This window comes from Alteribacter salitolerans (assembly GCF_016901055.1).
Lineage (GTDB): Bacteria > Bacillota > Bacilli > Bacillales > Salisediminibacteriaceae > Alteribacter > Alteribacter keqinensis.
Genome location: NZ_JAFEUX010000011.1, coordinates 1 through 57,671, shown reverse-complemented (window position 1 = coordinate 57,671; position 57,671 = coordinate 1). Strand labels below are relative to the sequence as shown.

At 45.9% G+C, this 57,671-nt stretch carries 41 protein-coding genes, 1 pseudogene and 1 riboswitch (1 of these 43 running past the window's edge); of the genes and pseudogenes, 8 read left to right on the top strand and 34 right to left on the bottom strand.

Annotated features, from left to right (window positions below; genetic code table 11):
- From JSY36_RS17510 to JSY36_RS17430, 17 genes are all read right to left on the bottom strand, one after another.
- Nucleotides 1-2,059, bottom strand: partial view of a hypothetical protein gene (locus JSY36_RS17510; RefSeq protein WP_205167349.1) — the 5' portion only. Its footprint begins 1,793 nt before the window's first position; only the first 2,059 of its 3,852 coding nucleotides appear in the window; it begins with the start codon at nt 2,057-2,059; its stop codon lies off the left edge, out of view.
- A complete protein-coding gene (locus JSY36_RS17505) occupies nt 2,050-4,194 on the bottom strand; it encodes a hypothetical protein (RefSeq protein ID WP_205167348.1) in 2,145 nt (714 codons plus the stop codon). Before JSY36_RS17505 ends, JSY36_RS17510 begins: the two co-directional genes overlap by 10 nt.
- Before the next feature lie 18 nt (nt 4,195-4,212).
- Nucleotides 4,213-7,566 carry a tubulin-like doman-containing protein gene (locus JSY36_RS17500; RefSeq protein WP_205167347.1) on the bottom strand — a complete coding sequence of 1,118 codons (3,354 nt, stop codon included), beginning with the start codon at nt 7,564-7,566 and terminating at the stop codon, nt 4,213-4,215.
- Nucleotides 7,567-7,583: 17 nt separating this feature from the next.
- Nucleotides 7,584-9,713: a hypothetical protein gene (locus JSY36_RS17495; RefSeq protein ID WP_205167346.1), complete on the bottom strand. Its 2,130-nt coding sequence runs from the start codon at nt 9,711-9,713 to the stop codon at nt 7,584-7,586.
- A 428-nt stretch (nt 9,714-10,141) separates the two neighbouring features.
- Nucleotides 10,142-10,570, bottom strand: coding sequence for a hypothetical protein (locus tag JSY36_RS17490; RefSeq protein WP_205167345.1), 429 nt, complete (start codon nt 10,568-10,570; stop codon nt 10,142-10,144).
- A gap of 524 nt (nt 10,571-11,094) precedes the next feature.
- Nucleotides 11,095-12,972, bottom strand: a complete 1,878-nt coding sequence (htpG, locus tag JSY36_RS17485) for a molecular chaperone HtpG (RefSeq protein ID WP_205167344.1) — start codon at nt 12,970-12,972, stop codon at nt 11,095-11,097.
- Between the two features lie 342 nt (nt 12,973-13,314).
- Nucleotides 13,315-13,740 (bottom strand): hypothetical protein, encoded by a 426-nt coding sequence (locus tag JSY36_RS17480; protein ID WP_122896012.1) that lies wholly within the window; start codon nt 13,738-13,740, stop codon nt 13,315-13,317.
- Nucleotides 13,741-13,907: 167 nt separating this feature from the next.
- Nucleotides 13,908-15,746, bottom strand: coding sequence for a PAS domain-containing sensor histidine kinase (locus tag JSY36_RS17475; protein WP_205167343.1), 1,839 nt, complete (start codon nt 15,744-15,746; stop codon nt 13,908-13,910).
- 248 nt (nt 15,747-15,994) lie between these two features.
- Nucleotides 15,995-16,894, bottom strand: coding sequence for a manganese catalase family protein (locus JSY36_RS17470; RefSeq protein ID WP_205167342.1), 900 nt, complete (start codon nt 16,892-16,894; stop codon nt 15,995-15,997).
- A gap of 543 nt (nt 16,895-17,437) precedes the next feature.
- Nucleotides 17,438-18,376 (bottom strand): polysaccharide deacetylase family protein, encoded by a 939-nt coding sequence (locus tag JSY36_RS17465; RefSeq protein ID WP_205167341.1) that lies wholly within the window; start codon nt 18,374-18,376, stop codon nt 17,438-17,440.
- Between the two features lie 161 nt (nt 18,377-18,537).
- Nucleotides 18,538-19,254, bottom strand: coding sequence for a DNA/RNA nuclease SfsA (gene sfsA, locus JSY36_RS17460; protein WP_205167340.1), 717 nt, complete (start codon nt 19,252-19,254; stop codon nt 18,538-18,540).
- A gap of 180 nt (nt 19,255-19,434) precedes the next feature.
- Nucleotides 19,435-20,670, bottom strand: coding sequence for an NCS2 family permease (locus JSY36_RS17455; RefSeq protein WP_122898408.1), 1,236 nt, complete (start codon nt 20,668-20,670; stop codon nt 19,435-19,437).
- 487 nt (nt 20,671-21,157) lie between these two features.
- The gene (locus JSY36_RS17450) at nt 21,158-21,751 is read right to left on the bottom strand and encodes a hypothetical protein (protein ID WP_205167339.1); all 594 of its coding nucleotides are present in this window, start codon (nt 21,749-21,751) and stop codon (nt 21,158-21,160) included.
- Between the two features lie 216 nt (nt 21,752-21,967).
- Nucleotides 21,968-22,780, bottom strand: a complete 813-nt coding sequence (gene phnE / locus JSY36_RS17445) for a phosphonate ABC transporter, permease protein PhnE (protein WP_122896006.1) — start codon at nt 22,778-22,780, stop codon at nt 21,968-21,970.
- Entirely contained in the window at nt 22,780-23,604 is an 825-nt protein-coding gene (gene phnE / locus JSY36_RS17440) for a phosphonate ABC transporter, permease protein PhnE (RefSeq protein ID WP_122896005.1), read from the bottom strand. The genes phnE (JSY36_RS17445) and phnE (JSY36_RS17440) overlap by 1 nt, the downstream gene beginning before the upstream one ends.
- The gene (gene phnC / locus JSY36_RS17435; RefSeq protein WP_122896004.1) at nt 23,588-24,373 is read right to left on the bottom strand and encodes a phosphonate ABC transporter ATP-binding protein; all 786 of its coding nucleotides are present in this window, start codon (nt 24,371-24,373) and stop codon (nt 23,588-23,590) included. Before phnC ends, phnE (JSY36_RS17440) begins: the two co-directional genes overlap by 17 nt.
- Before the next feature lie 335 nt (nt 24,374-24,708).
- The gene (locus JSY36_RS17430; RefSeq protein ID WP_272873322.1) at nt 24,709-25,656 is read right to left on the bottom strand and encodes a phosphate/phosphite/phosphonate ABC transporter substrate-binding protein; all 948 of its coding nucleotides are present in this window, start codon (nt 25,654-25,656) and stop codon (nt 24,709-24,711) included.
- A gap of 167 nt (nt 25,657-25,823) precedes the next feature.
- Nucleotides 25,824-25,925: riboswitch (purine riboswitch) on the bottom strand.
- A 167-nt stretch (nt 25,926-26,092) separates the two neighbouring features.
- Between JSY36_RS17430 and JSY36_RS17425 the strand changes: the two genes are divergently transcribed.
- Nucleotides 26,093-26,746 (top strand): SDR family oxidoreductase, encoded by a 654-nt coding sequence (locus JSY36_RS17425; RefSeq protein ID WP_236785100.1) that lies wholly within the window; start codon nt 26,093-26,095, stop codon nt 26,744-26,746.
- Nucleotides 26,747-26,893: 147 nt separating this feature from the next.
- Nucleotides 26,894-27,136, top strand: coding sequence for a hypothetical protein (locus JSY36_RS17420; protein WP_205167337.1), 243 nt, complete (start codon nt 26,894-26,896; stop codon nt 27,134-27,136).
- A gap of 78 nt (nt 27,137-27,214) precedes the next feature.
- On the opposite strand, the gene JSY36_RS17415 is transcribed toward JSY36_RS17420, so the two are convergent.
- From JSY36_RS17415 to yhbH, 3 genes are all read right to left on the bottom strand, one after another.
- The gene (locus JSY36_RS17415) at nt 27,215-27,754 is read right to left on the bottom strand and encodes a TIGR00730 family Rossman fold protein (protein ID WP_205167336.1); all 540 of its coding nucleotides are present in this window, start codon (nt 27,752-27,754) and stop codon (nt 27,215-27,217) included.
- A gap of 125 nt (nt 27,755-27,879) precedes the next feature.
- Nucleotides 27,880-28,248 (bottom strand): DUF2188 domain-containing protein, encoded by a 369-nt coding sequence (locus tag JSY36_RS17410; RefSeq protein ID WP_205167335.1) that lies wholly within the window; start codon nt 28,246-28,248, stop codon nt 27,880-27,882.
- A 101-nt stretch (nt 28,249-28,349) separates the two neighbouring features.
- Nucleotides 28,350-29,516 (bottom strand): sporulation protein YhbH, encoded by a 1,167-nt coding sequence (gene yhbH, locus JSY36_RS17405; protein WP_122895999.1) that lies wholly within the window; start codon nt 29,514-29,516, stop codon nt 28,350-28,352.
- A 466-nt stretch (nt 29,517-29,982) separates the two neighbouring features.
- Between yhbH and JSY36_RS17400 the strand changes: the two genes are divergently transcribed.
- Nucleotides 29,983-31,482 carry a glycine betaine uptake BCCT transporter gene (locus tag JSY36_RS17400; protein ID WP_205167334.1) on the top strand — a complete coding sequence of 500 codons (1,500 nt, stop codon included), beginning with the start codon at nt 29,983-29,985 and terminating at the stop codon, nt 31,480-31,482.
- 78 nt (nt 31,483-31,560) lie between these two features.
- Here JSY36_RS17400 and JSY36_RS17395 read toward each other — a convergent pair whose 3' ends face one another.
- The 3 genes from JSY36_RS17395 to JSY36_RS17385 all read right to left on the bottom strand — a co-directional run bounded on the left by JSY36_RS17395 (nt 31,561) and on the right by JSY36_RS17385 (nt 34,938).
- Complete coding sequence (locus JSY36_RS17395; RefSeq protein WP_205167333.1) at nt 31,561-31,911, bottom strand: CHY zinc finger protein; 351 nt, start codon at nt 31,909-31,911, stop codon at nt 31,561-31,563.
- A 116-nt stretch (nt 31,912-32,027) separates the two neighbouring features.
- Nucleotides 32,028-32,627, bottom strand: a complete 600-nt coding sequence (gene lepB / locus JSY36_RS17390) for a signal peptidase I (RefSeq protein ID WP_272873321.1) — start codon at nt 32,625-32,627, stop codon at nt 32,028-32,030.
- Nucleotides 32,628-33,042: 415 nt separating this feature from the next.
- Nucleotides 33,043-34,938 (bottom strand): PrkA family serine protein kinase, encoded by a 1,896-nt coding sequence (locus JSY36_RS17385; RefSeq protein WP_205167332.1) that lies wholly within the window; start codon nt 34,936-34,938, stop codon nt 33,043-33,045.
- A gap of 169 nt (nt 34,939-35,107) precedes the next feature.
- Here JSY36_RS17385 and JSY36_RS17380 point away from each other — a divergent pair, with 169 nt between their 5' ends.
- On the top strand, nt 35,108-36,964 hold the full coding sequence (locus tag JSY36_RS17380; RefSeq protein ID WP_205167331.1) for a transglycosylase domain-containing protein: 1,857 nt from the start codon (nt 35,108-35,110) through the stop codon (nt 36,962-36,964).
- A gap of 182 nt (nt 36,965-37,146) precedes the next feature.
- Here the strand turns inward: JSY36_RS17380 and JSY36_RS17375 are convergent, their stop codons facing one another.
- Both JSY36_RS17375 and JSY36_RS17370 read right to left on the bottom strand, forming a co-directional pair.
- Nucleotides 37,147-37,704 (bottom strand): DUF5366 family protein, encoded by a 558-nt coding sequence (locus tag JSY36_RS17375; protein WP_205167330.1) that lies wholly within the window; start codon nt 37,702-37,704, stop codon nt 37,147-37,149.
- Nucleotides 37,705-37,812: 108 nt separating this feature from the next.
- Nucleotides 37,813-38,118, bottom strand: a complete 306-nt coding sequence (locus JSY36_RS17370) for an antibiotic biosynthesis monooxygenase family protein (RefSeq protein WP_205167329.1) — start codon at nt 38,116-38,118, stop codon at nt 37,813-37,815.
- A 538-nt stretch (nt 38,119-38,656) separates the two neighbouring features.
- Here JSY36_RS17370 and JSY36_RS17365 point away from each other — a divergent pair.
- Nucleotides 38,657-39,925 (top strand): acyl-CoA thioesterase/bile acid-CoA:amino acid N-acyltransferase family protein, encoded by a 1,269-nt coding sequence (locus JSY36_RS17365; RefSeq protein ID WP_205167328.1) that lies wholly within the window; start codon nt 38,657-38,659, stop codon nt 39,923-39,925.
- A 90-nt stretch (nt 39,926-40,015) separates the two neighbouring features.
- Here the strand turns inward: JSY36_RS17365 and JSY36_RS20945 are convergent.
- The 3 genes and pseudogenes from JSY36_RS20945 to JSY36_RS17350 all read right to left on the bottom strand — a co-directional run bounded on the left by JSY36_RS20945 (nt 40,016) and on the right by JSY36_RS17350 (nt 43,601).
- Nucleotides 40,016-40,784, bottom strand: a pseudogene (locus tag JSY36_RS20945) (MerR family transcriptional regulator).
- Between the two features lie 932 nt (nt 40,785-41,716).
- Nucleotides 41,717-42,835, bottom strand: coding sequence for an NAD(P)/FAD-dependent oxidoreductase (locus tag JSY36_RS17355; RefSeq protein ID WP_205167327.1), 1,119 nt, complete (start codon nt 42,833-42,835; stop codon nt 41,717-41,719).
- A 130-nt stretch (nt 42,836-42,965) separates the two neighbouring features.
- Nucleotides 42,966-43,601: a YpjP family protein gene (locus JSY36_RS17350; protein ID WP_205167326.1), complete on the bottom strand. Its 636-nt coding sequence runs from the start codon at nt 43,599-43,601 to the stop codon at nt 42,966-42,968.
- Between the two features lie 173 nt (nt 43,602-43,774).
- Here JSY36_RS17350 and JSY36_RS17345 point away from each other — a divergent pair, with 173 nt between their 5' ends.
- The 3 genes from JSY36_RS17345 to JSY36_RS17335 all read left to right on the top strand — a co-directional run bounded on the left by JSY36_RS17345 (nt 43,775) and on the right by JSY36_RS17335 (nt 47,480).
- Nucleotides 43,775-44,227, top strand: coding sequence for a hypothetical protein (locus tag JSY36_RS17345; protein WP_205167325.1), 453 nt, complete (start codon nt 43,775-43,777; stop codon nt 44,225-44,227).
- 232 nt (nt 44,228-44,459) lie between these two features.
- Nucleotides 44,460-45,953, top strand: a complete 1,494-nt coding sequence (locus JSY36_RS17340) for a UDP-N-acetylmuramoyl-L-alanyl-D-glutamate--2,6-diaminopimelate ligase (RefSeq protein ID WP_205167324.1) — start codon at nt 44,460-44,462, stop codon at nt 45,951-45,953.
- A 336-nt stretch (nt 45,954-46,289) separates the two neighbouring features.
- Nucleotides 46,290-47,480: a M14 family metallopeptidase gene (locus tag JSY36_RS17335; protein ID WP_205167323.1), complete on the top strand. Its 1,191-nt coding sequence runs from the start codon at nt 46,290-46,292 to the stop codon at nt 47,478-47,480.
- Nucleotides 47,481-47,888: 408 nt separating this feature from the next.
- Here the strand turns inward: JSY36_RS17335 and JSY36_RS17330 are convergent, their stop codons facing one another.
- From JSY36_RS17330 to JSY36_RS17305, 6 genes are all read right to left on the bottom strand, one after another.
- Nucleotides 47,889-49,508, bottom strand: a complete 1,620-nt coding sequence (locus tag JSY36_RS17330; RefSeq protein WP_205167322.1) for a glutathione ABC transporter substrate-binding protein — start codon at nt 49,506-49,508, stop codon at nt 47,889-47,891.
- Between the two features lie 439 nt (nt 49,509-49,947).
- The gene (locus tag JSY36_RS17325) at nt 49,948-51,258 is read right to left on the bottom strand and encodes a helix-turn-helix domain-containing protein (protein WP_205167321.1); all 1,311 of its coding nucleotides are present in this window, start codon (nt 51,256-51,258) and stop codon (nt 49,948-49,950) included.
- A gap of 2 nt (nt 51,259-51,260) precedes the next feature.
- Nucleotides 51,261-52,505 (bottom strand): M20 family metallo-hydrolase, encoded by a 1,245-nt coding sequence (locus JSY36_RS17320; RefSeq protein WP_205167320.1) that lies wholly within the window; start codon nt 52,503-52,505, stop codon nt 51,261-51,263.
- Nucleotides 52,502-53,812: an amidohydrolase gene (locus JSY36_RS17315; RefSeq protein ID WP_205167319.1), complete on the bottom strand. Its 1,311-nt coding sequence runs from the start codon at nt 53,810-53,812 to the stop codon at nt 52,502-52,504. The genes JSY36_RS17320 and JSY36_RS17315 overlap by 4 nt, the downstream gene beginning before the upstream one ends.
- Nucleotides 53,812-55,014 carry a M20 metallopeptidase family protein gene (locus JSY36_RS17310; RefSeq protein WP_205167318.1) on the bottom strand — a complete coding sequence of 401 codons (1,203 nt, stop codon included), beginning with the start codon at nt 55,012-55,014 and terminating at the stop codon, nt 53,812-53,814. The genes JSY36_RS17315 and JSY36_RS17310 overlap by 1 nt, the downstream gene beginning before the upstream one ends.
- A 674-nt stretch (nt 55,015-55,688) precedes the next feature.
- The gene (locus tag JSY36_RS17305; protein ID WP_205167317.1) at nt 55,689-57,230 is read right to left on the bottom strand and encodes an AbgT family transporter; all 1,542 of its coding nucleotides are present in this window, start codon (nt 57,228-57,230) and stop codon (nt 55,689-55,691) included.
- Nucleotides 57,231-57,671: the final 441 nt, after the last annotated feature.

The window sequence follows — 57,671 nt, the reverse complement described above, 5'->3', positions numbered from 1 at the left end:
CGAGAAATTCTTTTACTTTTTCTTCTTTTACATAACCATTCAACATCAAGTCCAAGAGCGGCTTAATTTTTCCGTAAGGTGTGTGAGGCTGACTAACAGACAGTGGTGAAATGGTCCGGCTTGTTTTCATGTGATTGTCCAGGTCTGCCGCAATGTAATCTCTTAACAGATATGGAGGGGAAATCACATGAATGAACGAGCTGATCCTGCCGTTTGCCCACCAGTGCTTCAACGTGTCGACCAGATTGTAATTGACATCCCTCACGAGGAGGAAGGAATGGTCAGGGCAAGGAACACTTGAATAATTTGTGTAAATATCTGAATGGCGTTTAATCCTTCTCACCTGGGACCCGCTCATCCCTATATTTATCAGGTGTTCACGGTTATCAAGAAGGTCGTTCAGGCTTTCCCGGATCGGCACCGCTCCCTGATTGACAAAGGAGATATTAGGGATTTCCCTTCTTTTGGCGAGGATACCGAGAGTGACCTCCCCGGTGATGTAGCGGTGGGAGCCGAGCCCTGTGAAGAGGCGCTCCTGAAAATTCCGCCCTTCAAGCTTCCAGATTAAATAATGGTGCGCCGGGCTTCCATGGAGCTTCTTCGCTTCAATTTCTTCTGGTTTTATCCGGAATGTCTGTCTTACAAGGGATTCGATTCTTTCATACCACTGGGTAAACACCCAGAAGGAAGGTTCTTCCGGCAGTCTCTCCCTCAGCTGCAGGGAGATGTTTTTCAGATCCCCCGCGTACAGGGCAAGGCTTGTTTCTGCTTCCGGAAAGACATAAGTGTCAAACCTGCTGCCGTGAAAGCCGCCTGTAAGAAACGTAATTGTGCTCTGTTTTTTCAGTTCATTCACATAAGTGACAATAATGTGCGGTGCGCGTCCTTCCTGAAGGGCTTCCGTTACAGTGGCCGTGCCCCACAAATGTTCAAGGCCGCTTGCCTGTTTCAGACCTGCTTCAATCCAGCTTAAAGTCTCCGCAACAGCCTGCTGATTACGGACAACGACAACGATCCGGTGATGGTTCATGAGCCTGTTGACCATGCCGGCCATCATAAACGGCTTTATATCCCCGTAAACAGGATCCCGCACAATCACATCTTCTTCATTCATCATGGACGTGAGCATATCCACATACCCTTCGTGGAGGGGGATGCCCTGAGCTTTCATCCGTCTTAAAATAAGCTCAAGGTGCTTTTCCTCCTCACTTTGTGCCTGGTTAAAAAGGCTGTACTCTGACTCGTCCCGGGAAAACAGGTTGGACTTTACAGAAGAGCCCGAAGCGAGGAGCTTTTCCGGCCACGTTCTTTTGTATTCATCGAACAGTTTTTCCTGATCGGAAACGACCTGTGCCTCTACATCTTCCCCGCTTAAGGCGTTACCTTTGAAATCCCTTCTTCTGCCGTTTAAAAACCAGGCCGTTTCAAGAAAAATCAATAACGACAAGGCGGGATATGGAGGTAAAAGGACTCCTGCTGTGTTTCTCCAGTCAAAGGGCAGTGCAATGATGTAGCCTGCGAGAAGGAGAAAAGCGATTCCGCTTGTGTAAAAGACGGTGAGTGACAGGTAATGCCACTGCGGCTTCAGGACGACACCTTTAACATCCCGCTCATAGAAAAGGGCGATGGTCCCCTTCCCTTTTCCTCCGGAGATCAGGCGTTGCCGGTAGCCGGCAGGCAGGCGTTTCAGCACTCTTGAAATCACAAAATTTACAGCCTTCACAATGAACTGTGCCCGCTGCCTGAGAAAACCGGATAAATACTGTGACACCTTCCCTGTCGCCTTGTATACGATTTTCAGCGGTATAAACAGCGCAAGGCACAGCCCATTAATCACGAGAATCGTTACAAATTCAGCGTCAGGTACACGGTCAAACACCCACTGAAGGGGAAGAAGATTTAAAATATCCAGCCTCATAATGATGAAAGCAAAGGTAATCGCAAGAAGAGGAAGCCAGAGCTGTTTGTGACGTTCTTCTTTTTTAAAGTTGAAAAAGTACAGGATACCAATGAGAAAAACGGCAGCCAGAATACCTATCATTACCACTCTCAGTTCCATACGTGTAACACCTTATCCTTTTGAATTTTCACTTCGTCAAGCAGCTTCCATTTCCCAAGCTCAACCTGTCTTACTGTCCGTCCCACAGAAACTTTAGTGGAATAAAACGTATCGTTACCGGCTTCTGCACATTTCACAGGTGAGTAAATGGCCGAGTCAATGACATCCTCGTGCTTATGAAAGCTGTCGCTTACAAGCTGAATAAGGGCGTCTCTGTGTGCGTTTTCACTCTTTTGGATGTGCAGATGGTTCTCAAGATGAATCAACGCATCCAGTGCCACATTCAGTTCCCGGAGATGAAAGTGATCGAGCTGGTTTGCAAGCTGTTTTTTTTCCAGTTCTGCTCTGACCGCTTTTTCTTCCCGGTGAAGCCGCTCCAGCTTGTAAATGTGATTTAAATAATGATTCGTGTCACTGTGGCGGGTCATCTGGTCCTGAACGAGGTCGTGCTTTACCTTCTCTGTCTCTGCAACAGCTTCGCTGACCGGAAGCGTCATGTACCTTACTGCCACATGTGAAATAACCATAACCGCCCCGGCGAGGAGAATGATAAGAATATACTGCCCCCAGTCGGTGAGTGTGGGAACATTTCCTTGAGCGGTCAATGAATAAATCAGAGGCACAGCAAGGAAAAACCAGAGGGTGATTCCTGTAAGTACCTGCTTTCTTTTTTCGGGGTACGCATCAAGAGATACTCCGAGGGGGTTACCTGTTTTTTCGGTAAATTCCTCCCACCTGCGAACGACAGTTGACGGTGGGGGAACATGCTTTTCAAGTTCAAGAAGGACATCTTTTTTTGACGTTTCGATTTCTTTTAAATAGTGATGAATCGGAACGGTTTCATCCTGTGTAACAAGCTCTCTCAGCTGGTGGCGCTTCACGATGTCGATCCCCGAGCGGGCACTCTGCTGCATGTCTTCCTCACGGGAAGTAAACCGGTCCTTCGCTTTTTTTGCCGCCCCGTACCACCGGTTCAGGAGGGTATGTTTTTCTTTCGGTGTAAAAGCGGGCATCGGGACCTGAAGCTCAGGAAGGTCCTCTGCAGACTTGGGGAGTGCCAGGTCTTTTTCATACCGCTTCATCATCATCTCCGTCCGGTTATACAAGGCATTCTCCAGACGCTCTTTCGTAAACTCCAGTGCTTTCCTGTATTTTGAGAACATCTCGTTCATGTTTTCCTGATTGATTTTCGCGTCAAGATAATGGCACTGGCCTTTTAAGCTTCCGTTAATAACAGCAGGATCCTGAACGAGCACCTGGAGGAATGCTGCTGCCTCGAGCCACTTTTCATACTTTTTATCTTTCGCAAACCGGGGCATGGACTGTCTGATTACAGCGATGTCAGTAATTCCATGGGTAATCGACACCGTATCCGACAGCACATTCCGAAGCGTCTGGGACGGATAAAACGATGTGATGTCACTGTTCAGCGGCGGTCTTATTTCTTCCTCCAAATACGTTGTAAAAAGCGTTTCTATCATAAGGGCATATCTGCCGGTGTAGGGATCAAGGTAACCACTCCCGTCATACAGGATGTTTTTCTTTTCCTGAAGCTTTAAAAACGTGCGCTTCACCTTTTCCATCCGGCTTGTAAGCTCATCGAGAAAGGACTGATGAGGCTTTTCAAGAAGACCGATGTGATCAGCCTTCACCCTCTCTCCCCACGCCTCGTCAAGCTCAGCCAGGTCATGCTGGCTCCAGACGTTAGCAGGCCTGTCAATGAAGTCTCCTGTTACGAATCCCTCTTCATCCAGCTGAACGGCAATGCGGCTTTCGGTATCTGTGGTGTCTTCGTGTAAAAGAGCATCCATTACAAGAAGGACCACAGACTTTGGTGCCGCCTCTCTTTTTTTCAAAGGAGCCACCAGTCCCTGCTTCAGTTCCTCCAGACGCACAGCGAGACGTTCATGCAATTTGAGGGGATAGTCCATATGCAAAAGCACGACCAGCTGCCATTCGTCTGCCCGTGTTTCTGTAATTTCCTTATAAACACGATCAAAGAGGGCAGCAAAACCGTCCTGCTGCCCGTATGAGATCGTCGTTAACTGCCCGTTGGATTCCTGGGTGTAAAAGAAAGGATGAAACAGCTGCCATTCGGGGTGCTTCGTTGTTTCATTAAGTAAAACGGTATGCATCTCCCTCTCATCCTTTCTTTACGTGTGCTGAAGTAATGTGTTTTTCTTGTTGTCGATCATGGATTTCCATTCTGCATACTCCCGGGAGTCGTTTTCCATTTCATGACGGAATTCGGATTCCTCCCACAGACGGTCTATGAGCTTTACTGCTTCCTGACGGGCCTGGTACTTCCTGTGCCCGCCAAAAATATGAACGAAGTACTGCTCGATCTCAGTAAGAAGCCGCCCTCTCAGGATCTTCCCCTGCTCAGGAAGGGAACTGTCGCCAAATCCTTCCGACTCGTAGGCGAGTGTAATATCGAGGATGTTTTTCATTCGATCTTTATTTATGCCCGATACATCAACAGCCCCGTTCACGAACGAGTGTCTGCTGATGTCTTTTTGATTGCGCTCGTTGTTTCTCACTGCTTCAAAACGCTGCAGAATTTCTTCATAAATGTTCGGGTTGTGAGCCAGTGCCTGATGAAGAAGGTACGCCTCCTTCCCTACTTTTGTGCCGCTCTTCGTAATAAGAGTGGCGCCATTCTCTCCGTTGTACTGATAAACAAGTCTGCCGTCTTCTCTTACAAGCTGAATCCAGCCGTATATAAAGCCTAAAAGCAGGGCTCGGTCATTCTTTTCTGTGTCCAGCTCAACCTGGCTTGAATTCAGGTCCGGCATAAAGGCAGGCAGGTGCCAGTTGCGGTCCAGGTGAGGCGTGACCGTATTTTCACCGCGGTTCAAACGGTCCACTCTCCGTCTGTAGGCTTCATAGTAGACGCCTGGAAGACTTTCGTGTGTCTTCGTTTTCGTACCCGAGCTGAACTTTGCAAAGTCCTCAACTTTCAGGCCGTAATGAGCACGGTAGGAGACGATTTCGTATTTTGAAAACGCATCGTCTGCTTCTTCCTTACCGGCAAACAACCGGTTTGACGCCTGATCGCCCAGTTCTTTCAACAGGCTCGTATGCACACCCCAAAATTTGAGCTCACGGTTATGGTCGATCCTCGGTACAAATGGAAGACCGACATTTTCCACTGTCTGAACCCGTTCTTCAATGTGTAATTCAGGATTTTTCCCGAGCATAGCCGCTTCCAGTCTCAATGCCTGCACAACCGTAATATCAAGGCGGTCCTGATAACGGGTGCGAAGCTCCTGGCGGCAGTGGGATACAACCTGTGCACGGTACATTTCCTCTACTCGGATGTCTTCCATATAATTGGCATAGGATTGTTCATTACGCTTTGCATACTGCCTGTAATGACTTAAGTAAATCTGTTTGCAGATCGATTCAGGAAGTGTTCCGTGGTCCACAGAACCCCTGATGGACTCCCATGTTTTTTCAAGAATGTCTTTACCGGCAAGGACGTATTCCACAGTCGGATCCACGTTATGGTCGAATTTCACTGCAAGCTGATTGATTTCCATCAGAAGGGAATCACGGGTATCTTTCAGATTTTCAAAGAAACGCTCCCAGTCCTGAATCATGCTGTCTGCTGCTTGCTCAATGGAATTGAACACAAGCTGGGTAAGGAGGGCTGTTTTATAATCATCGAGATCTCTCAGCTGACCGCCGAATTTCTTTTTGTATTCTGTGATGAATTCTTTGTATTTGTTTTTAAACAGGCTGCTGAAAACTCCCTGCTCCAGGGCGAGATCTACACGCATCGGTGCCGTTTCCACACGCTGCGTTTCTTTAAGGTCGAAAATGTCATCATAGTCCTTAATGTCTTCTTTCAGGTTGCGGCATGTCTCCCGAAGCTCCATCGCTTTTTCTTTGAGGATGGCTTTAACGTTATACAGCATGTATCGGACAGCTACCGGGTGTACCGGGGTATCTTTTTTCAGGAACCATGTATTGAGGCGGTACTCCTGACCTTCCGCTCCTCCCGGGGAGTCTGCATCCTGATCCACAATCTGATGGGCAAGGAATGTCCGGAACTCATAGACTTTTTTATTGATCTCATCTTCGTATGAACGAAGATCATTTTCGAGGTTGGAAATAACACGCTTCGCTTCGCCTTTTTGTTTTAGAGCCGTATCATCAATGGTACACTGGCTTCTTGCATGATGAAGGTCATCGTCACGGTCAAGAACCTGCTCGATACGCTCCTCCACAGCCTTGATAAACAGCTCTGCTTTCTCATGGCCGAGTCTGCCCTCGTCCAGTTCTTCCTTCGTCTGACGGAAAATCTGCTGAAAGAACGGCTTCGGTTTTTCATCGTTTACAAACTGACCGAGGTTTGACATGAACCTCTCCCCGCGATCCGGCCGCTCCCGGTTAATGCCGCGGCGGAGATCCTGTTCGTAACGTCTGCGTTCTTCCTCGTAAAGACGGTCAAGAGTCAGCCACGATTCATCAAGGCCGTTGACGGACCACTTGAGAGAGCAGTATTCAAGAACATCCCTGTACGGATAAACAAGACTTGAAGCCCCGGCCCCGCAATACCTCGCTTTTCCATCGGTATTGATAATATCGAGAATCTGATTATCTTCCTGTGAGAAATGCTTGGCTGAGATCGGACTGAACAGCTGAAGATAAATCGTTTTGGTCATCTGGTTAATGTACTCTTTAACAGACGGAAGGTTCTGGCCTCTCGTATTTTCGTAGTCATAGAGAAAACAGAAGTCAAAGGGACGCTGGCGGTTTGTAATCGCATGTGTGGTCCGTCCTTCAATATCGACCTGGCCCGGACGGTACTCAAGCTCGATCGTCACATCGGATTTGCTTCCATTCTGGGCACTTTCGCTGATGGCGTTCAATTCCTTCAATGCCGCATAACCGTTTGCCCGGACTGAATCCCACTCCCGCTCATCAAGGGTATTCGTGCGCACCAGAACGTCAGGGAGGACAAAAGCCCCTCTGATCAGGACACTGGACTGGGCGAACTTCTTCTCAAGAAGTTCCCTCAAGTACATGGCTACCTGGAGGAAGATTCCGGATCCGGTTCCGCCTACAAGTGAACTGATGATGATCACCCGTACCCCTGACTCCATCGGATCACCGTCAACAGGGAAAATCCGTTTGATTCCTTCTTCCATTGCGTTAAGCTTTTTCTCACCCATAGCAGCCCTGAAAGCGAGACGGGAAACTGCACGGATCTGTCCTGCTCCTTCGGTCATGGTTTTGTTGCGCAGATGCGGGTTATCAGGGAACCACTTTAACAGCGCCTGATTTTCACTCAGGTACTCTCCAACAGACTTTCGTGTGCTCGTTTGAGTAATGTTCCCTTCCATATGCTCCATTTTTCTTATCGTATTTACATCGGTATCAAAGGCATGGATCGCAACATTGTCCCTGCGGTCCAGGGGGATGTTCCCGTAGACTTCATTCACTATGGAACTCCCGACCCCTCCGAGACCGATTAATATAGTAGATACACCTTTTGACATGTCATTTCTCCTCTCCGTTAACTCGTGAGATATGTGTAGGTTTCATCAGTATGGCCGTTCGTAACTGTAATGGACGTATTAGAGTAAACTGAGACGTCTGCTTCTCCCGCCTCTTTTCTCATAGCCCTGCGTCCGACTTTCATTTCCGGATCCTGTGAAGAGCTGGCAAGAAGGACTTCTTCTTTTGACCTGGTAGCGATAAAGATAAGTCCGTTTATGGACGTTCGCTCTGCTTTAAAAGGCAGAAACCACCTTGTAAGAAACGGTGTCCTGATTAATTGGGTGGTAACCGGGTTGTTTCGCCTGCTTCCTCCGTGCCGGGTAGACTTCGTTTCCACCTCAAACCTTGCGGACTTTTTATCGAAGCGCGGTTTTTTAATCAGTCCGACAATGTAGATCAGCAGGAGCAGCATCAAAAGCGCCCAGACCAGATACTTCCCCCAAAAATCCCAGTGCCCGATAAATTCCACGTTGACCGTTTCAGATGCCGATGCCGTTTCACCTGCATAGGGTCCGTTTACCGTGACTTCAACCGTCCTTTCTCCGGATGGGAGCATAAAGGCAAACTGCGGCTCCTGCGGGATCACATGAATCGAAGGACCGTGCTGTTCAACCTCTGTGCTCATGGCCTGGCCGGTAATATCAACGGTAATCTGATCAAAGATGCGGGTAAGCTCTGCCTCTGAAATTGGGTTATCGTTAATGAACGGTGTAAAAACGAGGGGCGGTGCCTCTCCCAGCTCTGAAGTAAGATAGCTCCAAGGGTCATTGTCGGCCCTGAGTACCCACGTCCGGTCTTCAAGTCCTTGAAGGGACAGCTCTTTTGTTTCCTGATAAAAGCCCGGAATATAGCCGGTAACAACAGCAACTGCTTCCTCGGCAGGCATGGTGTAAGGCGTTGTGTAGGCTTCAAGCTCCGGGTCCCATCCGAGTGTAAAGTCGTCTTCCCCGATCCGGGCCGTAACGCTGATTGAGCCGGTCTGGTCTTCAGTAAGTTCAAGGGTCTCCTGATCCCCTCCGCGTTCTGTAAAACGGACAAGCAGCTTCATTTCCGAATCGGTAATAAAGGTGCCGGGGTTATCATTTAATACACCTTCTTCCTCGATTCTTTTTGTGGTGATCGAAAAATCAATCGCCGTTTCGGCAATTACGTTTACCGTACTTTCATCAACGGCACTGGTAAAAGTCAATGTATATGTTCCTTCCGGGAGCACGCCCTCAGGTGTGTCATGACTTACATGGGATACGGCCCCGAAAACGGTATCACGTAGTTCTTCCGGATCGTCAGGTGATGTCATTAAGATCGGACCATCTGTTTCATAAGGTCCTCTATCACCGTTTACAAGAATGGATTCAATCTCGTGTTCCGCCGCACTTCCGGAATCCTGCTGGAGAATCGTGAGTCTTGTGAGCGGATAAGGGGAATCGATGGTTACTTCATTATCTTCTATCACGGGATTAAGAAGGTGACCTGTCTGGTCCGTATCCGGGTCACGGTTGGTAATAATGGCCGCAACTTCATTGATCCGTTCAATGATCTCCTCTTCTGTTTCCGCCCTCAGGTGTTCACCGTTGAGTGACGGTTCCCATACTTCTTCTCTGAACCGCGTCATCTGGGTGATTTCATCGTCTGTGAGAAACGATTCAATCGTTACAAAGATGCTGTTAAAGGAGATTTCACTGGCGTCCATTTCCTCCTGAAATTCCTGCATGGTTTCAAGGGCCTGCCTGTAGTTTTGATCGAGCTCTGCATCTGAGGATACACTGCTGTGGTTAAAGTCCAGGTCATTAAAGGCCCCGTCCATGACGATGATAAACCAGTAATCTTCATTGGGGCTTTCAACGGCAGAGGTTCTTATGTGATTAAGAGACGTATGGACTGTCTGGAACGGAGTACGGCCCCGGTCGTCCCAGTCGGCTATCCGCTCAATTTCACGCTGCCGCTCTGAATAATCCAGATTAATCCGATCCACTGTGCCGGGGTCGCTCATTCTGACCACATTCAGGGAATCTCTGCTTCCGAGAAGGCCCGTGAGACTTTGAAGGGCGTAGTTGGCAAACTTCCAGTTATCACTCGGCAGATCCTCGTAGGTCCACATACTTCCTGAATCGTCATAAATGAGCGTGACGTTTTTTCTTTCTTCCATTTCCCCGGCGGAAGGGGATGCGGGTAAAATATAAAATAACAGTAGGAAAGCAAAAAATATGTAAGAGATGCGTCTGATGGTAACCCTCTCCTGTGTGTAAAATCATTTCCTTCATTTTCATATGAAAGGAATTAAAGGAAAATGTATAGTAATAGCTGATTCGACATGCATGACTTATAACCTTTGAAAATTGGAATTTTCATGATAAATTTTCTATTTCTTTGAGATAAAAGTTTTATATTTGTAATATAGTGTAACATTTACCAGCTTAAAGTTTAATAACCAGGAGTAAAGTTTTAGTTTTTTGTGACTATTTTTGTGTTATTTCATTTACAAACGTAAAAAAGGTGCCCCGGGGGACACCTTTTTTGGATTATGTTTTATCTCTATTTTGATTCGGACTCTTTTACGTGACCTGCGTTTTAGTACTAGAACGCATTTTTAATTTCCGACAGGCCGATCACCATGATCGCTTCTATCTCATCATCCGTAAGACGGCTTCTGAGGAGGGTTTCCAGTTCAGCCTGTTCTTCAGTTGTCATGCCTCCCGAGGCTTTGGAAGAAATGCTGTACAGCTCTGAAAGTGAGAACTTGGACATAAGGACCCGCGTTGCTTCTTCCGCTGTTGTAAAAGGAAGTGCTTCTTTTTCTTCTGCGGTCAGTTCACGATTTTCATACTTTTCAGCGACTGCCTGTAATTCAGGGTTATTCAGAAGGTCGTTCCTGACTTCTTCTGTGAGAACCTCATGCCGCACCTGATCTGCAACTCTGTCAGAAGCGTAATCAAGTGCCAGGTTATATCCAAAGTAGCCGAGCACCCCAAGGAGTACTGTGAGCAAAATCAGTTTCTTTATCATTTTCATCACCTTATCCGGCATATTTCCTATCCATATCATAGGGCTGAAACGGGTTATTTGCAATATGCAATCTTCCCCATTACCCTCTCACCAGCTTAACTCATTCCGCTTCGCTCTATACCATATTTTTACACAAAATTGTGCGGGGTCAGACCCCACAGCCATCAAGTGAAGAGATTTAAGAATTTGAAGCAGAAGGAGTTAGGTCGGACATCCGGTTTAACGCAGGAAGCCACTGAATATTTCAGTCGCTATGTCTTCCACAAGTTCATTAGTTTTGTGTACACAATTTCATTCTAAAACTAAAACAGTTGATAGATCAAAAATCACGAGACGCCTGCGGGAAAGCAAGAGCTGAAGATCCATCGGGGCGTTCTTTCCCCGATTAGCTGAAGCCTTGCCCGCGGCAAGCGAGTGTATTTTTGATCCATCAACGTAGAAAATCAATAAAAAGAAATGGCTCTCACAAACGGTGAGGGCCATTCTTTTCAGCTGAGTGTTATCTAAGCCTTTGGATTATATGTTTATACCATTACTTTACAGATGTCATTCGAGAAGGCGAGCGGGTCTTCCACCGGAAGCCCCTCGATTAACAGCGCCTGGTTATACAGGAGGTTCGTGTACAGTTTGACTTGATCTTTATCATTTTCAAACGCGTTCTTTAAAGTTTGGAACACGTCGTGAGCGGTGTTGATTTCGAGAACCTTGTCTGCTTTGACGTTTTGGTTGTCCGGCATCGCCTGAAGGACTTTTTCCATTTCAATGGAGACTTCCCCTTCACTTGTGAGGCAGACCGGATGAGATTTCAGACGTTTAGATACGCGCACATCTTTTACTTTTCCTTCTAAATGCTTTTTCATTTCTTCAAAAAGGTCTTTGTTCGCTTTGTCTTCCTCTTCCGCCTTTTGGCTTTCTTCTTCATCAAAGCCCAAGTCGCCACTTGAAACGGATTTGAATTCTTTCTCATTGAACGTTGCGAGCATCTTGATCGCAAATTCGTCAATTTCATCCGTTAAGTAGAGGATTTCATATCCTTTGTCCAGGACGACTTCCGTTTGCGGAAGCTTCTCGATGCGGTCATAGCTGTCGCCTGTTGCATAGTAGATGTACTTCTGATCTTCCGGCATGTTGGAAACATATTCTTGCAGTGTGACGAGCTTCTTCTCTTTGGATGAGTAGAACATAAGTAGATCTTTTAGATCGTCTTTGTTGGCACCAAAGTCACTGTAGACACCGTATTTCAACTGTCTGCCGAACGTTCCGAAGAACTTTACGTACATCTCACGCTCATCTTTGAGGAGTTTTTTCAGTTCATTCTTAATTTTATTTTTAATGTTTTTCGCAATCAGCTTAAGCTGCCTGTCATGCTGAAGCATTTCTCTTGAGATGTTTAACGAGAGGTCTTCTGAATCTACAAGACCTTTTACAAAACTGAAGTAATCCGGAAGCAGCTCCGGGCCCTTTTCCATAATTAGGACCCCGTTCGAATATAGCTCGAGGCCTTTCTCATACTCTTTGCTGTAATAGTCAAATGGCATCGTTGATGGAATATACAGGATTGCGTTGTACCTCACCGCCCCGTCGACGCTGACATGAATGTGCTTCAGCGGCTTATCGAATCCGTAATGCTTCTCCTGATAGAAGTTCTCGTAGTCCTCATCTTTGAGCTCACTCTTATTCTTTCTCCAGATCGGCACCATGCTGTTGACGGTCTTCTCTTCAACAACGCTTTCGTATTCATCCTCGCTGCCTTCTTTCAGCTTGCGCTCCGTCAGATCCATTTTAATTGGGTAGCGGATAAAGTCGGAGTACTTCTTGATCACTTGCTTAAGGCGATGTTCTTCAAGAAAATCATCATAGATCTCTTCTTCTGTATTCTCTTTTAAAGTAAGGATAATCTCCGTACCCACTTCTTTTTTATCAAACGGCTCTACAGTATAGCCATCCGCACCTGTAGATTCCCACTTGTATCCTGTCTCGTCTGACACGGACTTTGTATACACCGTTACAGCATCGGCTACCATGAAAGCAGAGTAAAAGCCGACTCCGAATTGCCCGATGATGTCGTGGCCGTCTTTGATTTCGTTTTCATTTTTAAAAGCTAAAGAACCACTTTTCGCAATTGTCCCAAGGTTCTCCTCGAGCTCGTCCTGTGTCATTCCGATTCCTGTATCTTTGATCGATAATGATCGGTTTTCTTTGTCTGCCGTAATTTTTATAAAATAATCATCTTTTTCAAAAGTCAGGGAATCATCCGTCAGGGCCTTATAATACATCTTGTCAATCGCATCACTGGCGTTGGAAATGAGCTCTCTGATAAAAATCTCCTTCTGTGAGTAAATCGAGTGAATCATCATATCCAGCAATCGTTTCGATTCTGCTTCAAACTGCTTCTTCACCATATCATCTTCCCCTTCATTTATATGTAAAAGTCCTTTTTAGCACTCACTGTTCCCGAGTGCTAACCACAATAAATAATTATCATATCAAAAAAAAGTTGTCAAGAGTATGGGCCGTCGCAGGCCTGTCATGGGGGATAGGTTGACTTTCCTTTTTTTGATGAATTCCCAGTTATCAGGGTGTTAATCACTTTCTCTTGTTTTTTTGTTGAATACCCTGCTACAGCTTCTCCCCCATTCCTGCCACAATTTTACACACAATTGTGCGGGGACAGACCCCGTTCGAAAGGAGGATCGCATATTAAAACCCGGCAGGTAACTCGTGCCGGGCGTTCAGTGATCCGGTTATTCGTCCATCTGACTGATCAGCCAGTTGTTGTCGTGGTTTTCCAGGGTGACAACGCCGCCCTCTGTTTCTGTTTCACCTGTTTCTTCTTCTTCGATGGTAATTTCGTAGGCAGCAATTAGTTGTTCATCCGTTTCTTCGCTTACTTCAAAAGACAGAATCTCATAGTTAAACATAGCGAGCAGTTCACCCATCTGCTCGTCAATCAGTTCAGCGTCATTCTCGAAATCCTCTTTCGTCACACCGAATTCCTCTTCCATAAAATCATCGGTCACATATGCGGTAATCTCGCTGATCGTCCCTCCATCAAGAGCGTTGATGAAATTCTCAAAGGTCTCCTGTGCTTCCTCCTCTGCAGAATTACAGCCAACAGCTGCTACTGCCAGAAGGCTCAGAAATACAGTTATTTTTATCAGTCGGTTCATGCTTGACAACTCCTCGCGTGTTCTCTTCTATGGATTTTACTATAAAGCTTCATGCATATCCAATGGCAGCCCGGTAATACCACTGCCCTCCACAGCTTACCATTAGTAACATCTTCTCAAAAAAACAGCAGCTCATAAGGACAATTTCAGCCCTTACCAGCTGCAGTTTACGGTTGTGTTATAGGAAATGCGATTGTAAATGTGGTCCCTTCTCCTACACTGCTGTCAATCGTAACTGTACCACCATGCTCTTCAATAATCTTAAATGTAACCATGAGCCCCAGTCCCGTTCCCGTGTCCTTCGTTGAATAAAAGGGTTCCCCGATCCGGGCGAGCTTTTCTTTCGGAATTCCGCAGCCTTGATCAATCACTTTAACCACTGCCTGGTTTCCTGATTTTTCAAGACGCACTGTGATCACACCGCCGGACTCCATCGATTCGATTGCATTTTTGATCAGATTCACAAATACCTGTTTGATCTGGTGTTGGGCACAGGTTATGTACACATCACTGGCTGTGAACTCTTTTTCGATACCGATGTTTTTAATGATGGCCTGCGTTTCAAGCAGGGTGCTTATGTGGGAAAGCATTTCACTCATTTCACACGTCTCTTTTGTGAGAGTCTGAGGTTTGGACAAAATCAACAACTCCGTAAGAATCTGTTCGATCCTGCCAAACTCTGACTTCATGATATCAAAGTACTCTTTCTTCTCGTTTCCGTAGATTTCAATCAGCTGCAGGAAACCTTTCAAAGACGTAAGAGGATTTCTTATTTCATGGGCAATTCCTGCTGCAAGCTGACCTACTGCAGACAGCTTTTCCGATTGATGAAGCATCTCTTCAGACTTTCTTTTTTCTGTAATGTCCCTGAAAGTAAATACGCTCCCTACCACTTCCTCATCAGAAACCATAGGAGTGACGGTAAATTCAGCAAGATAAGGGGTTCCGTCCTTACGGTAAAGGGTTACATTACTTTTTCGTATCACTTCTTTTTTTGCCAGGCCTGAATCTCTTTTAAAACTCTGTGTCAGTTCTTCCATTTCCCCTTCATAGAGGGTGGACAGTAGCTGGATAATGAAATTCGGTTTCAATTCGTCCCGCCCGAATCCTGTCATCTCCTCGGCAGCTTCATTCCACATGACGACATCAAAGTCTTTATCAATACCGAGAATCCCATCTTCCACAGACTCAAGGATGAGCTGGTTCATATGGTTCATCCGCTTTAATTCAAGAGTGTTCAGCCTCTGGCTGGTTATATCTTTTAAAATCCCATAGGCACCGATAATCTCTGTTTCCACAATGATCGGCAGGGCCGTACACTGTACAAAGAACGGTTCTCCTTTTATTTCAGTCAGATCAAAATCCTGTGTTACAGGTTTTCCTTCTTTGGCCAGGGTGAAAAGTTCCTCTGCTTTTCTGGCCTGCTCATCAGGTAAAAGGGAAACGAACTCCCGGCCTGCAAGTTTCTTTTCTTTTAATCCGAATAACTTCTCGAAGGCCTGGTTAACGGACAGATAGTAACCATCCAGGTCGATCGAACACACCGCATCCGGATGTTCATGGAAAAGGGTACGGTAGCTCTGTTCCACTGCCAGCATGGCGATCTGGCGGCGGGTTACATCTCTGAAAATAGCAGTGACCCCTTCTTCAGATGGATACACACGCACATTAAACCACGTCTTCAACGGGGAGAAGTATTCATACTCCACCTCTGCCGGTACTCTTTCTTCCATCGCTTTGTGATAAGCGTCATATACTCTTGTATTTATAGCATCAGGGAATATTCCCCATATATTTTGACCGAGCATGTCTTCTTTTTTTGTATGGAGCTGCCTGGAGGCCGCCTGGTTTACGTATGTAACCGTAAAATGATGATCAAGAGCAACGATAGCATCGCTTAGCCTGTCAAGGATCAAAGCATCAGAATCATACGTACGGTTATCTCCTTCACGGGGAAGTGTGAGGAGCTTTTTGTGTATGTTATTGGCAGATCGTTCCGTCATCATTCTCACCTCTAATCTTCACACATGAGTTATCATATTCCTATTCTAGCAAAAAATTGTTAATTTGCCGAAAACTTTTTTACTTAAAGAGACTAAATATGGCATTTTTCTTCCGGTAAATACCAGAAACCTCTTTAAAATTGCTGGATTGTGTAGAAACACATTGAAGATATAAAACGAAATCAAAGGTCTGTTCACAGTACAAAAATACCCCATAAGGCGGTAAGACCTTATGAGGCATATTCGTTTTCTTATATTCCGGCTGAACGCTGAAGCCGTTTGGCAATTTCCCTGAAGTCTTCCTCTGAAATGCCCGGTGCAAAACTTTCCGGGATTTCAGGCAGATCTGGGATCGGTCCTCCCTGAGGGGTCCCTTGAATAACTTCCAGCTGTCCTCCCTGCAGTGGGTGCTCCCCTTTCCAGATTTTCGCCACATCTTTGTAATCATTGGCACTGAACGTGTACAGCTTTCGGTGGACACCTTCTGCTTCAAACTTTCTTGCCGTTTCAAACTTATCGTTATCCAGGTTCGGAATCGGGAGCATTTTTGTCATATCCACACCAGTCGCAATTTCAAGGGCTTTTGCATAAGCCATGATGTGGACGCCGCCACGCACAAGGAGATAACCGATCATTTCACGGGCCACAGGGTTATCAGTCATCTCATACACCCGCATTTTATGAGTCCTTGCCCCACACTCGAGGAAAAAGTTGTGCAGGAGATCGAGAATCAGATTTCCGCTGTTAAATACATTGGAAGCCCCGTTCCATCCGGCCCCCATGGAATCAAATGGTTTGGCTGTCTGGGCTGTGTCAATAAAGTGGTACGAATTGCGTTTGTCCTTTCCATTTTGCATAGGGGCTAGATTCGGGTCTCCTGGAAACGTCGTCCCTTGAATCATCAGATTAATGGTGTTCGATACAAGTTCCACATGACCAAATTCCTCTGCAGTAATACTTGCTACCAGGTCATAAAAAGGCTTCAGTTTTTTCTTCTGTCTGAATGCGAACGACTGAAACATGTAGTTGTTAAGGGTGGACATCTCTCCAAATTTACCGCCTAAAAGCTCCTGTACAGCAGCCGCCGCGTTGGCATCAGGGTTCTTCGGCATTGGCAGTTCAATTTGTAATTTGTTTATTCGTGTAATCAAAGCAGTCCCTCCATATCTTAGACGTAATCTCTCTTTCATCCTTATGAAATGAGGTGTTTGTCTTAAAACCAGGAGGGATTATATTTGATTAGCCCTTTTTACGACTTGAATGGTCCTCCTTTTGCAGTCATCCTTTCGGTTAAAACAAGAATAGAGGCTGGGACAAAAGTGTTTTAGTCAACGAGAATCCGAACGAACAAAAGCGGCGCTGATAAATCGCTCCTGAAATATACTTCGCTTTCCACGGGAAGCGGGTTACCGTCCTCCAGCATACCTGCTTCTTCCTCTGCCAGCTAATCTTTGCAGCTGTCTGCGTCGAAGCAACTCGTCGCATTTTCATGAAGTAAATGCTCGTCACTGTTGAGTCTCACCTTTGCTTTTCATCCGGCAGGGTGTCTGCGAATATTTATATTTCATCCGCTATGTTAGCGCATCGTTCGGATTCTCATCTAAACTCTTTCTTTATGTCTCAGCCTCTATTTGAATAATTCTGCCAAAGCGTGCGGCGATGTCGGTTAAAGGTCAAATCAATGCTTAAAACTTTTACTGAATGGCACTTACATTTAACAATTCCGGTACGGTCACAAACTGGTATCCTTCTCGTTTAAGCTCTCTAATGATCGGACCGAGAGCTTCAACGGTATTGTTCATATCACCAGTCCAGTGGGCCCCGTCGTGCATAAGGATAATAGAGCCGTTACCTGTATCTTCCATGACACCTTCAAGGATTTCTTCAGGTGATGGTCCATCCCAGTCCATCGTATCGACAGTCCAGAAAATAGCGGACTCCCCATTTGCTGCAAGACTCTCCGTATGGGCTGTTCCGAAAATGCCATAAGGCGGACGGAATAAATTCGGTCTGATACCGACGAGATTTTGAATAATATTGTTTGTCTCATCCATTTCCCAGCGGAGCTGCCCTACAGATTCGCCCTCGAGGTTCGGGTGCCAGTACGTATGGTTTCCAATCACATGGCCTTCCCGGTGTATTCTTTTTAGAATTTCCTGGTGTTCTTTTGCTCTTGCACCCATCACAAAAAATGTTGCCTTTACATCGTTGGATTCAAGCTCATCAAGAATAGCCGGGGTAAAGCGCGGATCCGGCCCGTCATCAAACGTAAGGGCGACACGTTTCTGGTTGGTCGGTCCTCTCCATACAACAGTATTTGGATACTGCTTTTGCAGTTCACCAAATCCCACGTTTTCCAAAGATGTATCTCCTCCATCAGCCTGACCTGCAAAAGCTGAAGGGGAATCAGGCTCCATTTCGACCCGCAAAGCCGCTTCCGGGCCGCCCTTCAACTGCGGAGTTTTGCCCGAAGACGGGTAAAACGGTTCCGTATCACCCTGTAGTCCAATATTGTCACGGTTTGGTTCCCGGGACTGATCCTGACCGGGCGAACATGCAGCAAGCATGATCACTGCCAGCCCAAGAAACAACACCAACTTGAGCGAGAAAACTCTAACACCTGCATCAAACATTCTAAGCACCCCTCTTTAAAATAACTTCAGCACACATATACACGTAGTATGCCAAATTTTACCCCTTTCATCCCCGTAATCAAAAAGTTCGGGGGTCTGTCCCCGTACAATTGGGAGACTGGGGTTGACGGGGAGGGGTTTAAAATGAAATGGTGTGGTGGCTAGATGATTATTTTTAAAGGCTCGTTTGTGTCCATCGTCATTTTTTCTGTTATCACTTTGCATTTTCTTCCGATGATTTTCACACCGGCACGGGATGCTTCTTCCATGGCATCGGCAAAGGCGGGATCAATGTGTCTGGCCGGTGAGATCGAGTGAATATCGTCACGCTGGGCAACGAAGAACAGAGCAGCCTCCCAGCCTTCTTCCCGGGCAATATCACCAAGTTCTCTTACATGTTTCGCCCCCCGCGCTGTGACGGCATCGGGAAATGCCCCGGCACCTTTGGCATCTACGAGGGACACTCCCTTTACTTCCACAACCATCTTCCGGCCGTCAGGGTGCTCCATTAACAAGTCCCATCTTGATCCGCCTTTTTTATATTCCGCACGGACATAGGTCCAGCCGGCGAATTCCTTTATCAGGTCTTTTTCAACCGCCCCTTTTGCCAGTGCATTTGGAAGCTGGGCATTTACACCGACCCATCCTCCGTCGCCACGACTCACAAGAACGGCCGACCAGTTTGTCTTTCTCTTCGGATCATCCACATACCGAAGCATGACATCACATCCGGGTATCAATAGTTCCTTAAGGCGGCCCGGGTCGGGTAAATGAACGGTAACCTCCTCGCCGTCTTCCAGTCTGCATTTCAGAATAAACCGGTTTGGCCGTTCCACAAACGTACTTTTAATCAGGGGACCAAATTCATGACATACCATCTGTAATACCTCCTGCATGTATGTATTCTCTTCATTAGTGTAACCTGAAAACGCTCCTGTGTGGTTCTATGGTACAAAACCGGCCTCCGGGAGAAAAAGCAGACACTCCAGGATCAAATGTAGGACAAAGGCAGTCAGCATAAAAGACCCTCTGCACGTAAAATCGCAGAGGGCCGTGTTTTACCCGCCGTTCCAGACCTGAAGAACAAAGTTCAGGAAAAAGAGGGCAGATATAATTACTAATGGTGCGGACAGCTCTTTGTGCTTTCCGAGAAGAATCTTGAGTAACGGATAGGCAACAAAGCCAAATGCAATGCCGTCAGCAATACTGTATGTGAGTGGAATCAGAACGATCACGAGGAAGGCGGGAAAGCCTTCTGAGAAGTCGTTCAGGTTGATCTTTTGTATGTTCTGCATCATGAGTCCACCGATAATGATGAGGACCGGTGCAATGGCACTGGGCGGAATCATCGTAATAAACGGGATAAAGAACAGTGATGCGAGGAACATAAAGCCTGTTGTAATCGTTGTAAGACCTGTCCGGCCTCCAGCTGCAATTCCTGCTGCGCTTTCTACCGTGGCTACTGTGGGGCTTGTTCCAAGGAAGCCGCAAGACAATACGGAAACAGCATTTGCCTGGAGGGTCCGTTTATATTTTTCGGGTGATCCGACCATGTTTAAGTGGCCGTGGATCAGTCCGATGTTTTCAAACACGATAACCATTACCAGCGAGAACGTGGCAGCCATAAACGCCACTGTCAGCCAGCTTGAAAAAGAGAATCCGAAGAAAACTTCTCCATACGGCGCGAGTGACATGGAGGCGGTCTGACCTGTGCCGATTACACCTAGAAAGTAGGCAAGAGCTGTACCAAACAGAATACTGATCAAAAAGTTCCCGGGTACCTGCCGGATAAAGAGCGTAACGGCTACAAGCAGGGTGACGATCGTGACAATCACGTGAGCGTCGGATATGTTTCCGAGGGTCACAAAGGTCGAATCGTCGGCAATAACGAGCCCGCCTTGCTGAAGGCCGATAAATGTAAGAAAGATTCCTATCCCTACCGCAATGGCTTCCTTTAATGAAGAAGGTATGGATTCCGTGATAACCGGTGCAAGTTTTGTAAAGGCGATTATACAAAAGATGACGCCCGACAGTACAACTACAGCCAATGCTTCCTGCCACATGAGCCCCATGGAATGGACGAATGTGTACACAAACATGGCATTGATTCCCATACCGGGAACGAGCAGAATTGGGGCATTGGCCCAAAAGCCCATGATCATGCTGCCCAGGAAAGATACGAATACCGTTGCTATGATCCCGGCAACAAGCGGGATTCCTGCGTCGGATAAAATGGCTGCATTTACGATAACGATGTAGACGATCGTAAAGAAGGCAACCATGCCTGCCATCATTTCCTGTTTCACTGTTGAGTTGTGCTGATCGATCTGAAACCAGTTATTGAGTCTCTGGTTCAATGTATCTTCTCCTTTGCTGATAGCCCCTCGCCCGACCTCTCAGCAACGGATGCTGAGATGGTTCAAAAAACACGAACCAGTTTTTGATTATATCATGAGTGTGGTTTTTCTGCTTTAGTTTTTTGTTTTGGTATTTTGTTCTTCGGGGTTCTTCGCCCACAATAAGGATTAATACGCCCAATAGCATTATTGATTTTACACTTAGCACCTTGGATTTAACGTTTAGCACACTCATTTATACACTTAGAACCCTCGATTTTACGCTTAGCATCTTGGATTTTACACTTAGCGCCCCCGTTTTTACGGTTAGCACCGTTTTGACCATCCACGCCCTCGATGCTCCGGTGATTAACTCCCCCGCAGTGAATATGATTTTATTTGCCGTCAATCTCCATTTTTCGCCCGAAACAAAAAAAGCCGCCCGTTAAGGCAGCGTATTACTTTTTCCGACTGTGATGATTAACCCGGTGGTGACCAGTTGCTGTACTTCTTCACCGTCCATCTGTACATAAAAGTCAGAGTTTAATTCAATTTCGTATTCCCCGGCCGGGAATGTGTCACTTTCTTCAAAACTGCGGATGAACTCGTTGTTACGTTCTGCTTCGTCAAACAGATCCACACCTGCTTTCACAAAGCTCTCCTCATACCAGTGATCTCTTTTCAGCTCTGTTTCCCGGGTGATGGCTTCCATTGTTAAAGGAATGTCAACGCCTCTCGTCATTTCCTGAATCCGGTATTGAAAGGGGGAGCTTTTATGAGACAAGGTGACCCGGTCTTTTTCTCCGATATATTTAAGCTTGGCTGTAAGTTTCACTTCTTCGTCTGAATAATAAATTGGCTTTTCCGAAACAAGGCGCAGCAGAAAATCCCCTGATTGTGTTTCAGCTACGAGCGGTTTAGCTGCCTCTGCACTTTCAGGCGCTGCCTTATCCGTACATCCTGCTGTCAAAACCATTGCCGCAGCTAAGACTGCTCCAAGCCATACGGCCCTGAATGTGATCTGTTGTAATTCAGGCATCACCGTCGCCCCTTCCCCTTTTTATCTTTTTTCTATCTATACCCTGTTTTGTCCCGTTTGAGACCGGTGATTGACATTATAGCGGAAATACAGGCTCTCGAACAGGTGAAAAAAGTCCGGTGGCTTTTCACCTGAAAATGGAATAAAAAGTACCGCCGCATCGTTATATGCAGCGGTACTTTTTATGATAAGGGCTGTGTTTAGAACACCGCCGGATTAAACAATTCGTTTTCTTAAGTAGGAACTGAAATAGTCGATAACGGTAACGACCAGGATGATGATCAATAAAGCCATCCCTACTTCGTCCCAGTTTCGATTCATTGTTGAGATCTGAATCATCATACCAATACCACCGGCCCCGATAAGACCTAGAATTGTGGATGAACGCACGTCAATTTCATAACGGTAAATGGCGTAGGACAGAAACTCTGGAATAACCTGCGGAATGATTCCGTAGAAAAGAATCTGCGCCTTATTAGCCCCGTTCGCTTCCAATGATTCGACCACATGCATGTCGATGGATTCAATAACTTCAGAATACAGTTTACCAAGCATCCCGATAGACCCGACAGCGATCGCCAGAACCCCGGCAAACGCCGATGGACCGATTGCGGCTACGAAAATTAACGCGAGCATAATTTCAGGGAAAGCACGGATGCCGTCAAGTGACCACTTCGCTGCCGTATTGATGAGGCGGCTGTCGATCATGTTTTTCGCGGCGAAGAAGCCAAAAGGTACCGCCAGCAGTGCTGCCATCAATGTTCCTGTATAGGCCATGGCCAGCGTTTCACCCATGAGTCTTAATGCGTCAGGCGCTACTGCCCATTCAGGTGAAAAGAGCTGGGGAATAACCCGGCCCATATTGTTTAACGTTCGTTCGCTGAAAATCTGGGACCAGTTAATGCCGATGTCTGAGAATGTCCAGACGTACATGGCAATTAGAAGAACAGCAATAATCCAATTACGAACGACTTTTTTTGTTGATCGCTTCTTTTTCGGAGGCAGAACAAGCGTCTGTGATTGTGCCATTACATGATCTCCTCCCTAATCTTACCGCTGATGTATTCGATGATAACAACGGCTACGAAAATAATGATAATGATCATCATCGCTCTTCCGTACTGGAAAAAGCTGATCGAACGCTGAAGCAGCTGACCGATCCCTCCTGCTCCTACGAAACCAAGTACGAGAGAGGCACGGACATTAATTTCAAAGACGTAAAGCGTGAACGATGTATACTGCGGCAGGATTTGCGGCATGACACCGTAAACAATCACCTGCAGGGTATTACCACCTGAAGCCCGGATGGCTTCGAGAGGGTTTTTATCAATCGCTTCAATCGTTTCAGCCAGCAGTTTGGCCAGAATTCCGAGAGAGAAAATGATCAAAGCCATGATTCCAGAGAAAGCGCCGATTCCAAAAATACCAACAAAGATAACTGCGAGTAACAGGTCAGGAATCGTACGGAGAATGTTCATAATCTGTTTTGTAATATTATAAACGTAGTTATTAGGTGCAATATTGGATGATGCCATTAAACTGATTGGGATACAGAGAATTGCTGCAACCGTGGTTGCGATAATAGCCATTTGAATCGTCTCGGACAGACGTCCCCACGTTTCTGTTGCATACCCCCAGTTGGGCGGGAAAAGCTCGAGTACCATTCTCCAGACGTCCGGCAACCCATACCATAAATCAATCAGGCTTGAGCCTGTCTGCCAGGAGGTGAACATGTATACGAGAACAACGACGACGAATACGAAGGTAAGCTTCCATTTTGCCTGCTGGGCACGTAGGCCAGGCGGGTTGCCATGGTCAACTGTCCCTTGCTGCGGATTAGGAGTTCCCTTCATCGTCTTCTCCCCCTACCATGTCTTCTTCACGAATTTTACGTCCGTATATTTCCTCGAACGTGCTTTCGTTCACAGTGCTGGCCGGGCCGTCGAATACTACTTCACCGGCTCTCATACCGATAATACGGTCCGCATATTCCATGGCCATATCAATGAAGTGAAGGTTAACGATGGTTGTTATGTTATCTTCTTTATTTACTTTTCTTAAGTATGTCATCACCTGGTGTGATGTAGGCGGGTCAAGACTTGCTACCGGCTCATCAGCAAGAATAACTTTTGGCTGCTGTGTCAGTACCCGGGCAATACTTACTCGTTGCTGCTGTCCACCACTCAGTTGATCGGCGCGTGAATGAACCTTGTCGGAGATATTAACACGCTGTAAGCTCTGGTAAGCAAGAGACATATCTTCCTTGCTGTAAAGGTTCAAAATACTTTTAAGCGTTCCGGTGTGACCAAGACGTCCGGCAATGACGTTTTTCATTACAGTTGAACGCTTTACCAGATTGTAGTTTTGGAAAATCATACCCACTTTAGTGCGAAGTTCTCGCAGCTTTCTATTTTTATAAGGAAGAATGTTCTCCTGATCTACTAAAAGCTCACCGCCCGTAGGTGTTACCATACGGTTTACACTTCGAATCAATGTGGATTTACCGGCTCCTGAAAGGCCGACAATAACAACGAATTCGCCTTCTTTAATGTTAAGGTTAATATTTTTCAGCCCTTGTGTTCCGTTCGGATAGACAAGAGAGACGTCTTTAAACTCGATCATTTCTAACTCCCCCAGCAAATGGTAGTCTCGTAAATTTAAGTTCATCTATAGATAGAGAGTGTCTCTTCTATTTTCGTAAAGAAAGAGGCTGGGTCAAAAGTGTTTTAGTCAATGAGAATTCGAACGAATAAAAGCGGCGCTGATAAATCGCTCCTGAAATATACTTCGCTTTCCGCGGGAAGCGGGTGAGCCTCCTCGTGCTGCGCACTGTGGGGTCTCACCTTTGCTTTTCATCCCGCAGGAGTCTGCGTATATTTCATACGCTAAGTTAGCGCATCGTTCGGATTTTCAGCTAAACTCTTTCTTTATGTCCCGGCCTCTTTTATTTTCAAGCCTTAGTTAAGTGGATCCACTTCGTCTGAGAAGTTATCGTATGCTTCACGAACGATATCGTACTCACTGTCTTCAGCTTCGGCAATTCCGTCCCAACGGTACACTTCGTTCATGATCTCAATCATGTCCTCATCGTCGTTGAAAGAAAGGAAGGCTTCACGAATCTGGTTAACCATATCTTCGGAAAGCTCGCTGATGACTGAAATGGTGTCGTTTGGAATCGGTTCAGTAAAGTCAAGTTGAATAAGACCATTTTCCTCATCATAAACTTCTGGATAGTCACCTTCGATTACTTCACGTGCATCTTCAAAAGTTGTGGCAACATCTGCCCCACCTTCAAGTACAGTGATCAGGGCGTTGTCATGAGAACCTGTTTCAACCATGTCACCGAAGAACTCGTCTTCCGTCATACCAAAGTCGTTACGGATCTGCGTAGCCGGGAACAAGAATCCGCTTGTAGAAGCAGAGTCAGCAAATGCCCATACTTTACCTTCAAGATCTTCTAAAGACTCAATTCCGCTGTCAGCACGGACCGAGTATTGAGCACGGTAGCTGTCGTCTCCTGCACGAAGTGATTTAAGGATAACTTCGATATCGTGACGCTCATTGGCAAGTACGTAACCAAATGCCGGAATAAATCCGATTTGAACCTGTCCACTACCCATTGCTTCAACCAAAGCGGAATAGTTTGTCATTACGCGACCGTCAACTTCGATACCTAGTTCTTCAGAAAGGCGCTCTGTTAAAGGTTCAACAGTGGATGCAATCTGATCAGAGTCTGTAGAAGGAACAAAGCCCATTACAAGCTCGTCAAATTCCTGTTCCTGTACATCGTCCCCGGAATCACCCTCTGCATCTCCGTTAGTACCTTCTTCGTCATCGGCTCCACATGCAGCCATAACCCCTAAACTTAACACTAATGCTGATGATAAAAATGCTTTCTTAAACAACCTGACCCCTCCTCTTTTTAATAACCCGATTGATGAGCACCACGTCGAAACAGTTTGAATTTTTTTATTTTTGCAAATTCGACTGTCGTAAAAAAGACTCCAAGGGCAGAATTGTCCCTGGAGTCAGAAGAGAATCGAATGGTATCAAGAGCCTTTTTCACAGGTCCGATACACACTCAATCCCTCGTAGACCAGCCATTTACGGTGACTATGTAGAGACTTAAGGGCCCTATCCCCTTAATTATACGACGGGTTGGTGTTCATCAATAGTTGTCGCTTCAAATTATTCACGATTAGACATAATAAGTCAATATTTTTTTAAAAATTACATAATTGCTATATTATTCGACAGATTTTACCCGCTTCCCGGAAACGTTTAGGGACTGAATGGAAGGGGAACATTTTATTTGTAGATAAAAACAGACCGAGGAGTGTGATGGTTGTGAACGTGTTAGTCATTGGAGCAAACGGCAACATTGGTAAACATATCGTAAAAATGCTTGGTCTGAGCACCGAGCATCACGTAAAAGCGATGATAAGGAAAGAGGAACAGAAAGAGACAATGGAGGATCTCGGAGCTGATGAAATTGTTCTTGCAGATCTGGAGGATGACTTCTCTCATGCCTATGAAGGCGTGGACGCTGTTATCTTCACTGCCGGTTCAGGAGGACATACGTCCAAGGAACAGACTGAAGTTATTGACCGGAACGGAGCAATAAAATCCATTGAAGAAGCAGAAAAGCATGGAATTGCACGTTATGTGATGGTAAGTGCCATGGGAGCCGGCAAGCCTGATGAAACCCCGGACAACATCCGGCATTACATGAAAGCAAAAGGAGCAGCTGATGAAGCGCTTGAAAAAAGCAGACTGAATTATACAATCCTGAGACCCGGACCGCTCACTGACGCTTCAGGTAAGGGAACGATTCGTGCAGCGAAAAGTCTGTCCGATAAAAACGGGGACATCCCTCGTGAAGATGTAGCCTCGGTTGCAGTCAATTCGTTAACCATTGAGGAAACAAATCATCAGGCATTCGAACTTCTTTCAGGGGATACAAGCATAGGAGCAGCATTGAAAGAGATTCATTAATCCGGACAGGCTGTCCCAAAGGGCTTTACCTTTTGGGACAGCTTTTTCTTTTCGTTGAGTGCGGGCGACAGTTTCTCCCATTGCCATTTTCTATCTGAAATCGTATAATTTCACTAAGAGCGTTTACACAGAAGGGTGGGAAGAGGCTTGTTTAAATTCAAGAATGTAACCAAAGAAGAAAAAATTGAACAAATCATTGTAGTCGTCATTTTCCTTCTTTCCATTGGTACAGGCGTGTTTGTTGGCGGGAACGAAGAATGGTTCCGTAATGCCCACTTCTCAGCGGGATACATGGCCGGATCACTCGTAACATGCGTTGTATTATTCAGTATCTATCAGCTTGTGAATGTTGTGATGGGATTTTCCAAGAAAAATGCACAGACACATTAACTGCCCAAGGCTTCTCAGAAGCCAGGCAGTTTTTTTATTTTCCCTTTACTATAGTAATGTGAAAAACAGCTGCAACCCCTATTCCGGAAAAATAATATCCAAAAGAGCGCTCGGATCCTCTTCTATGATCATCCCTTCTCTCGTTTTCTCATCCACAAATCCCTGTTCTTTCATATGATCAAAAAAAGAAATAAGAGGTTTGTAATAGCCGTTTACATTTAACAGACCACTTTTTCCCGTATGCTGGCCGAGGTATCCAAGAGTAAGCATTTCAAAATACTCTTCCATTGTCCCGATTCCTCCAGGGAGGGAAATAAACCCGTCAGATAATTTTGCAATCAACTGCTTTCGTTCACTCATCGTTTCCACCATATGAAGTTCTGTCAGCTTTTTATGAGCGATTTCCCTGTCCCCTAAAAAGTGAGGAAGAACACCTGTTGCCTGCCCACCGTTTTCCAGCACTGCATCAGCCACGGTGGCCATAATACCGACACTTGCTCCGCCATAGACAAGCTCAATGTCCCTTTCAGCCATTTCCTCACCCAGCTTTTTTGCTGCTTTTATGTACTCTGGGTGGTTCCCTGCTCTTGATCCGCAAAACACTGCACATTTTTTCACAATAACTTTCCTCCCTCTGCTTACTTTTTCGCTTACTGATCCTTAACGGTTGTACACACTCCTTTCAGTTTAACGATTGTCGCACAAAAAAGACAACCGGCAGTGTCCGGCTGTCTTTATCACAGTTACTCATTGGCTTTTTTCGTTTCCTGAACACTTCCATCCTGGCGGTGAATAATGATTCGGGCATTTTGGGAGTCGATAAGCTCGTCTGCCCGGTGGAGGGCGTCCTGCTTTCGATCATAACGGTTAACAGCCCGGTCTGCTCCTTCTTTTTTCACTTCCCATCCATCGTTTCCTTCAACAGGAGAAACGTGATACGTTACATCGCTTTTCTGCCCCACCTTTTTTGCTTCATCGATGGCAATAGGAATAGCTCGTCCCTCTTCATAACCATCTTCCAGCAGAGAGTTGGCAATTTCAATTGCTTTTTCGCGGATGGGGTCGTCAAGATTTTTCATCGAATCAGGGTAATCGTTTTTCGTCCAAGGCATGTTCTTCTCTCCTTTTTCGTATGTGTTATTTATATCTTTTACCCGGATTCGTTCTAAAAAAACGTCCCCGGACTTGTTCTGAAGTCCGGGGACGCAGCCTGTTAACGAGTCATCGCTTCTTCGTCTTTTCTAAAGAACCATTTGAGTGACTGGTACACATCGCCTTTTTCCCGCAGGATGAAATGTCTGAACCTTTCATCCTGAATGTTTTTATACGCACTCATTAATGTTGACGGGCGGTTATACTGATTCACTTCCCCGTATCCGAACATGCTTGAGAACTCCATCAGTTCTTTAACGAGCTTCAGACACCGCTGGTTATCTGAAGTGAGATTGTCTCCGTCGGAAAAGTGGAAAGGATAAATATTGTAGCGTTCAGGCGAATACTTGGCATCCACCAGCTCAAGGGCTTTACGGTAGGCAGAGGAACAGATGGTCCCGCCGCTTTCCCCTTTCATAAAGAAATCATCTTCAGTTACAACCTTTGCTTCGGTGTGGTGGGCAATAAACTCAATATCTACTGTTTCATATTTTGTCCTGAGGAATCTGGTCATCCAGAAGAAAAAGCTCCTCGCCATGTACTTTTCCCAGCGCCCCATACTGCCACTCGTGTCCATCATGGCAAGAACAACCGCTTTGGATTCCGGCTTTACTTTTTCGTTCCACGTCTTAAAGCGCAGATCATCGTTATAAATAGGCATGATTCCTTTTTTCCCTGCCATGGCATTCCGCTTGATCGCCTGTATGATCGTTCTGCGCTTATCAATATTGCCCATGAGTCCTTTTTTACGAATATCATTAAAATCAATGTCTTCTACAACAATGTTGTCCTCTTCCTTTTGCTGCAGGTTCGGCAGCTCCAGCTCTTTAAAGAGCATTTCTTCAAGTTCTGAAATAGCCACTTCGGCTTCATAATAATCTTCTCCCGGTTGATCACCGGCTCCCTCTCCCTGTCCTGCACCAGGCTGTGGAGCACCGTCTCTAGCTACAACATCACCAACTTCACTGTCTCCGTCACCTTGGCCCACATGTTTGTTCTTATCATAGTTATAGCGGATCTTATATTCATCCAGAGAGCGAATAGGTATTTTAATGACATCCCGGCCATTTGACATAACAATGTTCTCTTCACTCACCAGGTCAGGCAGATTCTTATTTATGGCTTCCTGCACTTTTTCCTGGTGGCGTTGCTGATCCTGGTAGCCTTTACGGTGGAGGGACCAATTATCCTGAGAGACAACATAATTTTTTCCAACGTTATTTTTCATTGTCTTACTCCCTCCTTCAATAATTAACACACGGTTTTACGTTTAAATGAATATCGTCACTTCACGTAACGTTTGGTCATTTACAAAATGTTTTTCGGACAGGCACATTTTTTTCAGTCGTACATACATTATAAGTGACGAAATCAGGCCAGCTGTCATCGTCAGGTCTGCGGGCTATCCATTTTGAATAGCTTACTCTATCCTATGCAGACAGCTCGGTTAGTTGACAAAAAAATCTGATAAATATACAAGTCCTTACATCACTTTGCAGTCATAAAACGGACAAGCTTTTCTTATTCGTTAAGATAATCGACAATTATTGTAAGTCTCCTCTTCCTTTATCAGGATAGGAGGCCTTTTTTTAGTGTATATACGGTGAATATCATAGTATTTTTAAAAAAGAACATGATTTTGTCGAGAAATAGGGAATATAGTAAAACAATCTTAGCAAGGAGGAGAAAATCAAATGAAAAAAGTAACGACTGTATTTTGGGGCGCACTTATTATTCTACTTTTCATTGTAGCTTTTGGTGTAGCAACTCCAGGGGGGCTGGAGGATGCGACAGCAAACCTTCAAGGAATTATTACAGACACATTAGGATGGTATTATCTAGTTATTGTATCTGTGTTTGTGCTTGTATGTTTATTTTTTGCAGTAAGCCCGTACGGGAAAATTAAACTGGGGAAGCCGGATGATACACCGGACTATAATTATGCCACGTGGTTTGCCATGCTGTTCAGTGCAGGAATGGGGATCGGCCTTGTTTTCTGGGGTGCTGCAGAGCCGATTTCACACTCGATGATTGACTCTCCTACAACAGAGCCCGGAACCGACCAGGCCATTCTTGATGCCATGCGTTTTACTTACTTTCACTGGGGTGTACATGCCTGGGGAATTTACGCTGTCGTTGCCCTCGTTCTCGCTTATTTCAAGTTCCGGAGAGGTGCACCTGGTCTCATCAGCAGCACGCTGGAACCTTTACTGGGGAAATATGCCCGAGGAACTGCAGGTAATGTGGTCGACATCATCGCCGTTACCGCAACGGTCATTGGAGTTGCCAGTACACTCGGCTTTGGCGCTGTCCAAATAAACGGCGGACTTAATTATTTACTAGGTGTAGGCAACAGTTTCGGTGTTCAGTTTGCCATCATTGCCATAGTTACGGTTCTGTTTATGATCTCTGCTTACACCGGATTAAATAAAGGAATTAAGTATTTGAGTAATGTGAATATGATCCTGGCCATTCTTCTCTTTCTGTTTATGCTCATCGTCGGTCCGACGATTTATTCTTTGAACCTGTTTACGAATACAATCGGGACCTATCTTCAGACACTTCCGAGTATGAGTTTCAGGATCAGTCCGCTTAACGAAGAAGGACGTGAGTGGATTAATGGATGGACCATTTTCTTCTGGGCATGGTGGATTGCCTGGGCACCGTTCGTGGGCTCTTTTATTGCCCGGGTATCAAAGGGGCGTACATTAAGGGAGTTTGTACTGGGGGTTCTGTTTGTTCCCTGCCTTGTCGGTTTTCTGTGGTTCTCCGTTTTCGGCGGTACAGCTATTTCTCTTGAAACCAGTGGAGTCGCGATGATTTCTGAGCTCGCGACGGAAGAAGCTTTATTCGGTGTATTTGCCAACTTCCCGTTAGGACTGATTATGTCTTATGCAGCCATTACGCTTATCGGTACCTTTTTTATTACATCGGCTGATTCCGGAACATTTATTTTGGGTATGCAGACAACTGGCGGACATCTGAATCCACCCAAGATGATCAAGCTTGTCTGGGGGATTATGCTCTCCGCGACTGCATTAATCCTGTTATATACAGGAGGGTTGCAGGCACTGGAAAATGCCTTGATCATTGCCGCACTTCCATTCTCAATTATTATGATTATGATGGTTCTTTCGTTATTTAAAGCCCTAAGACAGGAGAAAAAGTCAGATCAGGCTGGGAAAAGGGCGTAATTTTTTACTGGCAAGGTGCCTCTTTTACGAGAGGCATCTTTTTATTATTCCATATAGCCTAATGGGTTAAGGTGTACTTTATTTTGTTTGCTTTTCATCCATTTTAAAATAAAGATGATAGTGGTTTGCGCACCCCGGATTAAAGGCAGCACGGCAATTCGGACATCGTGATCCGCTGTTTAAGTAGGTGCTGATTGTCAGTTCTGTCCTGCATGAACCGCAGAGAATGGCTTTTACGGTATCGAATTCATCTCTTGTCCACCTTTCAACCGCGTGGTCACTGAGTTCCTCGTGGCAGGTAATGCATGCGTAGTATGTATTGCAGCATTTAAACTTGATGGCAATCCGGTCGCTTTCCGAATGAAAGTGGGAGCAGCGGGTTTCTTCGTCTGTTTCTTTTCCCAGAACAACTGTGCTGTAATTTTTCATAAACCATCCCTCCTTATACTCAGGTTAAGTATAGCAAAAAAGAGGTGTCCCTTTGGCGGGGCACCTCTTCGTCGTTATGATGGCAGACATCCAACCACTCGTACTGGGGTCTGTGGTTAAAATATTCTTAACGCCTGAATCGGCCAGTAAGCCATGTTGGCTCGTCCGACAATCTGCTCCATCGGTATAAAACCGATCTGACGGCTGTCTATACTATTCTGGCGGTTATCACCGAGTACAAAAATGTGGCCTTCTGGAACCGTAAGTTCCCCTGTAATGTCTTCAAGAGTGAAATCATCTGTCAGAAAACCGCTGGCCTGCTCTTCCCTGAACTGATTCAGGAATTCTTCGTCATGAGGGTCATCGTTAATATAAAGTGTATCCTCTTCATATCTGATTTTATCTCCAGGTAAACCAATGACCCGTTTAATATAATCTGTGTCTTCAGTAGCGTGAAAGATAATTAAGTCAAACCGGTTTGGCTGGCTGATTTCGTAACCAATTTTATTTACAATAATCCGTTCTCCGTCGTTAATAGTAGGCATCATAGACTGACCGTAGACAACATAGTTGGTAAACATAAATCCACGTATCATTACTGCAATAATAAACACGATCATAAACGTTTTCGTCCAGCTCCAGAGTTCCAGCTTCCAGTTCTTCTTTTTAAAAGGATCTTTCATAACTCTGCGACTGCGGACACCTTCTGTTTTCATCCGTCGTTCTCCTCCATTTATTTGATTGAATCAAGGACTTTTATACTCTATTAATTGCCACGGTTGAATTTTTTCAAACTAGTATTAAGTAATAATAATAATTGTTAATGAAATGAAACATAAAATCCTGAAAATGACAGATATAACAGGAGAATTAAGGTTTTATGGAGGGTCAAAATGATGTCAGCATAACCATAATTGATAATAATTAAACACAGTTGATAATATTTTGCAGGAATTTCAGGTTATGTATGAGGAAAGTATGAATAAAAAAGGGGGATAGAAGATGGACTCCTATATCCCCTTTATTCCCCGATCTTCAAATAAAAAACCACGACTTACAACATTCAGACCTATCTGTCAACCCCAAAACAAAAAAGTTCGGGGGACAGACCCCCGAACTTTCCCGGTATTTTTAGCGGTTTAAGAGGCTTCCGACGTAGCGGAGCAACTCGTTGGCCGATGTTGAGTTGTAGCCGTGATCCTCGATAAGTCTGGCGATGACTTCGTTGACTTTCTTAAGCTGATTTTCGTCCGGCGTTTTCGTCGATGTGGTGATTTTGACCACATCTTTAAGGTCCGCGAACAGCTTTTTCTGGATCGCTTCTCTGAGCCTTTCGTGAGACTGGTAGTCAAACTTCTTCCCTTTGCGGGCATAGGCGGAGATGCGAATCAGGATTTCTTCACGGAATGCTTTTTTCGCATTCTCGGAAATACCGATCTGCTCTTCAATGGAGCGCATAAGCTTCTCGTCCGGATTCATTTCCTCGCCGGTCAGCTGGTCGCGCAGCTTGTTTTTGTTACAGTACGCTTCCACATTGTCGAGGTAGTTATCCATAAGTGTTTTCGCCGACTCTTCATACGAGTAGACAAAAGCTTTCTGTACTTCTTTCTTGGCAATTTCATCGTACTCTTTACGTGCTACAGAAATGTAGTTCAAATAACGCTCCCTGTCCTCTTTCGAGATTGAAGCATGCTGGTCGAGTCCGTCCTTAATGGAACGAAGAACGTCCAAGGCGTTGATGGATGTAAGCTCCTTGCGGATAATAGCAGATGAAATCCGGTTGATCACGTAACGAGGATCAATTCCGTTCATTCCTTCATCCTGATACTCTTTCTTCATCTCTTCTACATCCTGGGTATTGAAGCCCTCTACATTCTGACCATCATACAACTTCATTTTCTTTAGAATGTCCACGCCGTTTTTCTTGGACTCTTTGAGTCTTGTGAGCACCGTAAAGATTGCTGCAATTTTCAGAGCGTGAGGGGCGATGTGAACATTTGAAATATCACTGTCTCTGATCATTTTTTGATAGATCCGCTCTTCTTCACTCACTTTCAGGTTGTACGGGATCGGCATGACGATGATCCGCGAGTGAAGGGCTTCGTTTTTCTTATTTGAAATAAACGACTTATACTCGGCTTCGTTCGTGTGGGCCACGATCATTTCATCAGCTGAAATAAGGGCAAAACGTCCGGCTTTGAAGTTTCCTTCCTGAGTAAGAGATAATAAATGCCATAGGAATTTCTCATCACACTTGAGCATTTCCTGGAACTCCATCAGACCGCGGTTCGCTTTGTTCAACTCACCATCAAACCGGTAGGCACGCGGATCCGATTCGGACCCGTATTCAGCAATCGTTGAGAAGTCAATGCTTCCGGTTAAGTCCGCAATATCCTGTGATTTCGGATCAGACGGACTGAATGTTCCGATGCCGCAGCGTTTATCTTCAGAGAAGACAATGCGTTCGACCATCACGTCTTCAATTCGTCCGCCATACTCCTGCTCCAGGCGCATCAGGTTAAGAGGAGACAGGTTTCCTTCGACCCGTATGCCTGTTTCCTGCTTGAATTCCTCACGCAGGTGATGGGGGATCAAATGAAGAGGGTCTTCATGCATCGGGCAGCCTTTAATTCCATAAACAGCACCGCTGTGGCACTTCGAATACTTTTCAAGACCTCGCTTCAGCATCGTAACAAGGGTTGATTTACCACCACTGACAGGACCCATCAATAAGAGGATCCGTTTACGAACGTCAAGCCTTTTGGCTGCTGAATGAAAATACTCTTCTACCAGTCTCTCAAGTGCATCTTCAAGGCCGTAAATCTGGTTTTCAAAGAAACAATAATGCTTTTTACCATCGACCTCTTCTACGCCCGCATCTTTAATCATGTTATAAATACGGGAGTGTGCAGTCTGTGCCACTTCCGGTCGTTCTCTTAAGATCTCAAGGTACTCCGCGAATGTCCCTTCCCACTTCAGGTTTTCCTCTTCTTCCCGGTACTGCTGAATTTTATTAAGAATGTCCATTTGGGGCCTCCTCCCAATACTGGCTGGGGAAACAACCAGATATCTTGATTCATCTTATGCGTGGCTTTATAGGTTCATTCGCTCTCTTTGAAAAGACATGCGTATAAAACCTGTCAATTTCCGACAGTTTTTAATAGAATAAAAGGAGAAACCAAGGAGGCGCGAGGACATGCGAGGGGTTGCAGGAACATTTTGTATACTTTTTTTAATGGGAGCATTCTCACTCCTTCTCATGGAAGGAGCAGCTGAATATCAGGATACCCGTTCACTCCACGTGGTGCTGGATGAAGAGATTCCTGTTAAAAAAGCAGCCCTGCCTCAGACAAGCCTGATTACGGATCAGGACGGGGCGGTTGTTTCTGAAATCTTTTCAGGGGAAAACCGGATTAACCTCACCTTTGATGAAATCCCGGCCACAGTCCTTGAAGCTCTTGTTGCTGTGGAAGATCAGGCCTTTTTTGACCATCAGGGCTTTGATATACAGGGAATGACACGGGCTCTTCTAGTTAACCTTGAATCCCGGTCAGTCGAGCAGGGAGGAAGTACCGTCACCCAGCAGCTTGCGAGAAACGTGTACCTCACCCATGAGCAGACTTACGAACGAAAACTGACAGAACTGCTTTATGCGTACCAGCTTGAGCGGCATCTGAGTAAAGAAGAAATTCTTGAGCTTTATGTAAACGTCCTCTATTTTCATAACGGCGTATACGGTATTGAGGCCGCGAGCCGCTTTTATTTCAACAAACCTGCAGAAAAGCTAAGTCTTGCTGAAGCTGCTTTTTTAGTGGCCATTCCGAACCGGCCAGAGTATTATAATCCTCTCCTTCATAAAGAAAACACAGAAAAAAGAAAAGAGTGGGTACTGAAAAAAATGAAGGATGAGGAGCTCATTACTTATGAACAGTTTGATCAGGCAAAAGAAGAAGCCATTGTCCTGAATGTATCTTCCCGTATCGATGACCATCCGGACTACGTGACCTACGTTCATCATGAATTCAAAGAGCTTGTCGGCATCAGCCACGGATTTAAACATTCCCTCAGGCAGGCAGTTTCCGATGAAAAGAGAGAAGAAATCCACAAGCGGTGGAATGAAAAAACAGATGAGCTTCTGGCGGGCGGCATTACCATACATACTGCTCTTGATCCGGCTAAGCAGGTTCACGTTGTCAATAAAGTGAATGCGATCCTAGGGCCCGGTGAACTCCAGGGAAGTGCCGTCATGATTGATAATCTGACGGGTGAAATTGTTGCCCTCTCCGGAGGAAAGTCCTACCGGAAATTTGATTTTAACCGCGCGTACCAAGCCTACAATCAGCCAGGGTCTGCCATGAAACCGCTGCTCTCTTTTGTCCCTTACCTTGAATATACTGGACTCGGCCCTTCATCCATTGTTGATGCAGGCCCCTACGAAAAAAACGGCTACTCACCTAATAATTTCGGCGGTGCCGTTTACGGGAAAGTACCTTTGGAAAAAGCTCTTGCCTCCTCATACAATACAGCTGCTGTAAGAATGCTCGATCAAACGGGCATTGAGCAGGCTTTCAGCTACATAGAACAATTTGATTTCAGCCGCTTATCGGCTAAAGACCGCGTTCTTTCCTCGGCTCTCGGTACGATGGAGGTATCTCTTTTGGAGCTTACCGGCGCCTACACTCCTTTTGCAAATGACGGGCATTACGTTCAGCCGAGAGCCATCAGAAATGTAACGGACCAAAATGGGCACGTCCTTTATGAATGGGAACAAAAATCCGAACAGGTCTGGTCTGAAGAAACGAACGATAAAATGCGCCGTATGCTGCAGGCCGTCATTCAAGAGGGGACAGGAACGGCTGCGCAGCTTCCGGGAAATGGCTACGCAGGAGGCAAGACCGGGACGACGTCCAGCTTTCATGATCTGTGGTTTGTGGGCCTGAATGACCGCTACACAACCGGTGTGTGGCTTGGTAAAGATGCTCCCGGTCCTATTATTGAGGCAAGTAACGGATCTTACCATACACGCCTTTGGAAAAGCATTATGGACAAATAAAAAGACTCTATTAATTTAAGGTGTTGATTTCCGCTCATTGCCCTCCCTTTCCGCGGGAGGGTCGCGCATTCGCTGCAATCAACTCTTTAATAAATCAAAAATAATCTTTAACACAACCAATAAAAAAAGAGGGGATACTTAAAGGGACATCATCCTTTATGTATCTTCCCCATTTTGGAAAGTCAGATCGGAAGACTTGCGATAATGGTGTTGTAAAGTTTCAGCGTGGCGTAGGAGACACTTGCAGTAAGGGTGAACCAAAAGAACATGTGGAAAAACACCATACCTACCAGGGAAGCTGAAGAGAGTGAGTCTCCCAGCCTGTAGACAAAAAAGATGAAATAACCGAGGCAGGCAAGAAAAAAAACTGCCGTACTGTACCAGATATTAAAAGAGAGTAAAACCGCGATAATGCTTCCGATCAGAAAAACCCAGACACCTCCCCGTATCTTTTGCAAATCGCTGCCTTCCCTGTCTCTTGAGAAAAACAGCAAAGACACTTCATTAACCGTATCTGCAATGAGCTTTAGAGCAGAAAAAAGCATGAAAAAGAAAAACAGCAAAACAAACAGTAAAGAAATCTGGATCCCCCGTTCACTGAACACCTCCACCATCCCGCTGTAAATACCCACTTCCAGAAGTAAGCCGACAATCACTCTCTCACTGTAAAGAGCCAGGGCCAGACTGAACAGCACGATGGAAATAAGGGGAAAATGACTTGTTAAGTATGTATTTTTCATGTCAAACGCCTCTCAATTATCAATTCTTCTACTATTATATCGGTTGGGCAGCCAGAACAATAAATATTCGCAAAAAAGAAGATGCCCGTTTTGGACATCTTCATCGTATTACAGGTGGTGTTTAGCGACATATTCGTATATTTTATTACCTGACGTCGGGCTCTTGTCCAGGTTCTCGCGGCGCTTTTTGTGTGCATCCTTAAACGCACGGCTGTCAACCCACGCCTTATAATCCTCCTCGGATTCCCACTTTGTAAGAACAACTTGAAAATTTTCGTCATCTGCAGGATGTAAAAACATAAAATCGAGGCAGCCGGGAACATCTTTCATTTTCTCCGCACTTTCAGAAAAACGGGCAGCGACGTTTTCACGCCCCTCTTTTGGTACATGCAGCTCATTCATGACTACATACATCGAAAAAACCTCCTTATAATTCAATCATCATTCCAGTTTGATTACTTTTCGCCGTTGGTACATATCCTAAGAATGTTTCATTTTGTACTACGCTTTCATTATACGGGAGTCAAAAAAGGAATGAAAGAAATTAGACGTGCATCCGTTTTTAATTCGTGGTATATTGAATTACAGATATTGATTGACCGAAGGAGGCCATAAAACATGAACTTGCTTTTAATTCTAGGCGTATGTGCAGCCTTTCTTGCTGCTATCTTCACAGGCGGGTACAACGACAACCCAAACCGAAGCTAATCCAATGAAAAGCTGAATTTCTTCTCTTGAAGAAATTCAGCTTTTTTTGTTGGCTTATTTCTTGATGCAGCACAAAGGTTTCTTCTGCTTTTACCGTGTAAAAGAAATCATGTAAGTAACATACGGCAAAAAGAATGTGTTTTCCACCCTTCTATCGAATATAGATAAGACAAGCGGAGAAGACTCTTCATCCAGAAACAGCACCTTTTGCTTCGCCAATAATGATACGGCAGGTGAAGAAAAAATGACTTGTTTTTTATACCCGGATATCGGACGGATTGATGAGCCCGTTCAGCTTCATTTGGACGGATTAACCCCTTTTGAGACTCTCGAAATAAAAGCACGGTGGATCGACAGAACGGAGAAACGCTGGGCATCCTCTATTTCTGTTCAGGCAGATGAAACCGGAAAAATAATGCTCTCAAAAGAAAACGGCTCCGACACGCTGCAGGCGTTGTTATGGTCTCTTACACCGGTGGAATCATCATCCTCAGTTTTGCAAAAAAGCAGGCTTGAACCGATGAATATTGATATCACAGTTATTAATGAAGAGAAAATTGTTGTGCTCGAGCGCACGATTACCCGCCTGTTTCAAGAAGACCATATCCAGCGGGAAGAAGTAGATGAACCAGGCTTAAACGGTGTCTTTTTTTATCCCGAAAATGAAAGTAACGTACCGGCAGTCATTATCCTCGGCGGCTCAGAAGGAGGTATTTATGAAGAAACAGCTGCAGTGCTGAGTGCCCACGGCTACGCTGTATTCGCTCTTGCCTATTTCGGTGCCCCTTCTCTCCCTGCCACCCTCCATGAAATTCCTCTCGAAGTAGTGGGAAGAGCGGTGGAATGGCTTTCCGGGAAAGACTTCATCAACCGTGAGGAAATAGGCTGTATGGGGACGTCAAAAGGAGGAGAACTTGCTTTACTCGCCGCCAGTTATTACCCTCAGATTCGTGCGGTAGTCGGTGAAGTGCCGGCCAGTCACGCTTTTCAAAGTGTCAACCGGAAACGAAAGGGTTCCTCGTGGACGTATGATGGAAAGAGCTTACCGTACGTGAAATATTCTTTCTCCTTTTCTATAACGCTCGAATCACTCAAGAGCCAGTGGCGAAAAAAGCCGGTTTCTCTTCGGGGAATGTTTGAAAAAAGCCTGGAAAAATCAGGAGAAGAAGCTGCCATTCCAGTTGAAAAGATCAATGGTCCTGTCCTTCTCCTGAGCGGGGAAAAGGATCGTCTCTGGCCTTCCACCCCTATGTGCGAAACCATAATGGCCCGCCTCGCAGAACACCGCTTCCCGTTTGAAAAGAAACATGTGTCATTTAAGGACGCGGGACATGTTTTAACACTTCCCTACCTCCCCTCCGTCCTCCCTGAAGATTTGCCATTTGAACTGGGAGGAGACGAAAGGGCAAATGCACTGGCAGGGCTCGAGTCGTGGACAGAGATTCTCTCCTTTTTCGAGCGCCATTTCCATCCTGTGAAACCAAAAGTAGAGAGCGTCATCTTTCAGCAATAATTAAAAGAGTGTAACCCAAAAGGCTGTTTTTTGCCTTCTGGGTCACACTCAAGCTATTTTTGTATTCTCAGGTTCTTAACGTGCCTTCATTCATTTTCCTTCAAGGTGGTCACAATAAATCCCCATGGCATCCTTCAGAAAAGCTGCCAGACCGTCTCCGTGTTTATCAATGTTTTTTGTAAAACGCTCATCACTTACATACATTTCACCAAGCCCCCTGAACATTTCTGTCGGACAAGTGTAAAAGTGATTGTTGATTAACTGATGATATTCACCAATAAGCTTCTGCACTTCCTGATCTTCCGGTCCTTTCCCCATATGTGAGGCAAGCTTTTTATAAAGCTCGTTCCATTCGGCTTGTATTTGAGCCCAGTCTTCTTTGTTATAGGAGGCTGTTTTTTTCATGGACTCCTTATAGGCATCTGTGTGGCCGTACTTTGCTTTTGTTTCATCGGCATACTTCTTTTGATGCTTTTCAATTTCTTCCGTATCAAACGGTTCAAACATTTCTTTTTTTGACATCCCCTTCTCCCCTTCCATAGCTGCCACGGTCTGATCAACGGAGGCTATGATCTTTTCCAGGCGTTTTTTTTTTCTCCATGAGTACTTGTTTATGCTGTTCCAGTGCTCTTTTCCGGTCAAAACCCGGGGCTTCCAAAATGTCCTTGATCTTCTGAAGGGAAAAGCCAAGCTCTTTGAAAAACAGGATCTGCTGCAATCGTTCAAGGCTTTCATCATTGTAGTAGCGGTAGCCGTTTCTTTTTACATCGACTGGCTTTAAAAGACCGATATGATCGTAGTGGTGAAGCGTGCGCACACTCACCCCGGCGAACCTGGAAACTTCCTTGATTAAATACACGGTGATCACCTCACCACTTACTATAAACAATGACGTAACGTCACAGTCAAGAAGGAAAAAAACTTTTTTCACTTTCCTCCATACTCAATGAAGCTCTCAAAAAAAGCGCAGCACTAAAAAGTGCTGCGCTTCAGCAAAGCAGGAACAGGCCCCATAGCCGTCTTGTTAAGAGATTATGTCAAATTATTCAGCTGAAAAGTTAGATGCAGCCGGAATGCCCTTCGCTTTCCGCGGGGGCGCCGGTGAGCCTCCGGGAGGTTTATGCCTGCTTCTTCCTCTATCAGAAACGCTACGTAGAGATGTGCGTCGAAGCAACTCCAGCTTATTCGAGGTGTAACCGCTCGTTGCTCCCGCAGGAGTCTCGAACATTCCGGCTACATCCTCTTTTACATTCTTATTTGAGTGCTTTTAAACATGAAGCAGCTTACAGGTTTCTAAATAATGTAAAAAGACACAGGACACACCGTTTAAGGTCTTAAAAAACACGATAAATAAGGGTGAGGGAACAGAACTATTAAGGGTTTAAGAAAGGTGTTGTTTTGTAAGGATCAGTTTGATCAAAATAGGAAGTGGAGCGAAAGGCGGCGACTCCAGCGGGAATAGCATCAGCTGAAGACCCCGCAGGGCGGTCTTTCCCGAGGAGGCTGAAGCGATGCCCGCGGAAAGCGTCCGCCTGTAGCGGATTTATCTGATTCAAAAAAATCTTCCGAAAGGAAGCTTCTTTGTCATGTGTAGATTTAGGAGTGTATCTTAGAATTTTGATAAGAAAACAAAGAAGCCGCCAAGTTTTCTAAACTTGACGGCTATGGGGTCTCACCCTGTGCCTTGCTCCCGCAGGAGTCTGCGGACATACCGGCTGCATCACCATTCTCCATATAACCTCATCTTAACTTGGTGTCTTTAGGGTCCCAGACCTCGTAAGATCTGGAATCTTATTTTTGTATAGCGGCAGAGATGTCGTAGTCAGACATGTCCAGATCGGTTTCCAAGCCCATCACAAGTCTGGCAAGCTCTGCGCCCAGATACGGACCGGATGTGAGCCCGGATGATCCGAGGCCGTTTGCTGCATACAATCCATCTGTTCCTGGTACCGGGCCGGCCACCGGAAGGAAGTTGGGAGTAAATGGACGAAATCCTACTCTGGTTTCAACGTAGCCGGCGTCAGTTAACCCCGGTGCAACTTCCAATGCACGATTCAACACTTGATGAATTCCCCCGGCAGTTGCCCGGGGATCAAACCCTGCATCATCTTCATGGGTAGCTCCTACAACGACTCTTCCGGGTCCGAATGTTAGCATGTAAAGGCGGCTGGGCGGCATAATCACCGGCCATTCGCTCGTATCGGTATCCGGCATGTCCAGGTGGATAATCTGAGCTTTTTGTGATGACGCCATAAAGGGCACTCCCACCGGTTCAAGAACCTCTCTTGCCCAGGCACCTGCAGTCACGATCACACTGTCGGCTTCGATCTTCTCTCCATCTACTTTCACACCGGTGGCACGGCCGTTGTGATACAGGATTTCTGCATCTCCAGTAATAAACTCCGCTCCGTTCTTTTTCGCTCCGTTCGTCAGAGCATTCCGGAGGGCCCGCCCGTCCACACGGGCTCCTCCACTTACATGGATCGCTCCATAGACATCCGAGAGGACAGGGAATTTCTCCTGGGTTTCCTTTGGTCCGAGTCTCGTAATTTCGCCCATTTCCGGTGCGTTCGGTTTTCGCTCACAGGCCCGTTTTTCAATACGGTCAATCATGTGCTCTTCGTGGTGCATAATCATAGCACCTACACGGGCATACCCGGTTTCTTTTTCTCCGTCTGCTTCAAGCATTTCTACAAGTTTCGGATAATAGGCAGCGCCGCCTTTTACGAGGCGGAACCACGGTTTATTCCTGCGCTGTGTTAGCCAGGGACAGATAATGCCCGCGGCCGCATCTGTTGCCTGACCTTCGTCTTTCCGGTCTATTACTGTGACGCGGGCACCGTTCTTTGCCAGGTGATAGGCTGTTGAAGCCCCCAGGATTCCGGCCCCGATTACAATATACGTTTTCATAACAACACCTTTTCCTCATTTGTCTAAAGCACATTTTACTACACTTTCTCCTGCTGGTTCAATTCGGGCAGAATATGGGACCGTTGATAAAATAAAAGAAGTCCTCCGGCATGGAAGGACTCCTTTATTATTATGACATCCACTTAGGCGGGGTGTTTTTATCCCAGTACACTTCTCCAAGCTCATGGTGCGCTTCAAAGCCATCTGAACTCAGGTGATAATGAAAATTAAACCAGTATCCGTTTTTCGGCCGGTTGTCCCGCCGTACGTGAAACTTCGCCACATCTTCATTGGCCTCACTGTCGTGGATGTTAAAGATTCTTTCTCCATAACCGCCGGATGGCTCTTCTGCAACAACGAAATTCTGATAGGAGCTGTCTCCTGCCTGCTCAACAAGAGTGTTGAGTACTTCCTCTATATTCGGCAGGATTGCACTCAAAACATCGTCTTCCACCTGCCTGGCGATTTTGGGCCCAAGTTTCTTAAGGGTATGTTCTCTCGCTTCTTCGGTTATCCTCTCAATAACCTCGTCCAGGGATTCCCCGTCAGTAAGGTCATCATCTATTGTGAGATCATCTTCATTTAATTCAAGGTCATCCAGGTCCCCTTCTCCATCTGAAACAGAAGACAAATCCGGATCGCTGTCTGAATCGTCGAGTCCCTTTGCACCATCTGCATTGGTATCAAGATATGTAGGCGGGATAAACATTCCCAGCGTGATAAAGGTAATCATGACAATGGATATCTTTTTAAACCAAAGTTTCATTACAAACGCTCCCTAATACGACCTGCTTCCATTTTAACATCATGGCTTAAAAAGTCTATTAAACTATTTGACTATTCTTAATCATTTTGTAAACATTTTGTGACGGAGATGAACGTTTTAATTTTAAGGACAGGTTGATATACTAAGAATAACTTTACATTAATGGAGGCAATATGCTGACTTTTGAAGAGAAACTTACAATAATTGAATCTTACCCTGAGCTGGAACGCAATGACGTTTCAATGGGGAGAGTGAACTTTCACTATCCCGGCAGTGTTAAAGACAAGAAGAATGTCGTGTACCACCTTCACCCAAACGGCAATGGCTTTGTTTACGCCGGTGAACTCACCGGTTATGAAGTGAATGATAAAGGGATGGTGAACATCCGTAATTTTACAGAAAGAGCACTCAGATCTGTCATTGAAAAAGCCATCTCCTCCCTTTCCCCACAGCCGGAAAGTGAAGAAGAGGAAGAAGTCTGGATCAATGACAACACGCAGACCCTTACGGTTATAAAAGAAGGGGATACGTGGAACGTGTATGCTGATACGGGTCTTGATGGCACGTTTGTATCCTATAAACAGGCTGCACAGTACCTGGACGAAGAAGGGTTTACACGAATTTAACTTTGCTAGCTGTCCGGACCTTAGAATCAACTCAATATAGTAAAGCTGCGCCCAAAAGCAGGCGCAGCTTTTTTTCGTGTTTTCAATTATGTTTATACCTAAACCTTTTAGGGTAGTAAAGCGATATAGAGCACACTATTTTCCTTTTTAACCTGATAATAGAATTCCTGTAAAAAACGAATACTACTTTGGAAATAAGGATTGGTTGTTGCAAATAAAAGGAGTTATGTCCATGCTTATATCATTTCAACATAAACACCCTCTCATTAAGAAATACTGGGGACTTTCTGAGACCTCATTTACGTCCATTACATACGATTCAAGAAAGGTGGAGCCGGGTACTGCATTCTTTTGCATAATAGGGACAAAAACTGATGGACACCGCTACATTAACCAAGCCTGCCGCTCAGGAGCTTCTATTATTATCGGGACTGATACCGTGCTTCTTGAAAAAGCTGTACAGCTTTTTCCCGGCACCACCTTTGTCCAGGTAACAGACGCCAAATCCTTTATGTCCTATCTGGCCATTATTCTGTATGACCATGCGGATGAAAAAGTTAAAACCATTGCTGTGACCGGGACGAACGGAAAAACGACCGTCTCTTCCTTTGTCCGCAATCTCCTGTTGAAATCGGGAATTCCAACGGGACTTATCGGGACGAACGGTGTGTGGGATGACCGGATCAGACGTAACTTTAACCATACTACGCACACCACTCCTGAAGCGCCGGACCTTCAGTACATCTTTCACCGTTTTTATAAAGAAGGTCTTCAGGCTGTATCCCTTGAAGTGACTTCCATTGCCATCGAGCAGAAGCGTGTCGCCGGTGTGATTTTTGATGTTGGTATTCATACAAACCTGACTCCCGAGCACCTCGATTTTCATGGGTCTTATGAAGCCTATAAGCAATCGAAACTCAAGCTTTTCCGTCAGGTGAAGAAAGCCGTCGTAAATGCTGACGACGGTGAGATGGGCAGAGACATTAAAGCCATGTTTAAAGGACCCCTTCTTACTTACGGGATTTACACAAAAGGAGATGTCTTTGCTGAAAATATGGAAACCACCTCTTCCGGTACGGCTATGGACCTTACCATTCTGGGAAAACGATTCCCTGTTCTCGTCCCCATTTTCGGAGACTATAATATCTCTAATTTCCTTGCGTCTTTATGCGCGTGCCTTCACCTGAGTATTCCGATCCCGATCCTTTTGGAAGGACTGCAGACCCTGTCACTCCCGGAAGGCCGGTTTCAGATTGAGGACAAATTGAGTAATTACAAAATCATTATGGATTTTGCCCATTCCCCGGATGCCCTTGATAAAGTCATTACGGCTGCAAAACAGCTGGACCATAAAAAGCTGATAGTACTCGTTACAGGTGCCGGTGGCGGTGATCCTGCCCAATGGCCGAAAATGGGAGAAACAGTGGAAGGAAAAGCGGATCATATCGTCGTTTCAGTTGATCACCCGGATCAGCTTGACCGACGAGACATCGTATCTGGTGTACTAAACGGGTTTCAGGATCCGATTCACCCGTCCGTCAATACAGCCTTGGACAGGGAAAAAGGCGTTCATAAAGCCCTCTCGTTTGCAGATAAAGGAGATATTGTTCTTTTAACAGGCATCGGCTTTGTAGGGCATCAGTTTGTTAACGGCAGGGAAGTACCTTATTCGGAGACAGAGACACTCGAGCGTTATTTTAACAAGATCAACATCCTTCCTGAATAAAACCCATTTACTTTGAGGCTGGGACATAAAGAAAGTGTTTAGCTGAAAATCCGAACAATGCGCTGGTGTAGCGGATGAAATATACGCAGACTCCTGCGGGAGGAAAAGCTAAGGTGAGACCCCGGAGTGCGACAGCACACGGAGGCTCACCAGCTTCCCGCGGAAAGCGGAGTATATTTCAGGAGCGGTTTTATTGCACCGCATATTATTCGTTCGGGTTTTCGTTCAACTAAAACACTTTTTGTCCCGGTCTCTTTTTGATTGGAGGCATGGGGTCTGACCGGCGTGATTTTTTCATACTTATGATGAAGATACCTTTAAGGAGGTTAGTTGAGTATGAATATACGCGTCCGTCGCGGTGACAGCTTCTGGTTCTACAGCCAGCTGTTTTCTGTCCCTCTTTCATTAATCACTGCATCCAATCCAAATACAAACCCTGAACGTCTGCAAATTGGGCAGATTGTAAGGATTCCTGGTTTTTATGTGAGCATTTATACAATTCAGCCAGGTGACTCTTTTTGGACGATCGGACAGCGCATCGGTGCTTCAACGGATATGATCCAGCTTCTTAATCCATCACTGAACCCGCTTCAGCTTCAGATCGGCCAGGAAGTATTGATCCCGGTCAGGGTCCGCTCCACGATCGTTCAGGGGGGAAGGGAATACAACTCTGCCGCTATGGCAAACGACATAGCAATGCTTAAGGAAATTTATCCCTTTATGGCTGTAAGAACGATCGGGAATTCGGTTATGGGAAAGGACATTTATGAACTGAGCGTAGGTACAGGAGACAAACGGGTTCACCTGAACGGATCTTTTCATGCCCATGAATGGATCACAACACCGGTACTGATGCAGACACTTAATACGTACTTACTCGGACTTGTGAACAGTGAACCGGTTAGAGGGCTTGCCCTTCTGCCGTTCTTTTCTTCGGTGACGTTGTCCATCGTCCCGAACGTAAATCCAGATGGCGTGGATCTGCTTATCAACGGCTTGCCCGATGAGGAACCTTACCGCAGTGAGGTGCTGGCAATCAATAATAACAGCACAGACTTTTCAGGTTGGAAAGCAAATATCCGAGGTGTAGATCTGAACAACCAGTACCCTGCCCAGTGGGAAGAAGAAGCAGAGACGAAGCCTCAAAGCCCTTCCCCCCGTGATTTCCCGGGATACGCACCATTAACAGAACCGGAGGCCATCGCCATGGCTGATCTTGTCTCTGAATCTGATTTTGACCGGGTTCTTGCCTATCATACGCAGGGAAAGGTTATTTTTTGGGGTTATCAGGGACTTGAACCGGAAGAGTCCGAAACGATCGTGAATGAGTTTGCGAGAGTGTCAGGATTCGAACCGATTCAATATGTAGAGAGCTACGCAGGCTTTAAAGACTGGTTTATCCAGGAGTTTAGAAGGCCCGGGTTTACAGTGGAACTCGGCCTTGGCGAAAACCCCCTTCCGATTGAGCAGTTTGACGAAATGTACGAAGATAGTTTAGGGATTTTTCTTGCGAGTTTGTATATGTAGGAAGATGGTTCCGGGGAGTACCAGTTTTTATTCGAGACTTTTTATTGAATTTCTACTCCTTTTTGCTGTTTATATAAAAAAATGAGTATCCCTATGAGTCAGTAAATTTCTTTTACTAAACCGGAAGTGTAATTAAATCCTTTTTGTATCATGCGCAGCTGAACGCCAGCAGCGAGACTCCTGCGGCAGTGGGGGCCAGGCGAGACCCCGCATGGCGCCAGCCTGAGGAGGCTCGCCGGCACCGCCGCGGAAAGCGAGCGGATGGCGTTCAGCGGAGCTTTAACAACCCCTTGTACTGACGTAAGGGGATACTCCTATTAATGAAAACTACTGCATCAAAACAAAACGTGCCGGACAAAGGAAAGCCTTCGCCCGGCACGTTATTTCTTTTGTTATTCTATGCAGCCATTAGTTAATGGTTACATCCTGAAGCTGATAGATTCCGGAGCCGTCAGCCCAGAATCCTTGAACGTTGGACTGCATACCCATGATATGGGATGGGTGGTACAGGAACGACATTGGCTGTTCTTCGTTCAGGTACTCGACCGCTTCTTTGTAAAGAGCCAGACGCTGGTCTTCATCCTGCTCTATACGAGCTTCCTGAAGAAGGGCATCAAACTCATCGTCCTTCATGAAGACCCGGTTACCCGGAGGTCCTGCGTTATCAGAATGAAAGAGCATGTGAAGCGGGTAATCTGCGTCACCGGTACCAAGTGACAGCCCAAGAATAAACATGTCATGCTCCCCGGCACCTGTAGCATCAAGGTAGGCACCCCACTCAACCGTATTGATGTTCGCCGTTACACCGATTTCTTCAAAGTTTGCCTGTGCCAGCTCGGCAATATCCTGACGCTCACGGCTGTCGTTTGTCCAGATCGTTGTTTCAAATCCGTCCTCATAGCCGGCTTCAGCGAGAAGCTCTTTCGCTCCTTCAATATCCTGCTCTTGTACAGGAATATCAGCGCTGTAGCCGAACTGCGTATCATTAATCGGCCCGTTTGCAGCTTCCCCTGTTCCTTCAAGGATACCGTCCAGCATCGCCTGCTTATCAAGTGCCATATCGAGAGCCTGGCGTACGAGTGGATCGTCAAACGGCTCTTTTTCCATGTTAAAGCCAAGGTACGTGATGCTTGCTCCGTCACGGATGTAAGGCTCTACTCCTTCGTTTCCTTCAACCCGGGCAAGGTCACTTGCCGTTACAGGGTCAACAATGTGCATATCGCCGGACTCAAGGTTCCCAAGACGTGTTAAGTCTTCCGGGATAACCTCAAGTGTGACCGTATCCACTTTCGCATTTTCACCCCAGTAGTCTTCGAAGTTTACAAGCTTCACATCGTTACCTGAATTCCACTCTTCAAATTCAAAGAAGCCAGTCCCTGCAGGGTTTTGGTTAATATAAGCTCCTGCCTGATCTCCGTCTTCCATTGCTTCATAGTCACCGTCAATGGACTCTTTACTTACGATACTGGAAGCATAGTGAGCAAAGTGATCCGGAAGTGGAGCAAATGGGTCTTCTGTAACAAATTCTACTGTGTAGTCATCAATGACATTTACTTCATCAATAATTTCAAAGAGAATCGCTCGTGGAGAACCAATCTCCTCATCAAGGATACGTTCAACGTTCGCTTTAACAACTTCTGCATTAAAGTCAGAACCGTCGTGGAACTGAACGCCTTCTACAAGTTTAAATTCCCACACATTTTCGTCTGTGGCTTCCCAGCTCTCTGCCAGAAGCGGTTCAAGTTCCATATCTTCGTTAAACTTCGTCAATGTTTCATAGATTGCTGTATGAACCTGTCCTGATGGAACGTCACTTGCTGTATGCGGATCAAGTGTGTTGATGTCGGAAAGAACACCAATTTTCAAGTCTCCCCCTGCTTCACCGGAGCCACCTTCTTCCGCGCTTCCGTCTGAATCTCCGCCTTCGTCCGTTGTTTCTCCTTCATCCGGTTCGCTGGCACAGCCGGTTACAACTGTGGCCAAAGCCAGTGAAAAGGCCCCCGCTTTAAGTGCTTTGCTTTTAAACATCTCTTTCTCCCCCTTGTTTAATTATCTATCGTATTTTTTACTCCTGAACAATGAGAGTAAATAATATGGAATATGGTGTTTATTCAGAAAATTCAGTTTATGTATCGCACCATTTTCCTCTCTCCGTCCAGCTATCCCATTCCCCTCCACCGAAAGCCGGCAGAGAAAACGTTATGTACAAAGCTACTATACCTTCACTGCAATGTAAAGGAAAAAACTATATTAATATCTTATTTTTTAGACTATTCTGCTTAAATGCGCGTCACACAGGGGATGATTGCATTTTAACAATAACTGCCATCATTCGTATTATCCAGGTAATAAAACCCATCATGATACATAAATTCAAGTAAATGGGATTTCGCTGAGGATATCGGTTTAATATTATATGTGAATAATAACCCACTGAAAAAAGCACCCAACTGGTGCTTTTTTCTTATTATTCAGCAAACGTAAGGGTGTATATTTTCCTTGGTCTCCCCCGCTGTCCGGGCTGCTCTTCACCGCTGATTTTTGCAAGCCCCATATCCTCAAGGGCCGTAAGAATCCGTCTTGCGTTCCGGTCTGTACTGTTCAGCCATGTGGATATGTCTTTGGCCGTAACGGTCTTCTGGCCATAGTAAACAGAGATCGATTGAATTTTTGACACGATGGCAGGGCTGATATGAGCTTTTTTAAACTTTTCAAGCCATTCCTCCCCCCAGAGCCGCTGGTTATAGGAGACTTCACCCTCGTTTTCCCAAACTTTACGGACTGATTTGTCTTCATCTACAGTAAAGACAACTTGGTCGTTGCTTGATCTTGCTTCACGGAAAGCCATGCGCACATTCTGCTCTGCTTCAATAGCCGTACGTCCGTATCCTGATACGGTACGAAGCGACAGTCCTGTCTGCAGCTTCGCCTGGTGAATAAGGTCAAAAAGAGGCTGGTACGTCTGGTATTCAAGTTCTCCCAGGGTCGTGTAAATAAAGAAAACACCATCGCCGATCTGGACGTAGGACCCGTGGACTTTCTCAGCATAAAGAAGAATCAACCGCTTCAAATCAAGGTCCCGGTGCTTTGACTTGAAGGAGTAGTATTCTTCTTCAGACTGAAGAGGGCTTTGAACACTCTCAATCCCTACTATTGCAATCTGTGATTTCCGGTACAAAGCAGAATGAATCCGTTCCCGGAGAAATTTGATCGTCAGTTGAATCGCAAGCTCTGTGGGCGTCACTCTGTAGCAGGGAACGCCCCGTTCTTTTAACGCCAGATAAACCGAGCGAATGCTCGTAAATGCAGCTTCGATTTTCTTTTCTTTATAGAGATTTTCGTGAAACGTCACGATCTCATCAGGCGGGAGGTAGCCTTCATACGGATAATTATAGACTTCAAGATCCTGAAGGGAAAACATGTTCCTGAACGAATCCATCTCCTCATCACTGATCGTATCAACGCTGATGCTGGGCAGAATGGTCCCTTTTTCATATTGTGCTTTAAGAAGCTTCCCAAGAAGGCTTGAGCCGTATAAAGGCGGATAGGTGGCTTCATGGTCTTCTACAAGATTAAGCTTGCGGGCAAAGAAGTACGGCGCCTGCCCTGAGAAAAGCCAGTAATCTACTTTGTCTTTGTTCGCTTCAATAATTCCCTTTGTCTCTTCCGTTCTTTCATAAGGAAAAGGAATAAGAACAAGGTCCTGGAACCGTCCCGCTTCCTGTTCAATTTTTTTAATCGAGTCCTCAGGTCCTACAGCACCTAATCTGATTTTCACATCTACTCACCTGTTTCTTTACGTAAATAAGCCGCAATAATTTTAACCCCTTTGGCCAGGTCTTCCACACTGGCTTCTTCAGCAGGATGATGGCTGAGACCGCCTTTACACGGAATAAAGATCATGCCGGAGGGCCATTTTGCTGCCATATTCATCACATCATGTCCTGCACCGCTCTCAAGAGTAAGTGAGGAGATCCCCAGTTCACTTCCCACTGAAACAAGCTTTTCGCAGACATGCTCGTTTAAATGGACAGACGGGTTATGGACAAGTTTTTCACCTTCAATTGTTACGTTAAAGTGCTTCTCCAGTTCCTTACACTTGTCGTAAATGTCACGTTCGAGCTGTTCTTTTAAACTGTCATCTACACTGCGAATGTCAATTCCAAGATCAAGAGAGCCTGGAATGACTGTCATCACATTCGGCTTTAGTTCTATCGTACTAGCAGTGGCTACAATTGGCAAATCCGATTCGGCTGAAAGTTTTCCTGCCCGTTCAGAAATGAAGGAAATCAGAGGGGCCGCTGCCACGAGGGCATCCTGCCTCCCCATCATCGGTGTTGTTCCTGTATGGCCTGCTTTCCCATTAAAATGGAGAAGGAGTCTGATCGGGCATGCGATCGCCGTAACCGCTCCGTAATCTGCGCCTGCCTGTTCTACTCTTAAACCTTGTTCGATATGAAGTTCGACGAAAGAAGCAATCTCATCAGGCGCCCGTTCCGCCTTTTTTACGTCACCCCAAACGAGTCCTCTTGATTCCACCGCTTCACGTATGGTCATTCCCCCGGAATCGGTCACGTTTTCCAGTGCGCGGTAATCCGCCAGCCCCGACATCGCTTTGCTTCCGATGGTGGATATCCCGAACCGGGATGATTCTTCAGATGCAAAGCAAATCACTTCAATGGGCTGGTTTGGAGAAAATCCTTCGTCTTTTAGTTCCTTAACGGCTCCGAGTCCGCACAGTACTCCTGCTACACCGTCATAGCCACCGCCCCGTTCAACTGTGTCAACGTGAGACCCTGTAGCTACAGTCGGTTTATGTTTATTTTCATCTGTTTCCCAGCGGGCAATCCGGTTTCCCGCCTTATCCTGACGCACAGAAAGGCCGAGTGCTTCCGCTGTTTTCGTAAAAACAGCCATGGCTTCCCATTCTTCCTCTGTATACCCGAGTCTGGTAAATCCATCCGGCTGATCCATCGTCTCTACAAGGTTCAGTTTCATTAATGTTTCTTCCAACCACTGTTTCATCGCTGCTGCCCCCTTTGATTGCATTCTAATATAAGTGAAATAAACGCTGCGGCTCCTGTTTTTAATACTCCTTCATCGTAATCAAAGCGAGGGTGGTGGTGTCCTGCAGGAAGCGGTGTCCCAAATATCATGTATGTGGCCGTTCCTCCCCGTGCCTGAACACGGTTCATCATGTGAGTCACATCTTCTGATGCGCCTAAAGAAAGAACAGGGAGCACCTCTGTAATTGCCGTTGATCTTGTTGCAGCCTGCTCCAGTAACCGTATAAACGCTTGATCACAGACAGCAGACGTTCCTTTCCCGACAACCTTCATTTCTGCTTCAACATCGTACAGAGATGCCGAGCCATGAATGATTCGCTCTGCTTCCTGGAACACGTAGTCGTTCAGTGCGTTCGTTTCCCCTCTGGTTTCCCCTGTCAGGGTTGCCTGATCCGGAACGATGTTACGCCCCGTGCCGGCGTTAAGGGTACCTATGTTCAGCCGGGTCGCTCCCTGTGAGTGAGGAGCGATGGCATGAAGATGCTGGGCACATGCAGCTGCCGCAAGAAGGGCGTTTTTCCCTTGTTCCGGACGTTTCCCCGCATGGGCTGCTGTTCCTTTAAAATGAACGTCAAACTTCGTTGTAGCTAAAAACTGCTCCGTTGTTGCGGCTACCTGACCGACAGTCAGGTCTTCAATACCGATATGTCCTCCCAGAAAAACGTCCACATCGTCGAGCCAACCCATTTCGACCATGGCTTTTGCGCCGCGGCTCCCTTCTTCAGCAGGCTGAAAAAGAAGCGTGTACGTTCCTGTAAGCTCGTCCCTGTATTTTGCCAGCCAGGTTGCAACCCCAAGGCCGATAGCGGTGTGGCCGTCATGGGCACACGCATGCATCGAGCCAGGCAAAGAAGAGGCAAACTCTTTTTCCGCCGGTACGTGGTCATAGGTGTCTGACTCCTCAATCGGAAGCGCGTCAATATCAAACCGGCAGGCAATATGAGGTCCGGGCTTCCCCGTTTTTAAAACAGCCACCACTCCTGTATGCCCGCCGGCCACCTTGTTTAGAAACTTTTCAGGTACACCTGCTTCTGATGCTCTTTTTTCAGCGGCGTAAAGTTCCTGGTCTGAGGGAACGCCCATCCGTGCCGACGTCTCAACTGCGTCAGTGCCTGTATAAACCGTAAGCCCCAGGGCCTGCAGCTGTTTGTAAATACGGTACGTAGTCATGTATTCGGTCCAGCCGGTTTCCGGGTACTGGTGAAAGGCGCGCCGCCAGTTGATAAGCTCAGGGTTCAGTTCTTCTAAAAAGGCGTCGATATTCATTAGCGGTTCTCCTTGTTCAGTCGTTCAAGTGCGTCAAATGCAAGCTGGGTCATGAGCTCTGTCCCAATGGCAAGTGACTCTTCGTTAATGTCAAACTCTGCATCATGAAGAGGCTTTTGTACCGCCCGCTCCGGAATGGCTGTACCAAGCCAGTAGTAAAGTCCGGGGTATTCTTTAAGAAATCGGCCGAAGTCCTCTCCTCCAAGGCTTGGGTTCAACTGTGGTGTTCCCTCTTTGCCCAGAATTGCCTGGGCGGTTTCTCTAACTGGTGCCTCCCACTCGGGAGAGTTTACCGTTGCCGGATATCCGTCCACGTAATTCAAATCAATAACAACTTCATTAGCTTCTGCAAGTCCGTTTACCGCTTTCCTGATCCGGCCTTTTACTCTGTTCTTTACGTCGTCGGAATTCGTGCGTACCGTTCCTTCCAGTGTCACTGTGCTTGGAATTACGTTGTAGCGGTCACCGCCGTGAATCTCACCAAACGTAATAACGGCAGACTCCATAGGATCCACATTTCTGCTTACGACCGTTTGAAGATGGTTAATCACCTGAGCGGCAATGACGATCGCATCTTTTCCCTGGTGAGGCATACTCGCATGCCCTCCTGCCCCGTGAATCGTCATGGACAGGCGGTCGGAATTCCCCATGATCGGGCCGCCCATTACCCCTACTTGTCCGACCGGAAGATCCGGCCACATATGCTGGGCAAAAATGGCGTCAGGTTTATGCGTCTCAAAAACTCCGTCTTTCATCATTTCCTGCGCTCCTCCAACAGGAGCCAGTTCTTCAGCAGGCTGGAAAACGAGAAGCACTTTTCCCGGAAGTTCAGCTTTATTTCTGTTCAGTAGTGCACCGGCTCCCATCAGCATCGCTGTATGGGCATCGTGTCCGCAGGCATGCATTTTCCCCTTCGTTTCAGAAGCATAGGGGACGTTGTTTTTTTCTGTGATCGGAAGGGCGTCAATATCTGCCCGGAGAGCGACTGTTTTCCCCGGCTTTTCTCCTTCAATGATGCCAAGAACCCCGTGAGTGGCAAAACCGGTTTCATATGGAATGCCTTCTTCTTTCAAAAAGGCCTGGATGGATTTTGACGTTTCTTCTTCTTCCTGACTCAGTTCAGGGTTTTTATGAAAATGCCTCCGGTAATGGACGACCATTTCTTCTATTTGTATGCCTTGTCCTTTGACTGAAAATCCCATTGATAACGACTCCTTAAGTTGGTTTTATATGTGAATGTATGAAACTCATTGTTTAAATTACATTCTTTTAAAGGTTTGTGTAATGGAGCCTCCATTTCCTTCGCTTTCCGCGGAGGTGCCGGTGACTCCTCATGCTGCGCGAGACCACTGAAAAGATTAACTTTCTCAAAGGTAAGTGTTGATTTCCGCTCATTGCACTCCCTTTCCGCGGGCGGTTCGGGAGCCTCCTCGACGCTTTGCGTCTCCGGGGTCTCCCCGGAACCCGCTTTTCCCGCAGGAGTGTCGCGCATTCGCTCCAATCAACGATTCTTACGACATTTCTCTTTACTATATGGCGGGAACAGCATCGACTGAATTTATCCCCTCAGAAAAGGGTATGGAATGATCTATTTTCCACAGCCTGTTATTTGAAACGAATAAGAGGTGCGTGATGCGTACTTCTGCTTTTTCACCTCTACTCTGTCCAAAGCAAGGATGCTGTAGCAATGCCCGAGACTCCTGCGGTAGTAGGAGCTAGGGCGAGACCCCGCAAGCGAAGCGAGGAGGCTCGGCGGCACCTCCGCGGAAAGCGAAGGGCATTGCTACAGCATCTGCATCCAACTTTTTCACAGCGCTCAGTAAAAAAGGAAAAGAGAAGTTGCTGCACAACAACTCCTTTCCCTTTCTGACTATATTTAGTTCATTCCTACACCGGGTCCGATCGGAATCCCGAGCAGTGTCCAGGCAATAAAGATCGCAATCCAGATTCCGAGGAAGATAAGAGAGTATGGAAGCATGATCGTAATGAGCGTTCCAAACCCTGCGTTTTTATCATAGCGCTTCATGAATGCAAGAACCATGACCACGTACGGATTAAGCGGTGTAATGATATTCGTTGATGAATCGGCAATCCGGTAGGCCAGCTGAACGAATGCCGGGTTGTAATCCAGAAGCATAAACATCGGGATAAAGATCGGCGCCATGAGCACCCACTGTGCGGAGCCACTGAAGATAAACAGGTTGAGCACCGCAGCCAGGATAATAAAGCCGACAATAACCGGCAGTCCGGTAAAGTTCAGATTCGTCAGTGTTTCTGCACCGGATACGGCAATGAAAGCACCAAGGTTTGTCCATTCAAAGTAGGCAATAAACTGGGATGCCGCAAAAATCAGGACAATATAGCCGGACATGTCCTTCATGGAATCAGCCATGAATTCCGGAATATCTTTTGTTGATTTAATCATTTTTACTGTAAGGCCATATGCGATGGCAACGACGATAAAGAAAAAGAGAATGATCGGTACGATATGGGTCAGAAATGGTGAAGGTACAATCGTGCCGCCTTCCCCTCTGAGAATCGCATTACCAGGAACGATTAGCAATGAAACCAAAATGGTATAAATAAGACCTGCAATACCTGCATTTCTGAGACCTCTGTTTTTCTCAGGTGTGATCTCTTCAATCTTCTGTCCCACAACATCATCTTCACCGAGTGACGGGTCGTATTTTCCAAGTCGCGGCTCGATGATTTTTTCTGTAATCCATGCACCTACAAACATCAGCATAACAACAGAGAAAAGCATGAAGTACCAGTTATCTACAGGGGTAATGAGTGCTTCAGCGTTAATCGTCCGTGCTGCTTCTGTTGAAATCCCCGCAAGAAGGGCGTCGGTACCTGTAATGATGACGTTCGCTGTAAATCCTGCACCGACCCCGGCGAAACCGGCAGCAATACCTGCCAGCGGATGACGGCCGATCGCGTAAAAGACCATTGCCGCAAGTGGCGGTACGATAACGAATGCCGCATCAGAGGCAAGGTTCCCCATGATACCAGTTGCAATAATGGCATACGTAATCAGGCTTTTCGGTGCGTTTAATATTGTCTTTTTCATAAATGTCTCGATCAGTCCGACCTTTTGGGCAAGACCGATACCAAACATCATCACAAGAACAAGGCCGAGTGGCGCAAACCCGGTAAAGTTATCTAGCATCGAGGAGAGAATGTACTCAATTCCATCTGCTGAAAGCATACTTTGTATTTGTTCTGTCTCCCCGGTCCCCGGATGTTCAAACGAAATGTTAAATAAGCTGATGAACCAGGACAGCCCGATTACACCCAAAGCAAGATAAACAAACAACATAAACGGATGAGGCAGTTTGTTTCCGACGCGCTCTACACCGTCAAGAAACTTTGAGAAAATCCCTTTCTTTTCCCCGCCTCCATTTGAGTCAGTCATATACGTTCACTCCTCTTTTTCAAATTACGGAAATTGTCTTTAATAAGACCGTTAATAAAAAAATATCATAGGTTTGTTTTAATGTAAACGTTTATTTTAATAACGTTCATCATTTTCTGAATACTTAAACAGGTGAAATACTGATGCAGCAATGGATCAGAGGTGTTAAAAAACTTCTGAATTTTAATGACATTTTTAAAATCAAGTGTTTACGCTCATTGCGCTCCAATCAACACCTTTATACCCACAATGACCTTTAGCACAACTAATTAAAAACATCAGAAAAAGGGCTGTCTCATTTTTTGAGACAGCCCTCAGGCTGTCGAGAAACCCACGCTTTTTTGAAGCGTGGGTTTCTTTATGTGGAGAAAATGAAATTAAGTGATGCAAATACCTTTTAAAAATAGGGCAAACCACCTCTCAGCTGGCTGTGAGGTGGTT

Excerpts from the sequence above, each read along its gene's own strand:
- JSY36_RS17350 (WP_205167326.1), bottom strand. The coding sequence starts at position 43,601 with ATGAAACTTTGGTTTAAAAAGATATCCATTGTCATGATTACCTTTATC.
- JSY36_RS17320 (WP_205167320.1), bottom strand. The coding sequence starts at position 52,505 with ATGAAACAGTGGTTGGAAGAAACATTAATGAAACTGAACCTTGTAGAG.
- JSY36_RS17345 (WP_205167325.1), top strand. The coding sequence starts at position 43,775 with ATGCTGACTTTTGAAGAGAAACTTACAATAATTGAATCTTACCCTGAG.
- htpG (WP_205167344.1), bottom strand. The coding sequence starts at position 12,972 with ATGGTGAAGAAGCAGTTTGAAGCAGAATCGAAACGATTGCTGGATATG.
- JSY36_RS17340 (WP_205167324.1), top strand. The coding sequence starts at position 44,460 with ATGCTTATATCATTTCAACATAAACACCCTCTCATTAAGAAATACTGG.
- JSY36_RS17330 (WP_205167322.1), bottom strand. The coding sequence starts at position 49,508 with ATGTTTAAAAGCAAAGCACTTAAAGCGGGGGCCTTTTCACTGGCTTTG.
- JSY36_RS17450 (WP_205167339.1), bottom strand. The coding sequence starts at position 21,751 with ATGCCTGAATTACAACAGATCACATTCAGGGCCGTATGGCTTGGAGCA.
- phnE (WP_122896005.1), bottom strand. The coding sequence starts at position 23,604 with ATGAAGGGAACTCCTAATCCGCAGCAAGGGACAGTTGACCATGGCAAC.
- JSY36_RS17410 (WP_205167335.1), bottom strand. The coding sequence starts at position 28,248 with ATGCCTTGGACGAAAAACGATTACCCTGATTCGATGAAAAATCTTGAC.
- JSY36_RS17370 (WP_205167329.1), bottom strand. The coding sequence starts at position 38,118 with ATGTATGTAGTCATGAATGAGCTGCATGTACCAAAAGAGGGGCGTGAA.
- JSY36_RS17385 (WP_205167332.1), bottom strand. The coding sequence starts at position 34,938 with ATGGACATTCTTAATAAAATTCAGCAGTACCGGGAAGAAGAGGAAAAC.
- JSY36_RS17425 (WP_236785100.1), top strand. The coding sequence starts at position 26,093 with ATGGTTGTGAACGTGTTAGTCATTGGAGCAAACGGCAACATTGGTAAA.
- JSY36_RS17335 (WP_205167323.1), top strand. The coding sequence starts at position 46,290 with ATGAATATACGCGTCCGTCGCGGTGACAGCTTCTGGTTCTACAGCCAG.
- sfsA (WP_205167340.1), bottom strand. The coding sequence starts at position 19,254 with ATGGTATGTCATGAATTTGGTCCCCTGATTAAAAGTACGTTTGTGGAA.
- phnE (WP_122896006.1), bottom strand. The coding sequence starts at position 22,780 with ATGGCACAATCACAGACGCTTGTTCTGCCTCCGAAAAAGAAGCGATCA.
- JSY36_RS17475 (WP_205167343.1), bottom strand. The coding sequence starts at position 15,746 with ATGATGACGGAACGATCTGCCAATAACATACACAAAAAGCTCCTCACA.
- JSY36_RS17380 (WP_205167331.1), top strand. The coding sequence starts at position 35,108 with ATGCGAGGGGTTGCAGGAACATTTTGTATACTTTTTTTAATGGGAGCA.
- lepB (WP_272873321.1), bottom strand. The coding sequence starts at position 32,627 with ATGAAAACAGAAGGTGTCCGCAGTCGCAGAGTTATGAAAGATCCTTTT.
- JSY36_RS17375 (WP_205167330.1), bottom strand. The coding sequence starts at position 37,704 with ATGAAAAATACATACTTAACAAGTCATTTTCCCCTTATTTCCATCGTG.
- JSY36_RS17505 (WP_205167348.1), bottom strand. The coding sequence starts at position 4,194 with ATGCATACCGTTTTACTTAATGAAACAACGAAGCACCCCGAATGGCAG.
- JSY36_RS17310 (WP_205167318.1), bottom strand. The coding sequence starts at position 55,014 with ATGGGATTTTCAGTCAAAGGACAAGGCATACAAATAGAAGAAATGGTC.
- JSY36_RS17480 (WP_122896012.1), bottom strand. The coding sequence starts at position 13,740 with ATGAACCGACTGATAAAAATAACTGTATTTCTGAGCCTTCTGGCAGTA.
- yhbH (WP_122895999.1), bottom strand. The coding sequence starts at position 29,516 with ATGAAAAATAACGTTGGAAAAAATTATGTTGTCTCTCAGGATAATTGG.
- JSY36_RS17355 (WP_205167327.1), bottom strand. The coding sequence starts at position 42,835 with ATGAAAACGTATATTGTAATCGGGGCCGGAATCCTGGGGGCTTCAACA.
- JSY36_RS17305 (WP_205167317.1), bottom strand. The coding sequence starts at position 57,230 with ATGACTGACTCAAATGGAGGCGGGGAAAAGAAAGGGATTTTCTCAAAG.
- JSY36_RS17315 (WP_205167319.1), bottom strand. The coding sequence starts at position 53,812 with ATGAATATCGACGCCTTTTTAGAAGAACTGAACCCTGAGCTTATCAAC.
- JSY36_RS17455 (WP_122898408.1), bottom strand. The coding sequence starts at position 20,670 with ATGATGGCAGGCATGGTTGCCTTCTTTACGATCGTCTACATCGTTATC.
- JSY36_RS17500 (WP_205167347.1), bottom strand. The coding sequence starts at position 7,566 with ATGTCAAAAGGTGTATCTACTATATTAATCGGTCTCGGAGGGGTCGGG.
- JSY36_RS17490 (WP_205167345.1), bottom strand. The coding sequence starts at position 10,570 with ATGATAAAGAAACTGATTTTGCTCACAGTACTCCTTGGGGTGCTCGGC.
- JSY36_RS17395 (WP_205167333.1), bottom strand. The coding sequence starts at position 31,911 with ATGAAAAATTACAGCACAGTTGTTCTGGGAAAAGAAACAGACGAAGAA.
- JSY36_RS17365 (WP_205167328.1), top strand. The coding sequence starts at position 38,657 with ATGACTTGTTTTTTATACCCGGATATCGGACGGATTGATGAGCCCGTT.
- JSY36_RS17465 (WP_205167341.1), bottom strand. The coding sequence starts at position 18,376 with ATGTTTGATGCAGGTGTTAGAGTTTTCTCGCTCAAGTTGGTGTTGTTT.
- JSY36_RS17495 (WP_205167346.1), bottom strand. The coding sequence starts at position 9,713 with ATGGAAGAAAGAAAAAACGTCACGCTCATTTATGACGATTCAGGAAGT.
- phnC (WP_122896004.1), bottom strand. The coding sequence starts at position 24,373 with ATGATCGAGTTTAAAGACGTCTCTCTTGTCTATCCGAACGGAACACAA.
- JSY36_RS17400 (WP_205167334.1), top strand. The coding sequence starts at position 29,983 with ATGAAAAAAGTAACGACTGTATTTTGGGGCGCACTTATTATTCTACTT.